The sequence below is a fragment of the Streptomyces sp. NBC_01012 genome (assembly GCF_045162755.1).
In the GTDB taxonomy this organism is placed as follows: domain Bacteria; phylum Actinomycetota; class Actinomycetes; order Streptomycetales; family Streptomycetaceae; genus Streptomyces.
On sequence record NZ_CP108688.1, the window covers coordinates 6,283,584 to 6,341,254 of the forward strand.

Sequence of the window (57,671 nt, forward strand, 5' to 3'; positions counted from 1 at the left end):
CCGTCGACCGCGGGCGTATCGTCCGGGAGGCGGTGGCCGTGGTGCTGGCCGACCTGGAGTCGCGCGGCGACGCGAGCATCCTCGTACGGAGGCTGCGCGGCCGCTGACCGGTGCCGCCGGTAGCCTGCCGGGCTAGGGTCTGTCTGACAATTCCCGTCGTCGCCCGGAGGGCCGCCGCTGTACGGGACGGCCCCGCCCCGGGGCCCACCGCCCGCCTCCCGCCGCACCCCTGGACCCCAGCACATGCCGACTGCCGACGACACGCCCCGCCCGACCCGCCGTGCCCTCGGCCGCGGGCCGGGCACACGGCCCGCGGAGGCTCCCGCGGCCCCTGAGCCTCCTGAGGCCCCCGCGGTGTCTCCGGAGGCCCACGAGGCTCCCGCGGTGTCTCCGGAGGCCCACGAAGCCCCTGCGGCGTCCCCGGTGGCCCACGCGGCCCCGGCGGCGGTCACGACGGCGTACGCGGCCCCGGCGGTAGCTGCCACGCAGGCCCCCACCGCCCTACTGGACACCGAGCGGCCCGACGAGAGCTCCGAGGAGAGCCCCGACGGCCCGACCCCGGAGGCCGACGCATCCGGCGAGCCGGCCGACGACCGGCGCTTCACGGTGCGGCTGGTCAACTTCGAGGGCCCCTTCGACCTGCTCCTCCAGCTGATCTCCAAGCACAAGCTCGATGTGACCGAGGTCGCCCTGTCGAAGGTCACCGACGAGTTCATGGCCCACATCCGGGCCATGGGCCCCGACTGGGACCTCGACCAGACCACCGAGTTCCTCGTCGTCGCCGCCACCCTGCTCGATCTGAAGGCCGCCAGGCTGCTCCCCACCGCCGTCGTGGAGGACGAGGCCGACCTGGCCCTTCTGGAGGCACGGGACCTGCTCTTCGCACGGCTGCTCCAGTACCGCGCGTACAAGAGGATCGCGGACATCTTCAGCGACCGGCTGGAGTCCGAGTCCCGCCGCTACCCCCGCACCGTGGGGCTCGAACCCCAGCACGCCGAGCTGCTGCCCGAGGTCGTGATCAGCATCGGCCCCGAGGGGTTCGCACGGCTCGCGGTGAAGGCGATGCAGCCCAGGCCCGAGCCCCAGGTGTACGTCGACCACATCCACGCCCCGCTGGTCAGCGTGCGCGAGCAGGCGGAGATCGTCGTCGCGCGGCTGCGCGCGGAGGGCGAGATCAGCTTCCGGGCGCTCACCGAGGACGCGGAGGACACCCTCACGGTCGTCGCCCGCTTCCTGGCGCTCCTCGAGCTGTACAGGGAGAAGGCGGTCACCCTCGACCAGGAGGAGGCGCTCGGTGACCTCCTGGTGCGCTGGACCGGCGCCGAGGGGGCCGAGCCCATGGTCACGGACGAGTTCGACCAAGAGGCGAGCGAGCCACAGGAGGACGTACAGGCATGAGGACAGACGACGAGGGGCGCGAAGCCCTGGTGGCCGGACTCGACCTCAAGCCCGCTCTGGAGGCGGTCCTCATGGTCGTCGACGAGCCCGCCACCGAGGAGCACCTGGCCAAGATCCTCCAGCGGCCCCGCAGGGCCGTCACGGACGCCTTGCGGGAGCTGGCCGACGAGTACACCGTCCAGCGCCGTGGTTTCGACCTGAGGCTCGTCGCCGGGGGCTGGCGCTTCTACACCCGCCCGGAGTACGCGGAGGCCGTCGAGGGCTTCGTCCTGGACGGCCAGCACGCACGGCTCACCCAGGCCGCGCTGGAGACGCTCGCGGTGGTCGCGTACCGTCAGCCGGTCAGCCGGTCGAGGGTCTCGGCGGTGCGCGGAGTGAACTGCGACGGCGTCATGCGGACCCTGCTCCAGAGAGGGCTCGTCGAGGAGGCGGGCGCGGAACCCGAAACAGGTGCGATCCTGTACAGGACGACGAACTACTTTCTGGAGCGAATGGGCCTGCGAGGCCTGGACGAGCTCCCGGAGCTCGCACCCTTCCTCCCTGAGGCGGACGCGATCGAGGCTGAGACGCCAGAGGGTGTGCCGTCGTTCGATCCGGACGCACCGGACACCCCGGAAACTCACGCAGACGACAAGACGGATTTTTGATGCGAAGCAGTGGCAGCAACAACGGCAGCGGCAGCAGGAGCGGCGGCGGCTCCAGGAGCGGCGGCGGCAGGAGCGGTGCCGGCAGGAACAACAGCGGCAGCGGCAGGAACAGCAACCCGAACCCCCGCGTCTCCCGCTCCGACCGCGACGACAAGCAGGAGCAGCGCCCCCGCAAGCCCCGCCCCGAGGAACGCCGCTACGACGTGGGCTCCGACAGGCCGGGCGGCGACGGCGGCCCCCGCAAGGGCCGGGGCACGGCGGCCCGCGGCGGTGCCAAGGGCGGCCCGAAGTCCGCGCAGAACGTGAGCAAGGGCGGCCGGCGCCAGGGTGCGCCCTCCCGCCCCCGGGAGCTCGACGCCAAGATCGAGCAGCGCAACCGTGACCGGTACGCGGACAAGCCCGAGATCAGGACGCCCAGGACCCACCCGGGCGCCGAGCAGGAGGGCGAGCGTCTCCAGAAGATCCTCGCCCGCGCCGGCATGGGCTCGCGCCGGGCGTGCGAGGAGCTGATCGAGCAGGCCAGGGTCGAGGTCAACGGCGAGATCGTCCTGGAACAGGGCATGCGCGTCGACCCGCAGAAGGACGAGATCAAGGTCGACGGGCTGACCGTCGCCACCCAGTCGTACCTCTTCTTCGCGCTGAACAAGCCCGCCGGCGTCGTCTCCACCATGGGCGACCCCGACGGCCGGCAGAACCTCGGTGACTACGTCACCAACCGTGAGACGCGGCTGTTCCACGTCGGGCGGCTCGACACCGAGACCGAGGGCATCATCCTGCTCACCAACCACGGCGAGCTGGCCCACCGTCTGACGCACCCCAGGTACGGCGTGAAGAAGACCTATCTGGCCGCCATCCAGGGGCCGCTCCCGCGCGACCTCGGCAAGCGGCTCAAGGACGGCATCCAGCTGGAGGACGGCTACGCACGCGCCGACCACTTCCGTGTCGTCGAGAACACCGGCAAGAACTACCTGGTCGAGGTCACGCTCCACGAGGGCCGCAAGCACATCGTCCGCCGGATGCTGTCCGAGGCAGGCTTCCCGGTCGAGCGCCTCGTGCGCACGTCCTTCGGGCCGATCCCGCTGGGTGACCAGAAGTCGGGCTGGCTGCGCCGTCTGACCAACACCGAGGTCGGCATGCTGATGCGCGAGGTCGGTCTGTAACACGACCTCTCCGTCCCGCCCTTCGGGATCCCGTACGGCCCGCGGCCGGTTCCTCGTTCAGTTTTTCGAACAGGAACCGGCCGCGGGCCTTTTGCGCCCGGCGTTTCTTCTTTATAGTCAGAGTGACTATAAAAAGGGAGGCGGCATGACGACGGGCAACACCCCCGAGGGGTACGACCCCCACGCCTACGTCCCCTTCGCCGTCACCGTGGACCTCGCCGTCTTCACGGTCCGCGAGGCACGGCTCCATGTGCTGCTCGTGGAGCGTGGCGAGGAGCCCCACCAGGGGCAGTGGGCGCTGCCGGGCGGCTTCGTCCTGCCGCGGGAGTCGGCCGAGGAGGCCGCACGCCGCGAGCTCGCCGAGGAGACCGGCCTCACGAAGAGGTCCGTGTGCGGCTTCCACCTCGAACAGCTGCGCACCTACAGCGATCCGGACCGCGACCCCAGGATGCGGGTCGTCTCCGTCGCGTACGCCGCACTCGTGCCCGACCTCCCCGAGCCCCGGGGCGGCGGGGACGCGGCCCATGCACAGTGGTGGGACGCGGGCACCACAGGGCCGCTCGCCTTCGACCACGACCGCATCCTGGCCGACGCCCGCGACCGCATCGGCGCCAGGCTCGAATACTCCTGCCTGGCCACCGCGTTCTGCCCCGCCGAGTTCACCCTCGGGGAGCTCCAGGGGGTCTACGAGACCGTCTGGGGCGTTGAGCTCGACCGGCCCAACTTCCGGCGCAAGGTCCTCACCACACCCGGCTTCGTCCAGGCCGTGGACGGACCACCGCGCCGCACCGGCGGACGGGGGAAACCGGCCGCTCTCTACCGGGCGGGTGCCGCTACCGCCCTGCACCCTCCATTGCTGCGCCCGGAAGGACGCCCGGAAGGACGGACATCATGATCTCGACAAGGATTCTCACCAAACAGGCGGCCACCGGCGCGCTGACGGGGCTCGCGCTCGGTGACGCGCTCGGCTACCCCACCGAGTTCGACAGCGTCCCCGCGATCCTCGCGAAGTGCGGGCCCTGGCGCGGTATGCGGCTCCCGGAGCCCGCGCTCGTCAGCGACGACACCCAGATGACGCTCGCCCTGGGCACCGGCATCCGCACCGCCATGGACCGGGGCCTGCTCACCCCGGAGCGCCTGGCGGGGCCGGTGCGGGAGGAGTTCGTCCGCTGGTACCGCTCCCCGGAGAACAACCGCGCCCCCGGCCGCACCTGCATGACGGCCTGCCGCATGCTGGAGGAGGCGGCGAGGCCCTGGCAGGCCGCCAGCCAGACCGGCTCCAAGGGCTGCGGCGCGAACATGCGGGTCGCGCCCCTCGGCCTCGTACCCGGCCTCAGCGAGGAGCAGCGCTCAGGCGCCGCCCAGTTCCAGGCCGCGCTGACCCACGGCCACCCGACCGCGCTCGCCGCGTCCGACCTGATGGCCCGCGCGGTGTTCCTGCTCGCGCAGGGGGCCGAACCGATGGGCCTGATCGGCCAGTTGCGCAGCTACGCCTACGAGAACGGCAGCCGCTACCAGACACGCTGGCTCGGCGACCTCTGGCGGTACGCGGGTGATGCCTCGCCCGAGGCGTACATCCGGCGCGGCTGGGACGAGTGCCTCACCGCGCTCGCCCGGGTCCAGGACGCGCTGCGGACCCCGTCGCCCGAGACCGACCCCTGCGAGGCTACCGGGGACGGCTGGGTCGCCGAGGAGGCGCTCGCCACCGCCCTGCACTGCTTCCTCCTCTTCCCCGCCGAACCGCTCACCGTCCTGCGCCGGGCCGCCTGCACCCGGGGCGACTCGGACTCCCTGGGCTGCCTCGCCGGCGCGCTGGCCGGTGCGCACCTGGGGGCGGAAGCCTGGCCCAAGGAGTGGTCGGAGCGCGTCGAGTACCGCAGCGACCTGCTGTCGCTGGCCGCGCTCTGGGACGCCTGACCCGTGCGCGGCGGCCGTCCCGGCCGGAGCCCGCAGCCTGTTCCTCCTGCGGTCGCCGCCTCATGCGCCTTCGCGCAGATGGGAGCGGCGGCCGTCCCGGTCGAAGATGCCGAGGACCTCCGCCGGGCCGCCCACGGCGCCCAGCGAGTGCGGGAGCATCGTGGTGAACTCCGCGGCCTGCCCCTCCTCCAGCCGTAGTCGCCGTTCCCCGAGCAGCAGCAACGCCGTGCCTGACAGCACCGTGAACCACTCACGGCCGGGGTGCGCCTTGAGCGCGGAGGGGCCGTCGGGCGGCGGTCCCGTCAGCCGCATCCGGGCCACGGTGACACCGGGCTGACCGCGCAGCGCCCACTGGGTCAGGCCTCGCGCCAGGTCATGGGTGGGGTTCGTGACGACATCGTCAGCGGCCGTCTCGACGAGCTGGTCGAGCGAGGTGCCGAGCGCCCGGGCGATCACGGTGAGCTGGTCGAGGGCGATCCTGCGGTGGCCCGTCTCGATCCTGCTGAGGGTGGAGGGGCTCAGGTGACAGCGGGTGGCCAGCTCGTCGAGCGACCAGCTGTGCGCGGCCCGCAGGGCCCGGATCCGTTTGCGTACGAGGCCGTCCAGATCACTGCCTTCTTGCTTCATGGGCAAGACAGTATGCGCTGAAAGCAAATCTTCGTAGGCTCGGCCGTATGACATCTTCCGCCTCCCACGTTCACCATGACGGCCACGGCCACGGCCACGTTCACGGTCACACCCACGACCACGGGGACACCGGCCAGGACGACTCCCTCGCCGAGGTGCTCGATCTCGACGCCGAGATCTTCGCCCCCTACCTCACCTCGGTGACCGCCCGGATCGCCGAGCTCGCCGGGGACGGGGTCCGACACGTCGTCGACCTCGGATCGGGCACCGGAACCGGCACGTCCGCCCTCCTGGAGCGCTTCCCCCACGCCACCGTGACCGCCGTCGACAGCTCGCCCGCGATGCTGGCCGGGCTCGTCGAGGCGTTCCGGGCGAAGGGACTGGGTGAACGGGTGCGCACCCTGGAGGCGGACGCGGGCACCGGACTCGCCGGCATCACGGACGCCGACCTCGTCTGGGCCTCGGCCTCCCTGCACCACCTGGACGACCCGGCCACCGCCATCGACGGCATCCGTGCCGCGCTGCGCCCCGGCGGGCTGCTGGCCGTCGCCGAGCTGGACGGGATGCCGCACTTCCTCCCGGACGACGCCGTGGCGGACCGCCCCGGCCTGGAGACACGCTGCCGCGAGGCGCTGGACGGCCTCCACGCCGAGCAGGTGCCGCACCTGGGTGCCGACTGGGGCGCCCTCCTGACGGCATCCGGTCTCGTCGTCGAGCAGGAGCGCACGGAGCGGCTGGAGCTGCGGGCCCCGCTGCCCGCGGCCGCCGGGCAGTACGCCCACGCCGTGCTCGGCCGCATCCGGGGTGCGGTCGACGGCTTGGTCGCCCCCGCCGACCTGGCGGCGCTCGACACCTTGCTCGACGGGGGCCCGGCCGACGTGCGCCACCGCGACGACCTCGTCGTCCGCTCGACCCGCGAGCTCTGGCTGGCCCGCCGCCCGGCGGCTGCCGCCTGAGCACTGTCCCGACTGCCGCCTAAGCGCTGTCCGCCGACGCCCGCCTGGTCCGTACGAGGAAGGCCTCCACGCGTTCCCGGTCGGGCTCGGGCGGCAGCGGGGAGCCGGCTGCCGCCTCGTCGTTCTCCTCCGCCAGGCGCGTCATCCGCCGCTCCACCACGGCCCACGGGACCTCGCCGCGCTTCACCGCCAGCAGATCGTCGCGCGCGTCACCGACCTCGATCCGCAGCTCGCCCGTCCGCAGCAGGTCACGACCGGACGCCAGCAGCCGCAGCAGATGCATGGCGTGCTTCCAGCGCGGAGCGCCGTGCGTACGGACATCGGCCTCCAGCTTCCGCCGCTGGCCCAGTGCGTAGCGTACGAACGTCCCGTGCGCCCGCCTGGACAAGAACGCGTCCCGCAGGGCGACGAGCTCGCGGCCCGTCGCGTCGATCCGCTCCACGAGCGGGGAGTGCAGGCACTCCAGCACATTCGGGTTCGCCCGCAGCGCCAGCTCGCAGAAACGCTCCAGCTCCCAGGAGAACTGCTCGTCGGCGGGACCCTCGACATGGGTCGGCGGTTTCGTGAAGCCCCAGAACAGCGGGGTGGGCGCGAGGAAGACCCCGCGCCGGTCCGTGTCGCTGTCGTCGGTGGCGAGACCGAAGGCGCGCGATCCCATCACACAGGAGTAGACGGTGTGCTCCCGTACGAGCCGTTCGTCCTCAGGGGTGATCATGCGCGCGAGGTTACGCGCCCCTGCCCGCACGGCGGAGCGGACCCCGAACTCGCCGCCACCGAGGCTTCCTGTACGGTTGTCCAGAAAATGTTCCTGGACGGTTGTCCAGGAAATTGATTCGCAGGAGGCCGCACGCCATGCAGACCGCAGCCCAGGCACTGGTCGCGTTCGTCGCGCTGATCCACGCCTACTTCCTCGTCCTGGAGATGTTCCTCTGGGACACCCCGCGCGGCCGCAAGGCCTTCGGCACCACCGAGGAGTTCTCCGGGGCCAGCGCCACCCTGGCCGCCAACCAGGGGCTCTACAACGGGTTCATGGCCGCCGGGCTGGTCTGGAGTCTGATCGCGGGCGACCCCGTCGCCCACCAGGCACAGATCTTCTTCCTGAGCTGCCTGATCGTCGCCGGGCTGTACGGGGCGGCCACCGTCAGCCGCAAGATCCTCTACGTTCAGGCGGCGCCGGCCGCCGTCGCCCTCGCACTCGTCCTGTCGGCGGGCCGAGCCGCATGACGCCCGCGGTGACGGACGGCAGCGGCGACCCGCGCACCGCGCGCACCCGCGGAAGACTTCGCGAGGCGCTGCTGGAGGAGTGCGCGGAGCGGCCGCTGGACCGGATCGGCGTGGCGGACGTGGCGCGCCGGGCCGGTGTCGGGCGCGCCACGCTGTACCTGCACTACGACGATCTGCGCGCCTTGGCCGTGGACGCCTGCGCCGACGTCGTACGGGAGGCCGTCGCGGCCCTGCACGCCTGGGGCCGCACACCGCCGGGGCCGGACGAGCCGCCGGAGGAGCTCGCCGCCCTGCTCCACGAGATCCGCAGCCGGGCCGCGGTCCACCGGAGCCTGCTCGGCCCCGGCGGCGGCCCCCTGGGAGAGCTGCTGCACCAAGAGCTCCGGCAGTACAGCCTCGACGAGTTGCGCCGGCGCAGGCCTGCCGGGAGCGGCCACGACATGACCGCGAGCGCCGTCGCGGGGCTCTTCACCGGGATGCTCGCCGACTGGGTCCACGACCGGACCGACGCCACCCCGGAGCAGCTCGCCGGGCGGATCTGGCGCACACTCCTCGCCGTGCACGCCGCCGCCGCGTCTCACGGACAGAGCACGGTGACCCCGGGGCCCTCGGCACCTCTAGGGTGAAAGGGCACGCAGCACAAGGCGACGAGGGGTACGACGTGGCGGTACGAGCAGTCCGTGGAGCCGTCCAGCTGGACCGGGACGAGGCCGGTCACATGGGCGAGCGGGTGAGTGAGCTCCTCACCGAGGTCCTGGAACGCAATCAGCTCGTCGCCGACGACCTGATCAGCGTCTGGTTCACCGCCACCCCCGATCTGCACAGCGATTTCCCGGCCGCGGCGGCCAGAGGCCTCGGTATCGTCGACGTACCGCTGATCTGCGCCCAGGAGCTCGACATCACCGGGGCCATGCCCCGGGTGGTCCGCGTCCTGGCCCATGTGGAGACGTACCTCTCCAAGGCCGAGATCAGCCACGTCTACCTCGGCGCCACCGGCGCCCTCCGCAAGGACATCGCCCAGTGAGAACCGCCCTCGTCATCGGAACCGGCCTGGTCGGTACCTCCGCCGCACTCGCCCTCGCGGGGCGCGGTGTCCAGGTGCACCTCGCCGACAGCGACGCGTCATCGGCGCACACCGCCGCGGCGCTCGGCGCCGGCACCGACGAGGCGCCCGAAGGCCCCGTCGACCTCGCGGTCATCGCCGTACCGCCCGCCCACACCGCGTCGGTGCTGGCCACCGCCATGCGGGACGGGATCGCGCGCGCCTACCTCGACGTCGCCAGCGTCAAGGGCGGGCCGCGCCGTGACCTGGAGGCGCTCGGGGTCGACCTCGCGCCCTACATCGGCACGCACCCCATGGCGGGCAAGGAGCGCTCAGGGCCGCTGGCGGCCACCGCGGACCTCTTCGAGGGCCGTCCCTGGGTCCTCACCCCGACCAGGGACACCGACACCGAGGTGCTCAACCTCGCCCTGGAGCTGGTCGCGCTCTGCCGTGCCGTCCCCGTCGTCATGGACGCCGACGCCCACGACCGCGCCGTCGCCCTGGTCTCCCACACCCCGCAGCTGATCTCCTCGATGGTCGCCGCCCGTCTCGAGGCGGCCGACGAGACCGCCGTACGCCTGTGCGGCCAGGGGATCAGGGACGTCACCCGCATCGCGGCGTCCGACCCCCGGATGTGGGTGGAGATCCTCTCCGCCAACCCCGGCCCCGTCGCCGATGTGCTGACGGGCGTCGCCGCCGACCTGGAGGAGACGGTCCGGGCGCTGCGCGGTCTGCAGTCCGCGGACGAGGACAAGCGCCGCACGGGCACCGAAGGCATCGAGGACGTCCTGCGCCGCGGCAACGCGGGCCGAGTCAGGGTCCCCGGCAAGCACGGGGCAGCCCCGGCCTCGTACGAGATCGTCGCCGTGCTCATCACCGACCGGCCGGGCGAGCTTGCCGCGATCTTCGCCGACGCGGGGAGGGCCGGGGTCAACATCGAGGACGTCCGTATCGAGCACGCCACCGGCCAGCAGGCCGGACTGGTCCAGCTGATGGTCGAGCCGAGCGCGGCGGCCGGCCTGAGCGCAGCCCTCGGCGAGCGCGGCTGGTCGATCCGGCCGTAGGCGTGTTCCGCCCCGGGACGGCCCGGTGGCCGGGGGAGCGGGCCCGGAGACAGGGGTGCAAAGGCGCTTCCCGCACTCGGTAACCTTGGGGGAGGCCGTCCCGTGGCCCGCTCCGCCCGCCCCCGTGTACCAGGAAGGTGTCCACCACCGTGGAAACCGTAAGCGCCGCCGCCCGGACCGCCCCGGCCGCAGTGATCGTCGCCATCGACGGCCCCTCCGGCACAGGCAAGTCGAGCACCTCCAAGGCCGTCGCCGCCCAGCTCGGGCTGAGCTACCTGGACACCGGCGCCCAGTACCGGGCGATCACCTGGTGGATGCTGAACAACGGCATCGATGTGTCGAACCCGGCCGAGATCGCCATGGCCGCGGCCAAGCCGGCCATCGTCTCGGGCACCGACCCGTCCGCCCCGACGATCACCGTCGACGGCGAGGACGCCTCGGGCCCCATCCGCACCCAGGAGGTCACCTCCAAGGTCAGCGCCGTCAGCGCCGTGCCCGAGGTGCGCACCCTGATCACTCAGCTCCAGCGCTCGATCGCCGAGGAGGCCGAGCGGGGCATCGTCGTCGAGGGCCGCGACATCGGCACGACCGTGCTGCCCGACGCCGACATCAAGATCTTCCTGACCGCGTCCCCCGAGGCGCGCGCCGCCCGCCGCAGCGGTGAGGTCAAGGGATCCGACCTGGCCGCCACCCAGGAGGCGCTGATCAAGCGGGACGCGGCCGACTCCGGCCGCAAGACCTCTCCGCTGGCCAAGGCCGGGGACGCCGTGGAGGTGGACACCACCGACCTGACCCTCACGCAGGTCATCGAGTGCGTCGTCACCCTCGTCGGGGAGAAGCAGGCCGCGAAGTGACCCGATCCACCGCCGCTCCGACGCTGCGCGGAGCGGCCGTCGGACGCGGGATAGGTATCGGGCTCATGTACGGGCTGTTCAGGCCCCGTGTGCTCGGCGCGTGGCGCGTGCCCGCCTCGGGACCCGTCATACTCGCGGTGAACCACGCGCACAATCTCGACGGACCGATGCTGATGGGCACCGCGCCCCGGCCCGTCCACTTCCTGATCAAGAAGGAGGCGTTCGTCGGCCCCCTCGACCCGTTCCTCCGTGGAATCGGGCAGCTGAAGGTGGACCGTACGACCGTCGACCGCAACGCCATCACGCAGGCACTCGGCGTGCTGGACGACGGCGGGGCGCTCGGGATCTTCCCCGAGGGCACCAGGGGCGAGGGCGACTTCGCCTCCCTGCGCGCGGGGCTCGCGTACTTCGCGGTGCGCGGCGGGGCGCCGATCGTCCCCGTCGCCGTCCTGGGAAGCACGGAGCGCCGAGGACGGTTGATATCGGCACTGCCTCCGCTGCGCAGCCGCGTCGACGTCGTCTTCGGTGACGCCTTCGAGGCCGGCGACGGCAGCGGGCGGCGGACCAGGAAGGCGCTGGACGAGGCGACGCTGCGGATCCAGGGGGAGCTGACCGCTCACCTGGAGCACGCCAGGCGTCTCACCGGACGCCTGTGACACTTGAGTAGTGGGCCGCGCGATCGTGGCCCATCGATGATGATGCAAAGAGGAACGGACTTCATGAACGACCAGATTCACTCCGAGGGCTCGGACCACGAGCACGGAGCACTTGGCGATGCCGAGTACGCGGAGTTCATGGAGCTCGCCGCGCAGGAGGGGTTCGACCCCGAGGAGGTCGAGGGCGCGATCGGTGAGGCCGGTCATGGACCGCTTCCCGTGCTCGCCGTCGTCGGCCGCCCGAACGTCGGCAAGTCGACCCTGGTGAACCGGATCATCGGCCGGCGCGAGGCCGTCGTCCAGGACAAGCCCGGCGTCACCCGCGACCGCGTCAGCTACGAGGCCGAGTGGGCGGGGCGCCGCTTCAAGGTCGTCGACACCGGCGGCTGGGAGCAGGACGTGCTGGGCCTCGACGCCTCCGTCGCCGCCCAGGCCGAGTACGCCATCGAGACGGCCGACGCGGTCGTCTTCGTGGTCGACGCCACCGTCGGCGCCACCGACACCGACGAGGCCGTCGTCAAGCTGCTGCGCCGGGCCGGCAAGCCCGTCGTCCTCTGCGCCAACAAGGTCGACGGGCAGAGCGGCGAGGCCGACGCCACCGCCCTCTGGTCGCTGGGCCTCGGGGAGCCGTACCCCGTCTCCTCCCTGCACGGCCGTGGCACGGGCGACATGCTCGACGCGGTCCTGGAGGCCCTGCCCGAGGCGCCGGCGCAGACCTTCGGCACCGCGCTCGGCGGCCCGCGGCGTATCGCGCTCATCGGCCGTCCGAACGTCGGCAAGTCCTCCCTGCTGAACAAGGTCGCCGGTGAGGACCGCGTCGTCGTCAACGCCCTGGCGGGCACCACCCGCGACCCGGTCGACGAGCTGATCCAGCTCGGCGGGACCACCTGGAAGTTCATCGACACGGCGGGCATCAGGCGCAAGGTCCACCTCCAGGAGGGCGCCGACTACTACGCCTCGCTGCGTACGGCCGCCGCCGTCGAGAAGGCCGAGGTCGCCGTCATCCTGATCGACTCCAGCGAGTCGATCAGCGTGCAGGACCAGCGCATCGTCACCATGGCGGTGGAGGCCGGCCGTGCCGTCGTGGTCGCCTTCAACAAGTGGGACACGCTCGACGAGGAGCGCCGCTACTACCTGGAGCGCGAGATCGACACGGAGCTCGCCCAGGTGGCCTGGGCCCCGCGCGTGAACGTCTCGGCCGCCACGGGCCGGCACATGGAGAAGCTGGTCCCCGCGATCGAGACCGCGATCGAGGGCTGGGAGACCCGGGTCCCCACCGGCCGGCTGAACGCGTTCCTCGGTGAAATCGTCGCCTCCCACCCGCACCCGGTGCGCGGCGGCAAGCAGCCCCGCATCCTCTTCGGCACCCAGGCGGGCACCAAGCCGCCGCGGTTCGTCCTCTTCTCGTCCGGCTTCCTCGAGCACGGCTACCGCCGCTTCGTCGAGCGCCGTCTGCGCGAGGAGTTCGGCTTCGAGGGCACGCCGATCCACATCTCGGTGCGCGTGCGCGAGAAGCGCGGCCGCAAGAAGTGACCTGAGGGCATACGACGAAGCCCCGGACCCACCGCGCGGAGCGGAGAGGCCGGGGCTTCGTCGTACGTGCTCAGGAGTCCGTGGAGCCGGGCGGCAGCGCCGCGGGGCGGGCACTGCCGGCATGCCGTCCGACCCGCTGCCAGGAGCCGGGGTTGCCGCCGCCCGAGCCATGGCCCTGGGCGTTCGCAGCCGTACGGCCGCTCAGCGGTGCACGGCTGCCGAACATCCCGATGCCGAACGTTCTGAAGCCGAGATTCTCCTCACCGGTGCGGTCCCCCGGAAGCGCCCGGAACGATCGCCTGTACTCGGAGTACAGCGCGTCGTAGATCGGGGTGGGGGACTTACCGCCCGAGGGGTCCTGCGACGGGCGCATGGCCGGGATCGGGGTCTGCTGCTGGCGAGGAGGGTCGTATGAGTGCACGTAGGTGCCAACGAACTCGACCGCCGTCGGATGCGGGCCGGGCGGAGAAAACGCTGTTCGGCGGGCGGGGGAGGACGACGCGGGCACGGTCAGGTCCCGGCGAGCGGCATCGTCGCGGCGACCAGGAGGCCGTTGACCGCTGCCTTGTCCAGCGCGTCACGGAGCAGGTCCTCGCGCGGCTGCTGGCCGATGGAACCGGCCGGTGCGGCGAAGACCAGCACGCTCTGCGCCTTGTTGGCGGCCGTCCGCCAGCCCTCGGTGACCTGGAGCGGCTGATGTGCCTGCCACCAGGCGACCGGGCTGCCACCGCCGGCGCCCGGCTGGAGCACCGCGTGCAGCTGGCCCATGGCGAGGAGGACCGACCAGCCGGGGAGGACACCGGGCAGCCGGTTCAGATGGGGCGTGGGCTGGAAGCCCTGCTCCAGCAGGAGCTGGAGGAACTGGTCCCCGCCGGTGCCGTCCGTGCCCGGGCGGGCGATCGGCCCGGTCGGTTCCACGACCAGGGCGGGGCGCAGGTCGTCGTCGATCAGTACGAGACCGCTGGTGATACCGAGGACGGCCTGTTCGGGCATGAGACCCTCCGGATTCTCCGGCTCGCTGCCGGTGATGGAGCGCACGGCGCCCTGGAGCTGGTCCTCCGCGACCTGGACGACCTGCGAGGGGATGCAGGACGCGTGGGCGAAGGCGAGCACGGCGGTCTCGTCCCCCACGAACAGCACCGTGCTGGTGCGTTCCTGGTCGGAGTCGCCGGGGGTGCGGCACGAGGTGCAGTCGTAACTGCCTGGGGCACTGTCGCCGACGAGCAGCCGGTCGGCTTCGGCATCGCCGATCTCGGCGCGTACGTCCTCGCTGACGTCGAGCATGCGCGGCACGGGTGGCTCCTCGAACTCGGTGCGTGGGCCGGGAGGTTCCCGGCTCATGAAGAGACAACGGAAGACCCGGGGCAGGGGTCACGCGCGAATCGGGAGATTGAGACCGAGGGGTGAATCGCGCAGGCGATCCGGAGTCGAACATTCCGCGTAGGAGCTCCAATATGGGGGCTTTTGTTCGAAAGGTCGCCGATGTGTGCGACGTTCCTGTGGCTTCCCTGTGCGGTGCCGACGCTGCCGGCCGGGGCGGCCGTGGTGCATGCGCTGCGTTACAAGGCCGATGAGGCGTCCGTGGGGGTGTGCCAGGGGTGCGGGGTGGAATGTAAGGCACGCATAAGGGCGAGTGAATTCGAGGTGGCGCGCCGGTATATTCTTCTTTTCCGGACTCCCGGAAAGAGGATCACGCGCAGTAATCGCCCTCCTTTGATTTACTCCCCGCGGCACTTCGGAAGTGCTTTCCTTCGGTGTTTCTCAATTCAGGCCCTGTGCCACAGTCCTGTGACACAAGCGTGACAGCCGAGGTACACGGGGATGCATCGGGACCCATGGTCACCAGCGCTTCCGCCGCGGCGGAAGGCGGCCTACGGTGAGGGGCATGGCACCTGTACCGACCCCTCCCGCCCAGCCGGACGACACCCCCGACTCGTACGTAGGCCTCGACGCAGAGACGGCCGAACGGCAGGCCAGAGCGCGTGGCTGGAGCACGGTCCGGGCCCTTCCCCCGGGCACCGTCATCACCATGGAGTTCCGCGGCGGACGCATCAACTTCGAGGTGGAGGCCTCGGAGGTGACCCGCTGCTGGATCGGCTGAACCCGCAGCGGGGAAGGCCCCGACGAGAGAAGGCCCCGACCGGAGTCGGGGCCTTCGTCGCGCGCGGGAGGCGGACTCACGCCCGTCCCCTCGCAGGTCAGGGGGCGACCGGGCCGCCCGCCACCGGCCGTGTCCCGCCGCCCGCGCTGCTCCTCGGGGTGCGGTCCGCGTGCGGCGGGCGACGGGAGACGGCCGGTGCGGGCGGCGTGCGCTCCGGGCGTACGGGGTGTGCCGGGTGCGCCCGGGCCCTGGCAGCCGTCCCCGGATGCCCCCCGGCTCCGGTGGCGCCGGGTGCGGGGCCGGCGGAGCCCGTGGCCTCCTGAGCGGCTTCCTGGGGGACTTCCCGCGCGGCCTCCTGGGCGCCCTGTGCGGTCGCCTCGCCGCCCAGCGGCAGCAGCACCGGCTCCGGTGTCACGGGAGCCGGCCGAGCCGGCGACCTGAGCCTGCGGCGGGTGCGCCACTGCTCGCGCACCGACAGGATCCAGACCTCGGTGCGCGTGATCAGCGGCTCGAACCAGGGCAGGGCGAGCAGGATCAGCAGGCCGGCCGCCCAGCCCAGCAGGACGTCGCTGAGCCAGTGGGTGCCGATGTAGACGGTGGTGAGGCCAACGCCGAGCGAGACGAAGGCCGAGGCGGCCGACAGATAGCGCCTGGCCCGCGGTGTGGTGGCCAGGTAAGCGAGGATTCCCCAGGTCACCACGGCATTGGCGGTGTGTCCCGAGGGAAATATATCGCCGCCGGCGAAGAGTTCGGCCGAGCCGATCTGGGTGGCGTAGTGCGGGCCGAGCCGTCCCAGGCCGAGCTTGACCGCGCCCACGGACAGATTGAGCAGCAGCAGGGAGGCGCCCAGGGTGAGCAGCGGGCGCAGTGTGTGCTGGCGCCAGGAGCGCCACCCCAGCCAGGAGGCGACCATCACGGCCGTGGGGCCACGCTGGCCGAGCACGACGTAGTAGTCGAGGAAGGCGTGGAGCTGCGGCCACTGCTGGTAGGGCCGGAACAGCATGACCTTCCAGTCGAGGGCCACCAGCCAGGACGAGGTCAGCACGGCGACGACGATGGCGAGATAGAACGCCAAAGTCCCGCCGAAGAGAGCGATGCGGTGACGACTCATCCGCGGGGCCTCTATCTTCGGCGGTTCCGGCTCCCGGTCCAGGCGGGCAAAGATGTCGGTACGCACGCAAAGGACGTTACAGCGAGTGAGTGAGCGATCCGGCCGATCCCGCGTCTTTGTGATGACGATGTGATGTGGACTTTGTCTCAGACCGGTATCCATTCCCGGTGCGCCGAGGAATGTTTTCGGCCTTGCTCCTATTAGTTCCGGGCGCTATTCGTAGAAATGTTTGAGTGTCGATGAAATGGCGCAGCGTGACCGCGCCGGGCGGACGCGGCGCCATTCGGGGGAGCCGCCGGCCGATGCGCCGACGTGCCTGCGCCGCCCCTGGGCGGGGCTCCATGCGTCACCCCGCCCAGGGGCGGCCGGGTGGCGTACGCCACACTCGATGGCTCCGTACGTATGAGGTGCGCCACGTGTGGCCATCGGGGACTCGCGTACGCTGACGGCTCACTCGCCCGTCGATGCCGGGCCCGTGGGGACGGCCGTGAGCCCGATCCCCCGGCGGGTCCGCCGAGCGCGAGGGACTCATTGTGGGAGGTACGTACATGACCGGGACGTCCACGGCCGTGAGCAGGCTGCGCACAACAGCCGGCGGTGCCAACCGCTGGGCCGTCCTGGTCGTCCTCTGCCTCAGTCTGCTGCTCGTCGCGCTCGACGCGACCGTGCTGCACGTCGCGGTCCCCGCCGTCACCGCCGACCTGCGGCCCACCGCCGTCGGTCTGCTGTGGATCGTGGACGTCTACCCGCTGGTCTGCGCCTCGCTGCTGATCCTCTTCGGCACGCTCGGCGACCGGATCGGCAGACGGCGCGTCCTCCTCCTCGGCTACGCGCTCTTCGGCCTCGCCTCCGCGCTCGCCGCGACGGCCGGTTCGCCCGGTGTCCTGATCGCGGCACGTGCGCTGCTCGGTGTGGGCGGCGCGATGATCATGCCGGCCACGCTGTCGATCCTGCGCCAGATCTTTCCCGACCGTCGTGAGCGAGCCCTGGCCATCGGCATATGGACCGCGGTCGCCGCCGTCGGGGCCGCGACCGGGCCGGTCATCGGCGGCTTCCTCGTCGAGCACTACTGGTGGGGTTCGGTCTTCCTGATCAACATCCCGCTCATGGTGCTGATACTGCCCGTGGCGCGCCTGCTGCTGCCCGAGTCCCGCGGCGGGAGCGACGGCCCCTGGGACGTGCTCGGCGCCCTGATGGCGGCGGCCGGTGTGCTCGGGGTCGTCCTCGGGATCAAGCGGATCGGCGGCGGCGAAGGGCCGGCGCACCCCGCCACCTTCCTCCCGCTGCTCGCCGGGGTCGCGCTGGTCGTCCTCTTCGTCCGCAGACAGAAGCGGCGTGCGCACCCGCTGATCGACATCGCGATGTTCTCCCGGCCCGCCTTCACCACGGCGGTCGGCTGCATCGTGCTCGCCATGCTGGCCCTGGTCGGCCTGGAGCTGATCGCCGTCCAGTACCTCCAGCTGGTGCTCGACCTGACTCCGCTGGAGACCGGACTGCGGCTGCTGCCGCTGACCTTCGCCGCGATGGCGGCCGGCGCCACCGGCTCGTACACCCTGAGCCGCGTCGGTCCCCGCCGGATGGTCGGCTGGGGCTTCGTGCTGACGGCCGCCTCGGTGCTCCTGCTGACCCTGATGGGCCAGCAGGACCGGCCCGCGCTGCTGACCGCCGGCTTCGTGCTGCTGGGCTTCGGCCTGCAGTCCACGCTGTTCGGGGCGTACGAATCGATGCTGAGCGAGGCCCCGGCCGAGCGGGCCGGCGGTGCGGCCGCGATCGGCGAGACCGCGTACCAGCTGGGCGCCGGCATGGGGATCGCCCTGCTCGGCAGTGTCATGAACGCGGCCTACGCGCCCGGATTCGCCCGGCTCGACACGAGCGCGGGCGTGCCCGCGTCCGCCGAGTCGGCCGCCTCGCATTCGCTGGGTGAGGCCTACCAGGTGGCCGGCCGGCTGGGCGGACACGCGGGCGACCTGCTGCGGAACACGGCCCGGCACGCCTTCGTCGACGGCCTGCACCTCACCCTGCTGGTCAGTGCGGGCCTCCTGCTGCTCGGGGCGCTGGCGGCGCTGCGGCTGCCGCGCGTCATGGACTGTTCCCCGGCGAAGGCGGAGGAGGCCTGCCCGGAGGAGGCCAGCCCGGAGGAGGCCAGCCCGGAGGGGGCGGCCGTGGTCCCTGAGCGGACGGCCGGCCCCGGGGCTGCCGGGCCGGCGTCGCGTGGTGAGCGCCGTCCGCTCCCGGCAGGCGTCCAGGCCCACCGGGTCCCCCGTCCGGGCCGGCGCGCACCGGCCGAGGCCACCGGCTCTGGACGATCGGCACGCTGAGCCGTAACGTCGGCACGGCGCCGTAACTACCACTGCTAGTTTTAGTACCGTGGCGCGTTCCTCTACCGTGCGAGCCGCCGGAGGCACCCATGTCCACCACCGAGTCCGCGAAGCCGACAGGATCCCGGAAGGGCGGGCCGTTCGATCCGGGTGACCCCCTCGGCATCGACGACCTCCTCGCCCCCGAGGACCTCGCGATCCGCGACACCGTGCGCGCCTGGGCCACCGACCGGGTCCTCCCGCACATCGCCGAGTGGTACGAGAACGGCGAGCTCCCCGGTATCCGCGAGCTGGCCCGTGAGCTCGGCTCACTCGGCGCGCTGGGCATGTCCTTGCGGGGCTACGGCTGCGCCGGGGCGAGCGCCGTCCAGTACGGCCTGGCCTGTCTGGAGCTGGAGGCCGCCGACTCCGGCATCCGCTCCCTGGTCTCCGTGCAGGGCTCGCTCGCGATGTACGCCATCCACCGCTTCGGCTCCGAGGAGCAGAAGCAGCGCTGGCTCCCCGCGATGGCGGCCGGCGAGACCATCGGCTGCTTCGGTCTCACCGAACCCGACCACGGCTCGGACCCCGCGGGGATGCGGACCTACGCCGAGCGGGACGGCGATGACTGGATCCTCACCGGCCGTAAGATGTGGATCACCAACGGTTCGGTCGCGGGGGTCGCCGTCGTCTGGGCCCAGACCGACCGGGCGGGCGGCGGCTCGGGGATCCGCGGTTTCGTCGTGCCGACGGACAGCCCCGGCTTCTCCGCGCCCGAGATCAGGCACAAGTGGTCGCTGCGCGCCTCGGTCACCAGCGAGCTGGTCCTGGACGGCGTGCGGCTGCCCGCCGACGCGGTCCTGCCCGGGGCCACCGGGCTGCGCGGCCCGTTGAGCTGTCTCAGCCACGCGCGCTACGGAATCGTCTGGGGCTCCATGGGCGCGGCGCGCGCCAGTTTCGAGGCGGCGCTCGACTACGCGAGGTCCCGTGAGCAGTTCGGCCGGCCCATCGCCGGATTCCAGCTCACCCAGGCCAAGCTCGCCGACATGGCCCTCGAACTGCACAAGGGCATCCTGCTCGCCCACCACCTGGGCCGCCGGATGGACGCCGGCCGGATCCGTCCCGAGCAGATCAGCTTCGGAAAGCTCAACAACGTGCGGGAGGCGATCGAGATCTGCCGTACCTCGCGCACGATTCTCGGGGCCAACGGGATCTCGCTGGAGTACCCCGTGATGCGGCACGCGACGAATCTCGAGTCGGTGCTCACCTACGAGGGCACCGTGGAGATGCACCAGCTGGTGCTGGGCAAGGCGCTCACCGGCCTGGACGCTTTCCGGTAGTCCGGCGAGCGCCTCGCTCAGCTCTGGTTGAAGAAGCCGTCGGCCGGCCGGCCGACGGCTTCGCCGTTGACCACGTGGGTGTGGGCGGGGGACAGCAGGAAGACCCGGGTCGCCACACGGTCGATCGAGCCGTGCAGGCCGAAGATCAGTCCCGCGGCGAAGTCGACGACGCGCTTGGCGTCGCCGGGGTCCATCGCCGTGAGGTTGACGATCACCGGCACACCGTCCCGGAAGAGCTCGCCGATGGCGCGCGCGTCCCGGAAGCTGTCCGGGGTGACGGTGGCGATCCGGCGGCCCTTGTCCTCGGCCTTCTCGGAGGCGACCCGCACGCGGGGGTCCGTCACCCATGGCTGATTCGTGCCGGTCTCCGCATCCTCGGAGTACTCGTCGTCGTAGTACCGCTCGTCGTTGTCCTCCACGAGGCCCAGCCAGGCGCTCGCCTTGCGCACCGATCCCATGGACGCCTCCTCTCACCGCGGTTCGTTGGTCTTCGCTATCTCTTTCCTATCCCTATGGTCGTCCATGATGCGGATACAGCGCCAAGGGGATTGGCGCCGCACAGGCGATTCGTGACGTTACTGGTGCAGAACATGTGGCGATTCGTCAGGGTTCGTACCACATAGGGGGGCTTGCGGAAGGAAAATATGATGCACCCGTCCGTCCGGGTGACATGGGGGGCGTACGGGTGAACGGACCGCTCGATACGATGCGAGCCACGCAGGAGTACGAGCGCGGCTCGTCGTATGAACGCCTACCGGGGGATCGTCGTGTTCGGAATCGTGAGGCCGTGTACCCATCGGCTGTCCGAAGGGCTCAAGGCGGAGTGGATGGCTCATCTCTGCGGGCTCTGTCTCGCCCTTCGCGCGGACCATGGACAGTTCGCCCGGGTCGTGACGAACTACGACGGCCTGATCATCTCGGTCCTGACGGAGGCTCAGTCCGAGCGCACCGCGGGGCAGCGGCGCACCGCGGGCCCCTGTCCGCTGCGCTCCATGCGGACGGCGCCGGTCGCCCGCGGTGAGGGTGCGCAGCTCGCCGCCGCCGTGTCGCTCGTGCTGGCGTCCGCGAAGGTGCGCGACCATGTGGCCGACCGGGACGGGTTGTTGAAGCGGCGCCCCGTGGCCGCCGCTGCCCGCCGGGTCGCCGCGGGCTGGGACAGGGCGGGGGCGCGCACCGGCGCGGAGCTCGGCTTCGACACGGCGGTGCTGGTCGACGCCGTCGACCGGCAGACCGGAATCGAGTCGCTCGCCGGACCCGGCACCCCGCTGCTCGCCGTCACCGAGCCCACCGAGACGGCGACGGCCGCGGCCTTCGCGCACACCGCCGTACTCGCGGGCGCTCCGCAGAACGCGGAGCCGCTCGCCGAGGCGGGCCGGCTCTTCGGACGGCTCGCCCATCTGCTGGATGCCGTGGAGGACCGCGAGGCTGACGCCGCGTCGGGTGCCTGGAACCCGCTCACCGCGACCGGCACCCCGCTCTCCGAGGCCCGCCGGCTGTGCGACGACGCGCTGCACGGTGTGCGCCTGGCGATGCGGGACGCGGAATTCACCGACAGCGCGCTCGCCCATGTGCTCCTGGTGCACGAGCTGCGGCGTTCCGTGGACCGCGCCTTCGGGGCCGCGTCCTGCTCGCACCGGCAGGACGGGCAGCCATCGGGGTCCTTCGGCCCGCCGCCCGGGAATCCGTACGCACCGACGCCCGGCGGCCCGTACGGCCCTCCCGGTCCGCCGCTGCCGCCCGAGCCGCCCCGCAACCGGCGTGGCCTCATCGCGGGCTGTCTCGTCTGGGCCGGACTCGCCTGCACCTGTCAGATGTGCTGTGCGAGCAGCTTCAACGACCCGTGGAGCGGCCAGGCGCGCGAAGGGCTCTGCCACAAGTGCGACTGCTGCGACTGCTGCGACTGCTGTGAAGGATGCGGCGAGGGCTGCAACTGTTGCAGCAATTGCTGCGACTGCTGTGACGGCTGCGGATGCGACTGCTGACGGGACGTCAAGCAGCCGCACCCCGATGACGGCTCACTTGATCTCGGGCGGTGAGATCTGCGAGGTCTCGATCGCGGACCCGGTGGTGCCCCACTTCTTCAGGATGCGGTCGTAGGTCCCGTCGGCCTTGAGGCCGTTGACCGCGGCCTGGAAGGCCGGTGCCAGCGGGGTGCCCTTCTTGAAGACGAAGCCGACATCGAGGCGCTTGTACTCGTTGAGGAAGCGCAGCCCCTTCAGCTGGGCCACGCCGTAGCGCAGCCCGTTGATCGTGTTCATCACGATGTCGCTGCGGCCCTGCTGGAGCGAGATCCAGACGGCGGACGGATCGGCGTACGTCTTGACCTCGTACGGCTTCCTGCCCGCGTCCTCGCACAGCTGATCGTTGTCGTCCAGGGTCGCCTCGAAGGTCGTCCCCGCACCGGTGGCGACGGTCAGGCCGCAGAGCTGCGTGAGGTCGGTGACCTTCTTCAGGTCGCTGTCGTCACGGACGGCGAAGCCCTGACCGTCGTTGATGTAGGTGACGAAGTCGATGGTCTTCCTGCGCTCGTCCGTCACCCCGAAATTGCCCGTGCCCAGGTCGTACTTGCCGCTGCCGAGTGCGGGAAGGATCGCCTCGAAGGCGGCGACCTCCCGCTTCGGCTTCAGCCCGAGCGCCTTGGCCACCGCGTCCGCGAAGTCGACGTCCACCCCCGCGAGCGTCTTCCCGTCCTCCAGATAGGCGGCACCGCTGGGAGGCGAGCCGGCGGCGGCCGCGATCGTCAGGGTGCCGGCGGTGCGCACCTTCGCGGGCAGCAGCTTCGCCGCGTCCTCGTTCTTCTTCACCGACGAGACCACGTCGGTCGTCGGGATCTTCCCCTGCTCCGCGGATCCCGCACCGGCCGCGGAGGTCGCGGGGTCGCCCGACCCGCAGGCGCCGAGCGCGAGAGCGGTCACGGTGATCAGCGCGAAGGCAGCGGTCTGCCTGGTTCGGGGCATGACGGAGTTTCTCCGGATTCGTCGACCCCGCTCCGGTGCCTGGGCAGCACGGAGCGTCGGGGCGGGAGAGCAGCTGTTACGAGGGGAGGGCCGAGCGACGTCGAGTACGCGAAGGAACGCAGGGAAAGCCGCTCAAGCGCCGGCAAGGGCGCGAGCGGGAGAAAGGGAAACGCAGGGCGTCAGCTCAACAGGAGCAGGACCACACGCGACCGAAGTCGATGTGGGAGCGAGTGACCAGCCACAGCTGCGAATACATGGAGCAAGTGGAACAGTCATCCGGTGACACGTCAACCGAAGTGAGATCTACGGCTCACACTGTGGACAAGCTTGACAACCGCACCGTCCGGCGCTTTTCTCGGAGGCGGACCGGCGCTGAGGGGCCCGGTCCACGTCGTATGTCGCGTTGAAGGCACGCCCCGTGTTCGATCTCTGCATCCACGGAGCCTTCGTATGTCCGCGCAGACCGAATTCCACACCCCGTCACCTCCCGTCCCGCCGCGCGAACCTGCCGGGGACGACGCCCCTCGCATCGTCCCCGTACGCCGAACCGGCCAGTGGGCGGCGGCCGTTGTCGTCCTGCTCCTCCTCGCCGGAGCCCTGGTGTCCGTCGTCCGTAACGACGCCTTCCAGTGGGACGTCGTCGGCGCGTACCTCACGACCGACTCCGTGCTGCGCGGCCTCGGCCTCACCCTGTGGCTCACCGGCCTCGTCATGGTGCTCGGCTTCGCGCTCGGCACCCTGCTCGCGGTGTTCCGGCTCTCGGACAACCGGGTTCTCCAGGCCGTGAGCTGGGGTTACGTCTGGCTGTTCAGGTCGACCCCGATCCTGGTCCAGCTGCTCTTCTGGTTCAACATCGGCGCTCTCTATCCGCAGATCCTCGGCGTCGACACGGTCAACCTCCTCAGCCCGATCGCCGTCGCCGTCATCGGCCTCACGCTCCACGAGGCCGCGTACGCCGCCGAAGTGGTCCGCGGCGGCATCCTGTCCGTCGAGCGCGGACAGCTGGAAGCGGCCCAGTCGCTCGGCCTCGGACCCTGGCGCCGGCTCCGGCGGATCGTGCTGCCCCAGGCCATGCGCTCCATCGTGCCGCCCGCCGGGAACATGCTGATCGGCACGTTGAAGGGCACCTCGATCGTCAGCATCATCGCCGTGCAGGACCTGCTGTACTCCGCGCAGCTCGTCTACCACCGCACCTACGAGGTCATCCCGCTCCTGCTGGTCGCCACCCTCTGGTACGTCGTGATCACCTCGCTGCTGTCCATCGGCCAGCACTACGTGGAACGCCACTACGCACGCGGCACGGCAGGTGCCAGATGAGCGACACCCCGACGCTCGTCGTCATAGGCGGCGGGCCCCGTGGCACCGGCGTCATCGAACGCATAGCCGTCAACGCCGCCGAGCTGTACGGCGACCGGACCCTGGACATCCACATCGTCGACCCGTACCCGCCGGGTGGCGGCCGGATCTGGCGGCAGGAACAGTCCCCGCTGCTCTGGATGAACTCCATGGCCGAGGACGTCACCATGTTCACCGACGACACCGTTCAGCTGGACGGCCCCGTGAACCCGGGCCCCGCGCTGCACACCTGGGCGGCCGACGTCCGCGAGGGGCGGGCCACCGTCACCGCCGACCCCGAGGTCCTGGCGGAGATCCACGGCCTTCGGGGCCAGGGCTTCCCCAGCCGGCGGCTGCAGAGCGCCTATCTGCGCTGGGTCTACGAGAAGGCCGTCGCGGCCCTCCCGCCAGGCATCACCGTGCATGAACACACCGGCCACGCCCTGCGCGTCTCCGGGCCCCGCGGCGGCAGGCAGCGGATACACATCCAGGGACGCGCCGAACCGCTCGCCGCCGACCTCGTCGTCCTCACCGTCGGCCACCTCGACTCCGAACCCGAGCCCGAACAACAGGAGTTGGCTGCCTTCGCCGCCCGTCACGGGCTGGTCCACCTGCCGCCTGACTTCACCGCGGACACCGACCTGTCCGCCGTGCCCGCGGGGGAAGCCGTGCTCGTACGCGGCTTCGGTCTCGCCTTCATCGATCTGATGGTGCTGCTCACCGAGGGCCGCGGCGGACGGTACGAGGACGGGGTCTACATCCCCTCCGGCAGGGAGCCCGTCCTGTACGTCGGATCGCGGCGAGGCGTCCCGTACCACTCCAAGATCGGCTACTCCTGGCAGGGCGAACGGCCGCCCCTGCCACGCCACTTCGGTGCCGACCAGGTTCAGGAGATCCTGAAGAGGCCGGGCCCCGTGGACTACCGGCGCGATCTGTGGCCGCTGATCGCCAAGGAGTTGGGCCACGCCCACTACCACCGGCTCTTCACCGCCCACCCCGAGCGCACCACCGTGGACCTGGGCGACTTCGAGGAGAAGTACGCCGTAGCCGAGCCCGGCAGCCCGGAACTCGCCGCGCTCGTCGCATCGGCCGTCCCCGACCCGGCCGACCGGCTCGACCTCGACGCCCTCGACCAGCCGCTCGACGGGGTACGCCACGACTCGTACGACTCGCTCCAGGACACGCTGCGCGCCCACATCACCGCCGACATCGAACGCCGGCACGACCCCGCGCACAGCTCCGACCTCGCCGTGTTCCTCGGACTGCTCTCCGTCTACGGACAGCTCATCAGCATCGGCGACATCGGCCCACGCTGGCACGGCTTCTTCAACCACCTGGCCTCCGGGCCTCCCGGGCCCCGGCTGCGCCAGCTCCTCGCACTCTCCGAAGCCGGTGTCGTCCGCTTCCTCGGCGCCGGCATGACCGTCGAGTCCGACGAGGAACAGGGCGTCTTCCGCGCCCGCAGCACCACCGTGCCCGGCGCGTCCACCGAAGCCCGCGCCCTGGTCGAGGCCCGGCTGCCCGACCCCTCGCTGCGCAGGACCCGCAGCGCGCTGCTGAGCGCGCTGTACGAGGACGGGGCGGCCGGCACCGACACCGGACTGCTCTCGGTCGACCCGGGAGACAGCCGGATCCTGGACACCGAGGGCCGCCCGCACCCGCGCCGCTTCGCACTCGGCCCCTACACCACCGCGCGCAACAGCGGTGCCTTCACCCGGCCGCGCACCGGCGGCGCGGCCTTCCGGCAGAACGACGTCACCGCCCGCGCGGCCCTCGCGTTCCTGCGCGACCTCTCCTGTCGGGACCGCCTCACCGCGTGAGCACGGCCCCCTTGTTCGTATGTTCGTACCGCTGTCGCAGAAGGAACCCCCGTCATGTCGCTGACCAGCGATCCACCCGTCCGCCCACCGGCCGAGACCGGTCCGGCCGATGCGAGGGCCGCCGACGACCACGCGGCCCTGAAGGTCGTCCCCCTGCGCCACCCCTGGCGCTGGGTGGCCGTCGTGACCACAGCCGTGCTGCTCGCCCAGTTCCTGAACGGCCTGGTCACCAACCCCGGCTGGGAATGGGACATCTTCGCCCGCTTCATCACCACCGAGACGATCCTCCACGCCGTCTGGATCACCCTCCAGCTGACCTTCTACGGCACGGTGATCGGCTTCGCGCTCGGCATCGTCCTGGCCTTCATGCGGATGTCCCACAGCCCCTTCCTCAAGGCGGTCTCCTACGCCTACATCTGGGCGTTCCGCTCGATACCGCTCATCGTCCAGCTGCTGTTCTGGTTCAACCTCGCCTACCTCTACAAGGAGCTCCGCTTCGGCATCCCGTTCGGGCCGGGATTCTTCTCCTTCGACACGATGAACCTCGTCGGCGCGATGAGCGCCGCCGTACTCGGACTCGCCCTGCACCAGGCCGCGTACGCGGCGGAGATCGTCAGGGGCGGCATCCTCGCCGTGGACAGCGGCCAGTCGGAAGCGGCCGCCGCGCTCGGCATCCCACGGCTGCGGCAGCTGCGCCGCATCGTGCTGCCGCAGGCGATGCGCTCCATCCTGCCGAACGCCGCCAACGAGATCATCTCCCTCTTCAAGGGCACCTCGATCGTCTCCGTGATGGCGATCGGCGAGCTCTTCTACCAGGTCCAGGTCGTCTACGGCCGCAACGGCCGGGTGGTGCCGCTGCTCATGGTCGCCACGGCCTGGTACATCCTGCTGACCAGCGTGCTCTCCGTCCTCCAGTACTACGTCGAACGTCACTACGCCAAGGGGGCCGTGCGATGAGCGCACCCACGCTGGAATCCGCCGGACCCGAGGCCATGGTCGAGATCCGCTCCGTCCACAAGAGCTTCGGCCCGCTCGAAGTGCTCCGCGGCATCGACCTGTCGGTGCGGGCCGGCGAGGTCACCGTCGTCATCGGCCCCTCAGGATCGGGCAAGTCCACCCTGCTGCGCACCATCAACCACCTGGAGAAGGTCGACCGGGGCTGGATCAGCGTCGACGGCACCCTCGTCGGCTACCGGAGGTCCGGGAACAAGCTCTACGAGCTGCGCGAGCGCGAAGTCCTGCGCCAGCGCACCGCGATCGGCTTCGTCTTCCAGAACTTCAACCTCTTCCCGCACCTCACCGTCCTCGAAAACGTCATCGAGGCTCCCGTCTCGGCGCTCGGCCACCCGCGCAGGGCCGCGGTCGCCGCGGCCGAGAAGCTCCTTGCCCGGGTCGGCCTCGCCGACAAGGCCGGGACCTACCCCAAGCAGCTCTCCGGCGGGCAGCAGCAGCGCGTCGCCATCGCCCGCGCCCTCGCCCTGGAGCCGAAGCTGCTGCTCTTCGACGAGCCGACATCGGCGCTCGACCCCGAGCTCGTCGGCGAAGTCCTCGACGTCATCAAGGACCTGGCCGACGGGGGCACCACGATGATCGTCGTCACGCACGAGATCGGCTTCGCCCGCGAGGTCGCCGACACCGTCGTCTTCATGGACGAGGGCCGGATCGTCGAACAGGGCACGCCCGCCGACGTACTCGACCGCCCGGTCCAGGAGCGCACCCGCGCCTTCCTCTCCAAGGTCCTCTGACCATGTCCCCGCAGCCCATGTCCCGGCAGCCAAGGAGCAGTCACGTGTCCGTCAGCCGTACCCTCACCGTCGCCCTCGCCACCCTCACCGCCGCCGGGCTGCTCACCGCCTGCGGCACGAGCGACGGCTCCGAGGACGTGATCCGGGCCAAGGGACAGAAGGACTCCGACCCCGGCATCAACATCGGCCCCGACCAGCACCGGATCAGAGGCAAGAAGGTGGACGCCGTGGCGGCCCAGGTGCCGGCCGCCATCCGCAAGCGCGGCACGCTACGGCTCGGCCAGAGCGCCGACAGCTCACCGCCACTCGGCTTCTACGCGACGGACGACAAGACGCGGATCGGCGCCGACATCGACCTGGCGATCCTCATCGCCGACACGCTCGGCCTGAAGCCGGTGTCCGAGCAGGTCTCCTGGGAGAACCTCTTCGTCGGCCTCGACAGCTCCAAGTTCGACGCGGTCCTGTCCAACGTCACCGTGACCGAGGAGCGCAAGGAGAAGTACGACTTCGCCACCTACCGTCTGGACAACATCGCCTTCGAGGCGAAGAAGGGCTCCGGCTGGAAGGTGAAGGGACCGGCCGACGTGGCGGGGAAGACCATCGCCGTCTCCTCCGGCACCAACCAGGAGAAGATCCTCGTCGACTGGAGCGAGGAGAACGTCAAGGCCGGTCGGAAGCCTGTGGAGATCAAGTACTTCCAGAACATCACCGACTACTACATCGCCCTCCAGTCCGGCCGCATCGACGCCTACCTCGGCCCGAGCCCCTCCGCCAACTACCACGTGGCCACGGCCGGCCAGTCCGAGGTGGTCGGCACGCTCTCCGGCGGAGGCGAGGGCATCCAGGGGAAGATCGCCGCCACCACCAGGAAGGACAGCGGCCTGGTCGAGGCGTACGGCGCCGCGATCGACCACATCATCGAGGACTGCTCGTACGCCGAGGTGTTGAAGCGCTGGGGCCTGTCCGACGAGGCCGTGAAGAAGTCGGAGATCAACCCGCCCGGACTCCCCAAGACCGAGAACTGACCCCGAGAGGTCCCGCATGTCCGCCACCAGGCCACTCCATCTCGCCGCCGAGATCGGCGGCCCGCCGCGCTACGACGCCGGCTCCCACGTCGCGCTCGCCCGCCTCGCCGAGGAGGGCACGCTCGACTACGTCACCCTGAGCGATTCCTTCAACCGCCCAGGACCCGACGCGCTCGCCGTGCTGGCCAGGGTCGCCCCGGCCACCACACGCATCGGTCTCGTACCGACCGTCACCACCACCCACACCGAGCCCTTCCACGTCTCCTCCGCCGTCGCCACCCTCGACTGGGTCAGCAAGGGCAGGGCCGGCTGGCAGGCCGATGTGTCGACGACCGAGGCCGAGGCCCGGCTCTTCGGCCGGCGCCGGGCCGCACCCGGCGCCGCCCTCTGGCAGGAGGCGGGCGAAGTCGCCGACGCCGGGGCCAGGCTGTGGGACAGCTGGGAGGACGACGCGGAGATCCGGGACGTCGCCACCGGCCGCTTCATCGACCGGGACAAGCTCCACTACATCGACTTCGAGGGCAGCACCTTCTCCGTCCGCGGCCCGGCCATCGTGCCCCGGCCCCCGCAGGGCAGGCCCGTCACCGTCATCGACGGCACGAGCGGCCCCGCCCAGGAGACCGCCGCACGCCACGCCGACGTCGTCCACGTACGGGCCACCTCTCCCGAACAGGCGGCCTCCTTCCGCGAGGACCTGCGCCGCAGCGCCGCGGCCCACGGCCGGGACCCCGACGGCCTGCGCGTCCTGGTCACCCTCACCGTCGACCTCGGGGACGCCGAGAAGACACCCGAACCCGGCCTCGAGAGCGGTCCGCCGCTGGCCGGGCGGGGGACGTACTTCAGGGGCGGCCCGGTGGACCTCGCCGATCTCATCGCCCGGTGGCACCGGGGCGGGGCCGTGGACGGCTTCCACCTCACCCCCATCACACCCGAGCGTGACCTGGAGAGGATCGTCAACGGAACGGTGGCGCTGCTCCAGCACCGCAGCCTGTTCCGCACCTTCTACCCGGGCGGCACACTCCGCGAGCACCTCGGGCTCGGCAGGCCCGCCAACCGCTACGCGCTCGCGAGGACCTCAGGGGAGAGCTCATGACACAGACGCCGAAGCAGATGCACCTCGCCGCCCACTTCCCGGGCGTCAACAGCACCACCGTGTGGGCGGATCCACGCTCCCGCAGCCAGATCGACTTCACCTCCTTCGAGCACCTGGCCAGGACCGCCGAGCGCGGGAAGTTCGACTTCTTCTTCCTCGCGGAAGGGCTGCGGCTGCGCGAGCACAACGGCCTCATCCACGACCTGGACGTGGTCGGCCGTCCCGAATCGCTCACCGTACTGAACGCCCTGGCCGCCCTCACCGACCGGCTGGGACTGGCCGCCACGGTCAACGCCACCTTCAACGAACCGTACGAACTCGCCCGGCGTCTCGCGACGCTCGACCACCTCAGCGACGGGCGGGCCGCATGGAACGTGGTGACCTCGTCCGACGCCTTCACCGGCGAGAACTTCCGCAGGGGCGGCTATCTGGACCGGGCCGACCGGTACACCAGGGCAGCCGAATTCGTCGCCACCGCACGGGAGTTGTGGGACTCCTGGAACCCGGACGGCACATCGCGGCCGTTCACACACTCGGGGCGGCACTTCGACATCTCCGGTGAGTTCACCGTCCCGCGCTCGCCGCAGGGGCACCCCGTCGTCATCCAGGCAGGGGACTCCGACGAGGGCCGCGAGTTCGCCGCATCCGCGGCCGACGTCATCTTCACCCGGCACGGGACCCTGGAGGCCGGCCGGCAGTTCTACGCCGACATCAAGGGGCGCCTCGCGAAGTACGGCAGGCAGCCGGGCGACCTGAAGATCATGCCGGGGGTCACCGTCGTCATCGGCGACACCGACGCCGAGGCCCAGGAGAACGCCGCGGAGATCCGTCACCAGCAGGTGTCCCCGCAGAACGCGATCCTCGCGCTCGAACAGATCTGGGGCCGCGACCTCTCCTCGTACGACCCCGACGGGCCCCTCCCCGACATCGATCCCGATCCCGCATCGACCCTGGTCCAGGGGCGGGTCCGGGTCGCTGACCCGCTGGCCGCCGCCGCGCGGTGGCGGGCGCTCTCCGCGGCCAAGGGGCTGTCCATCCGTCAGACGGCCATCGAGTCCACGGCCAGGCAGTCCTTCATCGGTTCCCCGGCGACGGTCGCCGCCGAACTGGAGAAGTTCGTCGCCACCGATGCCGCCGACGGTTTCATTCTCGTACCCCATCTCACCCCCGGCGGTCTCGACGGCTTCGTCGACCGGGTCGTCCCGCTCCTCCAGGAACGCGGAGTCTTCCGCTCCGAATACACGGGCTCCACGCTGAGGTCGCACCTCGGTCTGCCCCGGCCGGTGTGGAAAAGTTGACCGCATGAGCACGGACGCACAGCAGAACAGCGAGGAGTTCCACGCCTGGCAGCGCTGGCACGAGCGGCGCATCGTCGCCGTGGCCGCGCCGCACGGCCCGCTCTCCCTCACGGGTACGCACTGGCTCGCCGAGCACCCGGAGGGCCGAATCCCGGCCGTACCCGGACTGTGGCGCGAGGAGGACGGCGAGGTGCTGCTCATCGCCGGCCCCGAGGACGGGCTGACCGTCGACGGGAAGCCACTGGCCGGCGAGGTCCGCCTCGGCGCCGACCGGGGGCCCATCGACAGCTCCCGGGTGGCGCAGGGCGAGCGCCGGCTGACCGTGCTGAGCAGGGAAGGCCTCTGGGCGGTGCGGGACTTCGACCCGCAGTCCCCGGCCAGGCAGGCGTTCCGGACGATCGACGCCACGCCGTACGACCCGAAGTGGTCGCTGGACGGCACCTTCCGGCCGTACGACTCCGACCGGAGCATCCGCGTCGAGAACGCCGACGGGCGCGAGCGGGGGCTGGGACTCTCGGGCGAGATCGCCTTCACCCTGGACGGCACCGGGCACACCCTCCAGGTGGCGGTCGAGCCCGACGGTTCGCTCTGGGCCGTCTTCGCCGACACCACCAGCGGGAAGGGCAGCTACCGCTTCCGCTTCCTGCGGCCGGGGGTACCCGACGGCGAGGGCGGGGTACGGATCGACTTCAACCGCACCCTGCTGCCGCCGTGCGCCTTCGCCGACCACTTCATCTGCCCCTTCCCGCCGCCGGGCAACACCCTGACGGTGGCGGTCCCGGCGGGGGAACGGAACCGTATCGACGGCTGAGGCCGCCAGTTCCGGACGCGGGGGCGCCGCCTGCGCAGCCTGATCCACCTGCGCCACCTGCGCCGCCGCGTCCGAAAAGGCACCCTTGCGCGGCCGTTCGGCGCACCCCGATACTCCCGAACAGCGCCCGTCAGGAATGCGACACATCCGGAATGCGCACACTTTCCGGAACGACGCCGTGCTCCATGACCGCGCCTCACGGGCCCTGCCACCCCACAGGCGGGCCCCCGATTCCCCTCGGGAGGAATGACAAGTGAGGATCAAGCGCACCGACACCACGGCCCCCCGCAGCCGCGGCCCGGCGAGACGCAGCCGGATCGCGGCCGTCACCGCGGGCCTCGCCGCCGTCGCCGCACTCACCGCCCCCGCCGCCGTCGCCGACCAGACAGGGACAGCCGGAACCTACGGCGCGGACCAGCTCAAGGCGGTGGGAGAAGCCGTGCTCGACGCCGATGTCGCGGGCACCGCCTGGAACGTCGACCCGGCGACCGGACGCCTCGTCGTCACCGCTGACAGCACTGTCCCGCAGACGGAGATCGACAGGATCAAGGAGTCCGCGGGCGCCGACGCGGGAGCCCTGCGCATCGAACGCACCCCCGGAAGGTTCAGCAAGCTCATCTCGGGCGGCGACGCCGTGTATGCATCCAGCTGGCGCTGCTCCCTCGGCTTCAACGTCCGCAGCGGCGACACCTACTACTTCCTGACGGCCGGTCACTGCACGGACGGCGCCGGCACCTGGTGGTCCGACTCGGCCGGGAACGCGGTGCTGGGCACGACCTCGGGGTCGAGCTTCCCTGGCGACGACTTCGGCATCGTCCGCTACACCGACCCCTCGGTCACCAAGTCCGGCACCGTCGGCGACCAGGACATCACCGGCGCGGCCCAGGCCACCATCGGTATGGCCGTCACCCGGCGGGGCTCCACCACCGGCATCCACAGCGGCACCGTCACCAGCCTCGACGCCACGGTCAACTACGGCAACGGCGAAGTGGTGTACGGGCTGATCCGCACCAATGTGTGCGCCGAACCCGGGGACTCGGGCGGCCCGCTCTACTCGGGCGACCAGGCGATCGGTCTCACCTCCGGCGGCAGCGGCGACTGCTCGTCCGGCGGGACGACCTACTTCCAGCCGGTCACCGAAGCACTGAGCGCGTACGGCGTCAGCGTGTTCTGACCCCGCCCCGCACGGCCGCACTCCCGTGAGCCCCCGCCCGAGCCCGGCGGGGGCTCCCGTTGGGCCCACGGTTGTTGAGAAGATGTCAGGACGGTCGGTCGCAGAGGTACCACGGGGGGCGGACGCTGAGCGGTCCGGAGGGATGCCTCCCGGAGGCCCCCGCAGACACCAGGGGGTTCCAGGTCCGTGAAACGCATCGGAGTGACCGGTCACCGCTCCATTCCCCAGGCGGCGCAGGAGCAGGTGCGGGAGGGGCTGAGGGCGGCGCTGTGCGGACACGAGGGCTCCCTCGACGTGCTCTCCAGCCTGGCGGTCGGCGCAGACCAGCTCTTCGCCGACCTCGCACTGGCGCACGGCGCGGAGCTGACCGTGGTCATCCCCAGCGGGGACTACGAACAGGGCTTCGCCGACGACGCGGAACTCGCGCGCTACGAGGCCCTCAGGGCCAGGGCCGCCCGCGAGATCCGGCTCGACTACCCGTACTCCACCGACGAGGCCTACTACGCGGCGGGCGCCTACATCGCCGACCACTGCGACCGGCTGCTCGCGGTCTGGGACGGCCTGCCCGCCCGGGGCCTCGGAGGCACCGGCGACATCGTGACGTACGCCCGCAGCCTCGGACGGCCGGTCACGGTCATCTGGTGCGAGGGCGTGGAGCGCGGCTGAGCCCGCGCCCCCGGCGCCCACGCATTGCTCACATCCGGTGTCTGACCAGCCAGTCCGTGTGCTCCGGGGAGACGATCCGCTCGGTCTCGAAGACAGCGGCGGCCCACTGCCGCTCGGTGAGACCGGTCTCCATCGCGGCCTGCATGCTCTCCAGGTCGTCCTCGACCAGGGAGTGCGCGGTCACCAGCGGATGATGACGGCGCATCTCGTTCCAGGCGAGGCAGGCGGCCGCCGCGGCGGAGAACGTCCCGGTGAGCGCGAACGACCCGGCGTCGCCGAAGGTCCGCAGCACGGCGAGGACCAGCGCCGGGAGCGTGAGCGCGGCGATGGTGCTGGACCAGACGAGCGCCCCACGCCGGGACACCAGCCTGCGCCTGCGGTACCAGCGCCGCTGCTCGATCAGCCGGTCCCTGATGTAGGTCTCCTTGCGCACGGTGAACGCCTTGTCCCGTAACTCCCGCATGGAAGCGGTGATGAGGCCGCCGCCCGAGTCCTCCAGCTCCTCCCGCGGATCGTCCCACCCGACTTTCCGCAACTCCTGGAGCCCCTCCTCCAGCCGGCTGGCGAACACCGCCTCGGGGTGCTGGACGGCCGAGTCGAAGGGGGAGCCGTGGACCGCGTAGCGCCAGCAGTTGGACTTGATGAACTCCGCTGCGGAGCGGTTGAGTTGCCAATGCGACTTTGCTTTGCGGCGGGAGGCGAGATAGGTCGTGATCAGGACACCCAGGTAGGCCAACACCGCGATACCATCGAGGAGTTGGAAGCCGGACCCGACCTCGACCCGCCAGGGCAGCGCGGCGGGCACGGTGCCGAGCACGAGCAGGGCGAGCTGGCCGCGGGTGGTGTTGACCGCCTCACGCCGGCGTGCGACGGCGACCGCGTCGGTGTGGTGGAAGAGTGCGGGCAGATCAGCGCTCCTGAAGACCATGCTCCGCAGTGGTCCGGGAATCGCCGCCATGTTCACCCCTGTATTCGATGTAGTGGTCACCCCGGCTCTTGCGTGAATGGGTTCCGGTCCATTTGGAGTAGTTCCGCAAATCGCTCGGGTTACGGCTGTACGAGTCGAGTTGCACACCAGGGTCATGAGAGTAAAGTCGTGCCGCCGGACACTGCAATGGTGCAGGTGCCGGTGCTGATTCCGTGTCCGGAACGAGCCCATCAAGGACGGCCGTGAAGACCTACGATTCCACCCCGAACTTCGCTGTCGCGAAGCGTCGTCTGCCTCTTGCGAAGATCGACGCATCCGGCAGTGCAGCAGCCAGGAAGATCGGCCGCGTGCTCGCGACGACAGGCGGTCGCCCGACCCAGATCTCGACATTCAACTCCTCGCTGTAGCAAGGGCGGGGCTGTCGGTGCCGTAAAGCTGTAGGAATTCCACCCGTTCGGCCGGTCAGCTGCTGGGACCATCGGCCGTATTCACGGCCCGGCTGGACTAGAGTGGTGGAATGACAGGCCCCGCGGTCCCGTTCCGCGAAATCGTTCTGAAGGTTCACAGCAGGTGTGACCTCTCCTGCGATCATTGCTATGTCTACGAACATGCTGATCAGAGCTGGAGAACCCGGCCGAAGACCGTTTCTGATCAGGTCATCTCCAGGACGGCTCAGCGTCTCGCTGAGCACGCCAAGACACACGCACTGCCCTCCGTGTCAGTGATCCTGCACGGAGGGGAACCTCTACTGGCAGGCCCCGCCCGACTGCGGCGCGTCTGTGAGGAGTTCGGCAGGGCCCTGTCGGGCATCGCCGATCTCGACCTCCGGATCCATACCAACGGCCTCCAGCTCAGCCCCCGTTACCTGGACCTCTTCGACGAGTTCGACGTCAAGGTGGGTATCTCCCTCGACGGCGACCGTGCGGCCAACGACCGGCACCGGCGTTTCGCCGACGGACGCAGCAGCCACCCCCTCGTGCTGAAGGCGGTCGAGCTGCTCAGGCAGGAGCGCTACCGCCATCTCAATCTCGGGCTGTTGTGCACCGTCGACATCGAGAACGACCCGCACGCGGTGCTCGACGCGCTGGTCGCGCTCGACCCCCCGCTCATCGACTTCCTCCTCCCGCACGCCACTTGGGACGAGCCGCCGCCCCGCCCCGACGGATCACCCACGGCCTACGCCGAGTGGCTCCTCGCGGTCTTCGACCGCTGGCAGGAGCAGGGCGGCCAGGTACCGGTGCGCCTGTTCTCCTCGGTGCTCTCCACGCTGAGCGGCGGCCCCAGTCTCACCGAGTCCCTCGGGCTGGCCCCCACGGACCTTGTCGTCGTCGAGACGGACGGTCAGCTGGAACAGGTCGACTCCCTCAAGAGCGCCTACGAGGGCGCGGCAGCCACCGGGTTCGACGTGTTCTCGCACTCCTTCGACGACGTGGCCGCCCATCCCGGGGTCCGGGCACGGCAGCTCGGGCTGGCAGGTGTCAGCGAGACCTGCCGCCGCTGCCCCGTCGTACGGTCCTGCGGCGGAGGGCTCTACACCCACCGGTACCGCTCGGCGAACGACTTCGACAACCCGTCCGTCTACTGCGCCGACCTGGAGGCGCTGGTGCGGGGGATCCAGGCGCGCACCAGCGCGACCACCGTGTCCCCCGCCGTGACCGGGCGGAGCGAACTCGCCGCCGAGCAGCACGACCTGACCCGTACGCTCCTCGCCGGCCTCCACGAGGCGCTGGGCGGCCGGGGCGGTGCGCGGTGGGACGAGGCGTGGGAGCTCGCGGGCGTTCTCGAGTCCTCCCCTGAGGGTGCCGCCGGCCTCGACCGGGTCGTGACCCATCCCTACACGCGCACCTGGCTGCTCGACGCCCTCGAAGGGCTGCACGCAGGGCGGCCCGAGGCCGTCGCCCGTGCGCTGCGGCTCCCGTCGTACGTGGCGGCCGCAGCGGTGCGTTCGGGCCTCGACATCGAGGTGTCCGCCGACCACCGGGACGGCAGGCTGTTCCTCCCGACGCTCGGCGAGCTGCGGGTCGCCGGGCCGGGAGAGTCGGGCCGGGTCCGGGTGCGTGCTGTCGGTGACGGGTTCTCGGTCCGGCGGGACGGGGGCGGTGAACAGTTCGTCCCCGAAGGGGCGGAGGGCCCCGACTGGCTGCCGGTGCGGCATGTCACCGCGGGAGGCACCGCTCTGTTCGCCCTCGACGACCTCGACCCCTACCGGGACTGCTTCGAGGCTCCGGCCGCGCCACGGCTCGACCGGGCGGAGGCGGAGGCCTGGTCCGACGCGGTCGGCCGGGCGTGGAAACTGCTGGAACAGGCCGCGCCCCAGCAGGCGGTGGATGCCGCGGAGAGTCTGACCACGCTGACCCCGCTCGTCGCCGGCCGGAACACGAGGCGGCCGCACGGCCACGGGGCCGTCGGGCTCATGATGACGCAGGACACCGAGGAGCTCGCCCTGGCCTTGCTGCGCTCTCTGCGGCGGACCAGGCTGCGGGCCCTCCTGGACGTCACGGATCTTTACGCGCTGGACGGATCTTGGGAGTATCGGCTGCCCTGGGAGCGGAATAGGGCGGTCTCGTTTTCGGGGCTGCTGGCCGATACGTTCGAACGAGTGGGGCTTTCCTTCCTCGTTCCCGGATTCACGGACGGGGTGCCGGAAGCACTCGACATGATGGAGAGGGCGGCGGAGCCCACGGTCGGAGGAACACGGCTGCTGAGGTCGCTTCGGGAGGAAATGGGAGGTGTGCATGGGACAAGTGGGATGAACGCCCTCATGAATCCCCTGGATCATGAACCTGCTCGATGATTCCTGGGTAGGGATGACTGAAAAGCGGCGTTGAATGACCGAACGTCATGGGGGTGGAGCACAGTCCGCTCCGGAATGATGAATTCGCTCGCATCCTCTCCACAGTCATGGGAAGCGGGTGCTCACACAGGACGGGGGTCGTGTGCACGCATGACGCAACAGCGAGCGGACCATCGGCCGTACTTTTTTCTGAGCTACGCGCATACACCGGGGTACGGCGGTGGATCGGACCCGGACATGTGGGTCGAACGGTTATTCCAGGATCTCTGCGGTCATGTGATGGCCCTGACCAATCTTCCCGCGGGATCGCCGGCCGGCTTCATGGACCGGGAGATACGCTCGGGTGAGGGCTGGTCCGAGCGGCTCGGCAGTGTGCTCGCCAACTGCCGCGTCTTCGTACCCCTGTTCTCGCCGCGGTACTTCGCCAGCGAGATGTGCGGCAAGGAGTGGTACGCCTTCGAGCAGCGCGCCATTCATCACCGTGCCCGTCTGGACCAGCCGGCCGAGGCGATCGTGCCCGCGCTCTGGGTGCCGGTGCCGCCGAGCCAGCTCCCGGGTCCTGCCGAGCGGTTGCAGTTCAACCACCGGGATTTCGGTGACCGTTACGTCAGCGACGGGCTCTACGGGCTGATCAAGCTCACCCTGTTCGCCCAGGACTACGAGCAGGCCGTCTACCAGCTCGCCAAACGCATCGTCCATGTCGCCGACACCGTGCAGATCGGTTCGGGCAGGCCCCTCGACTTCCGCCTCGCCCCCAGTGCCTTCGGCGCGCCGGGCAGCGGCGCGGGTGCGCCGAGGCCCATGCGGATCACCATCGCCGCACCCACCCGCCACGATCTGCCGGACGGCCGGAACCCGGACTACTACGGCGACAGCCCGCAGGAGTGGAACCCCTACCACCCGGCCGCCGCACGGCCGTTGGCCTACATGGCCGAGGAGCTGGTGCGCTCCCTCAACTACCAGGCCGTCATCACCTCCTTCGACGAGGAGCCCGGACAGCGGGAGGGCAAGCAGTCGCCCAGCACCCCCGAGATCCTCCTCGTCGACCGCTGGGCCCTGCGGGACGAGGACCTGAGACGTCGGCTGGCCGCCTTCGACGGGGAGAACAGACCCTGGGTGACCATGGTCGTCCCGTGGTGCAGGGAGGACCCCCAGAGCAGGGCGGCCGAGGCCGAACTGACCGAGACACTGGAGCGGACGATGCCGGTCAAGATGCGCCAGGGGCGGGCCTTCTGCCGTGTCGCGGCCAAGGGGGTCCCCAGCATGGAGGCGTTCGGCCAGATCCTGCCCCAGGTGGTCGAGGCGGCTGCCCAGCAGTATCTGAGGCATGCCACCGCCTACCCACCGGCCGGTGGGCGGCACAGCGAGCGGACGCGGCTGATGGGGCCGATGGGCAACACCCAGTTCATACCCGACATGCACGACCCTGCGACGGATGCGGAGGACGTATGACAGCCGGTCGTGACGGGCGCGTCGTCACTTTCTACTCGTACAAGGGCGGCACGGGGCGCACCATGGCCCTGGCCAACACCGCCTGGATCCTCGCCGCCAACGGCAAGCGGGTGCTGGCCGTGGACTGGGATCTGGAAGCCCCGGGACTCCACCGCTTCTTCCACCCCTTCCTCGACCCCGCGACGCTCGGGGCCACCACCGGCGTGATCGACCTGATCACCGAATACGCCTGGGCCGCGACCAACCCCGCCCAGCGGGCCGACGACTGGCACAAGGACTACGCCCGCATCCAGCCGCACGCGGTGTCGCTCACCCCCGAGACGCTCGGCTGGGAGTTCCCGAAGGGCGGCACCCTCGACTTCGTGTCCGCCGGACGGCAGAACCGCGAGTACTCGGCCACCGTCTCCACCTTCGACTGGGACAACTTCTACGACCGGCTCGGCGGCGGCCACTTCTTCGACGCCCTGCGGGACGACATGAAGGCCCACTACGACTACGTCCTCATCGACAGCCGTACCGGTCTCAGTGACATCGCCGACATCTGCACCGTCCACCTCCCGGACGTGCTGGTCGACTGCTTCACCCTCAGCGACCAGTCCATCGACGGAGCCGCGTCCGTCGCCCGGCAGATCGCCGAGCGCTACACCGGCCGGCCCATCTCGATCTTCCCCGTCCCCATGCGGATCGACGAGGGCGAGAAGGAGAAGGCCGACGCGGGGCGGGCGCTGGCCCGGCTGAAGTTCGACCGGCTGCCCCGTGATCTGTCGGGTGAGGAACTCACCGCCTACTGGGGCGCGGTGGAGATCCCCTACCGCCCCTACTACGCGTACGAGGAGACCCTCGCCACCTTCGGCGACGAGGCCGGTCTCAGCAACTCGCTGCTGTCCGCCTTCGAGCGCCTCACCGCGGTCGTCACCGAGCAGGAGGTCACCTCGATGCCCCCGGTGGGCGAGGAGGTCAGGCTGCGTATCCGCGACGCGTTCACGCGCCGCAGGCCCGCGCTGCCCGCCGATCTCTTCCTCAGCTATGTGGCGGAGAATCGCATGTGGGCCGACTGGATCGAGTCGGTCCTCACCCGGGCCGGTTTCCGGGTGGTCCCGCGCGATGTGTCCGCCGAGCCGGGGCCCGAGGACACGGCGCACGCGGCCGAGACCGCCACCCGCACCGTCGTCCTGCTCTCCAGCGCCTACCTCAAGTCGCAGCGGGCAGTGGACCTGTGGGACAGGGCGGTCTCGGAGGATCCCGGAGGCGGGCGGCGCCAGCTGCTGCCGCTCAGGGTCAGCGACGTCAGGCTCTCCGCGCCGTACATCGACCGCAACCCGGTCGACCTGTTCCGGCTGGACGAGGTACATGCCACCACGGCCCTCATGCGCGCCCTGGACCGGCCGGTGCAGCTGGGCGACGGGATGGCGCCCGGCCCCCGTTTCCCCGGCACCGTGCCGAGGATCTGGAACGCCCCGCCCCGCAACCCCGGTTTCACCGGCCGCTCCCTGGTCCTGGAGCGGATGCGCGACCAGCTCGGCGGCGGCATGGCCGTCGTGCTGCCGCAACCGCAGACCCTCTACGGGCTCGGCGGTGTGGGCAAGACCCAGGTGGCCCTGGAGTACGTGCACCGCTTCATGGCCGACTACGACCTGGTGTGGTGGATATCGTCGGAGCAGGTCGACGACGTGGTGGCCAGCCTCGCCGAACTCGCCGTACGGCTCGGCGCCCAGGGCGGCGACGACATGGCGGCGGCCTCCCAGGAAGCCGTGGACCTGCTGCGGCGGGGTGTGCCGTCGGAACGCTGGCTGCTGGTCTTCGACAACGCCGACGATCCCGAACGCCTCAGCCGCTATTTCCCGCAGGGTGGCTCGGGCCACATCCTCGTCACGTCCAGGAACCAGTCCTGGTCCCAGCACGGCGACGCGCTGCCCGTGGACGTGTTCCTGCGCGAGGAGTCGATCGAGCATCTGCAACGCCGGGCCCCCGGGCTCAGCACGGAGGACGCCGCGCAGGTGGCGACCGCGGTGGGCGACCTGCCGCTCGCGGTCGAACAGGCGGCGGCCTGGATCGCGGAGACCGCCACCCCCATCGGCGCGTACCTGGAACAACTGGCGCGTCAGGCGCCCCAGGTCCTCGCCCTGAACCAGCCGGCCGGCTACCCGGAACCCGTCGCGGCCACCTGGAACATCTCCATCGCACGCCTCAAGGAGCGCTCGCCCGCCGCGGTGCGGCTGCTCCAGCTCTGTGCGTTCTTCGCACCCGAGCCGATCTCAGCGAACCTCCTCTACAGCAAGGAGATGATCGAGGCACTGAAGCCCTACGACGCCTCGCTCCAGGAGAAGCTCGTCCTGGGCCGGGTCATCCGGGAGATCGGCCGCTTCGCCCTGGCCAAGGTCGACCAGGTGTCGAACTCCATCCAGGTGCACCGCCTGGTGCAGGCGGTCATCAGGGCCCAGCTGAGCGAGGAGGAGCAGCGCGAGGCCAGGCATGTCGTCCACCGCATCCTGGCGGGTGCCAGGCCCGACGACGACGAACCGATCGACAACCCCGAGACCTGGCCGCGCTTCGCCACGATCTGGCCGCACCTCGGGCCGTCGGACGCCCGCAACTGCAAGGAGCCCGAGACCCGCAGGCTGCTGATCGACCGGGTGCGCTACCTGTGGAAGCGCGGAGACGTCCGCACGGCCGGCCGGCTCGGGGACGAACTCCGCGAGACCTGGCGGGAGATGCTGGGGGAGCGCGACCTGCAGTACCTCTACCTCTGCTTCCACCAGTCCAACATTCTGCGTACCAGGGGGCGGTACGTGGAGGCCAAGGAGCTCGACGAGTTCACCCTCAGCCAGCAGCGTGAGGTGCTGGGGCCCGAGCACCCCCACACCTATATGACCACCAGCAGCCTGGCCATCGACCTGGGTCTGCTCGGTGACTACGGCAAGGCGATCGAGCTGGCGACCGCGGCACACGAGGGATTCAGCCAGATCTTCCACGACAGGCACCCCAGGACACTGGCCGCCGCGAACAACCTGGCCTTGAACCTGCGGAGCGTCGGGCAGTACGCCCGCGCCAGGGAGATCGACCAGGACGTCTACGACCTGCGGTCCGAGGTGCTGGGCCCGGAGCATCCGTACAGCCTGTCCTCCGCCATGTGTCTGGCCCGTGACCTGCGTGAGGTCGGACGGTACGAGGATTCGGTGGGGCTGCTCAGCCGGACGTACGACAGCTTCAAGGCCACCCTCGGCCGGACCTACCCCACCACGCTCAGCGCCGCCAAGAGCCTGGCGGTCTCGCTGCGCAGGGCGGGGCAGCTGGAGGACGCGCGGAGGCTGACGGTGGCCACCCGGGCCAGGTACCGGGCCAAGTACACCTCGGCCAACCCCGAGTCGCTGGCCTGTGACCTCAACATGGCGGCGGACCTGTTCGCGGCGGGGGAGGCCGTCGAGGCCAGGGACACCGCCCAGGAGGTGGCCGACCAGTACCGGAACGTGCCGGGGGAGCACCATCCCTACACCCTGGCCGCGCAGAACAACCTGGGCGCCTACCTCTCGGGGGCGGGCTCGCCGGTCGAGGCGGAGAAGCTGCTGACGCGGGTGGTCGCCTCGATGCGCGAGGTGTTCGGGCGCGAGCACCCGAACACCCTGTTCACCGTCATGAACCTGGCGAACGCGACGGCACGGCAGGGCGATCTGGAGCTCGCCCTGGAGACGGAGTGGCGGGTCGCCGGTCAGCTAAGGGAGGCACTCGGAGCGCATCACCCGGAGACCCTGGCCATGACGTCGAACCTCGCGGTCACACTCGGCGCGATGGGACGCGAGGACGAGGCGTTGAGGCTGCGGGCGGAGACGGGCGACGAGCTGGCACGGCAGCTCGGCGACGAACACCCGCTGACCCGGATAGCGCGGGACGAGCGCAGGTTCTGGCGCGAGCTGGAGCCGATGTCGGTGTGATGGCCGTGATGCGGGGGCCCGGGGCTCCCGCATCGTTCATCTGCCCGCCGCACGGTGTGCGTGCCGTGTGTGCCGGGCGGCTGCCGTGGGGATGCCGCGGGTGGCTAGCGTCGCGCTGTCTCTGAACGCTCCACCCCCTCGGAAGGTGCGCGATGTCCTTGCTCACGTCTCCGCCCGTGAAGCGCGCGATGCGCCCCGTCATCACGGCCCTGGACCGCAGGATCAAGAGACTTGCCAGGCTGGAGAACACGGAGCTGCGCCGGCAGCTGGAGCAGGCCCAGCGGCAGCTGGACGGCGGGGCGGTGAGGAGCTACGCGGTCGAGCTGTTGCTCGGGCGTGCCGGACGGGGCAGTCACCGCACCCCCACCAGGACCCAGGTGGAGAAGCTGGCCGCCGAGGTGCGTGAGGTCACCGGTGTCCAGACCGCCGAGCGCCATGTCCACCTGGCCTACCGCACGCTGGTCGTGCTGGAGGCGCTGGGCTCGGGTCGGGTGGCGGGCGGCACGATGAACGTCGTGGGCAAACTGTCCACCGTGCCGCTGCTGAAGCCGCCGAACGACGAGGTGCTGGAGATCGGCACGCTGCACGGTCTGTTCGCGGCGGGCCTGGTGCGGCAGCTGGTCAGCGCGGGCTACGCACCCCGTCTGACGATCGTCGACCCGCTCGCGGACGTCCAGCTGCAACCGGGCCATGTGCTCGGGGCCGATCCGTCCGGAACCCCGATCAGTGAGAACGTCGTACGCGCCAATCTGGGGCTCTCCGGCCTGCCCGACGAGCGGATCAGGCTGCGGCGCGGTTTCTCCAACGCCCCCGAGGTCAGGGCCGCCGTCTCCGACCGTGAGTACGGCGTCGTCGTCATCGACGGCGACCACTCGGAGGACGGGGTGCGGGAGGACCTCGAATGGGCCGAGACGCTGGTGGCGAGCGGCGGTGTGGTTGTCATCGACGACTACACCGACAGGAACTGGCCGGGCGTCGAGGCCGCGGTGGCCAAGCACCTGGAGGGCGACACCCGTTTCACCTTCATCGGCCGGACCTCGACCTCCGGTTTCCTCCGGGCCGAGTGATCCGGCAGGGCTCCAGGGCCGAGTGATCCGCCAGGGCTCCAAGGCCGGGCGATCCGGCGCAGCTCCCGGGACGGAGTCCTCCGGCTCGGGAGCCCCACCGCCGGTCAGCCGACGGCGGCCGCCCGCTCGTCCAGCAGCCAGTTCAGCACCTCGGGCAGCACCGACAGCGCGTCGAAGTGCGCCGCCGCCGGTTCCAGCACGGCGGTGGCGCCAGGGATCTGCTCGGCCAGCCAGCGGGAGTGGCCCACCGGCGAGAACACGTCCTTCACGCCGTGCCACAGCATCACGGGACAGGTGATGTCGGCGGGGTCGAACCCCCACGGCCTGCAGAACGCGATGGCGTCGTCGATCCAGCCGTACGCCGATGTACGCAGCCCTTCACGGTAGTTGGCCAGCAGCATCGTGCGGATCCCGGCGTCGTTGACCACGACACGGTCGGAGTCGGTCAGCTCCCGGCGCAGGTCGTCCAGGAGCCGGACCGGGTCCTGGCGGATCTCCTCCGAGCGGCTGATGAAGGACTCCGCGAGACCGTCCGGATCCGCCGCCGCCGTCGAGTACGCGAGCACGTTCGACGCGGCCATCCCGTCGAACCAGTCGAGCCCCTCGGCGTCCCAGGGCGCCAGGCTGACCAGCGCGGCTGTGCGGGTGACCCGTTCGGGCATCAGCGCCGCGCAGGCCAGGGCGTGCGGCGCGCCGCCCGAGCGGCCGACCACGGCGAAGCGCTCCAGGCCGAGCGAGTCGGCGATCGTGCGTACGTCCTCGGCGACATCCATGACCCGGCGGCCCGGCAGCCGGTCGGATCCGCCGTACCCCGGGCGGTCGTAGGCGATCAGCTGCATCTTCCGCTGGTAGAGGACCATCCCGCGGGGTGCGGGGCCCAGCCTGCTGCCCGGCATCCCGTGCAGCAGGAACACCGGTCTGCCCTGGGGATCCCCCTGACGCTCGACCATCAGATGCCGTCCGTCCGCCACGCGCACCCGACTTCGCACGCCGCCCCTCCGCTCGGTCACCTCGCTCGGTCCGGGCACCACGTACCCGGCGTGTACTGCCTGTTCGATGATGACCTATCGGAGGCGATACCGGCACTCCCCGTCGGGACGAGCCGGTGGTGTTCGGGATGTGCGGGCGCATTCGGGGGTGTTCGGCTTCAGGAGCGTTCGCCACAGCATCCGGACTCCGGGCGTCCATTACAGGACAGGACTAGTCCTCACCCGCTGTTCAAGGACCGTCGCGCCGGGTGTTCATGAGCGGAACCGACGTGGTGCGGTGCCCGGGTTGTGAACACCTGAAGGGCGAACCGTTGTTGTCGTGTGCGCGTCCGGAAGTCGACCTTGTGTGCTATCGGTCCCATGGGAATAGTGGGCGCCCCATCCTCCGTGTTCCGGACACCCCACTTGTCCGTGCACGGCCCCCACAGGAGGTCGAAGTTGAAGCACCGACGCATATCGAGGAAGGGTGTGGCCACGGCCGGCACCGCCGTGCTCGCTCTGGTCGCCGCAGGAGTGACGTTCCAGACCGCGAACGCCAGTGACGCCGTGCCCGAGTTCACCGCGCGCTCCCTCAGCGCCCAGTCGGCCGGAACCCTCGCCGCGGACCTGGGCAAGACCCTGGGCGCCGACACGGCGGGCTCGTACTACGACGCCAAGGCCAAGAACCTCGTCGTCAACGTCGTCGACGAGGCGGACGCCGAGCAGGTCCGCCAGGCGGGCGCCAAGGCCCGAGTCGTCCAGCACACGCTCGCCGAGCTGAAGAGCGCCCGGCAGACCCTCACCGACAAGGCGAGCATCCCGGGCACCTCCTGGGCCGTCGACCCGGTCAGCAACAAGGTGGTCGTCACCGCCGACCGTACGGTCGACGGCGCGGCCTGGGACAAGCTCAGCAAGGTGGTCGACGGGCTCGGCGCCAAGGCCGAACTCAAGAAGTCCGCAGGGGAGTTCAAGCCCCTCATCGCGGGCGGCGACGCCATCTGGGGCAGCGGCGCACGCTGCTCGCTGGGCTTCAACGTGGTCAAGGGCGGCGAGCCGTACTTCCTGACCGCCGGCCACTGCACCGAGGCGGTCACCAGCTGGTCCGACTCGCAGACCGGCGCGGAGATCGGCGCCAACGAGGAGTCCAGCTTCCCGGGCAACGACTACGGCCTGGTCAAGTACACCTCCGACATCGACCACCCGAGCGAGGTGGACCTCTACGACGGTTCCGCCCAGGAGATCACCCAGGCCGGCGACGCCACCGTCGGCCAGACGGTGACCCGCAGCGGTTCCACCACCCAGGTCCACGACGGTGAGGTCACCGCACTGGACGCCACGGTCAACTACGGCAACGGCGACGTCGTCGAGGGCCTCATCCAGACCACGGTCTGCGCCGAGCCCGGCGACAGCGGCGGCGCGCTCTTCGCGGGCGACACCGCGCTCGGTCTGACCTCGGGCGGCAGCGGCGACTGCTCCGCCGGAGGCGAGACGTTCTTCCAGCCGGTGCCCGAGGCACTGGACGCGTTCGGCGCCGAGATCGGCTGACGCCGGCTCCGTACGCCTGCCACGGCCCGCTCGCTCCCTCACGGGGGCGGGCGGGCCGTGGCGCTTCCGAGGTCCGGCCGTGCGTCCGGCGTGTCAGGGGGCCAGCTCCGCCAGTGCCCTCGCGACGGGGGCCCGGTCCAGCGGGCCGAGGTGCGATGCGTCGGGGAAGTCGTGGACCGTGAAGTGGTTGCGGGGCGTGCGCGCGTCGGCCTCCGCGATCATCCGGTCCTGGAGCTTCGTGGCGATCGTGCGGTCCCTGCCGAAGCGCAGATAGGTGCGGGGCAGCCGGCCCCAGGATTCCGGTGTGCCGACGGCCCGGCCCGCGTAGACCGTGGTCGACTCGTCCGTCTGTATGCCGCCCAGCCGCTGCCGGAACACGGAGTCCGGGTAGTCCGCGCACATCATCTCGTGGAGCGCCTGAAGGTCCTTCGTGTCACCCGTACGGGGATTGAGCCGCATCACACCGAGCTGCTCGGGGTCCCCGACGATCTGGCCGAGCGGGATGAGAGCGTCCGCGTTCTCGGGCGCCGCTGTGCAGGCGTCGGGGGTCGGCAGGACGGGGCTGGGGCAGAAGGCCGCCATGTAGCAGATGTGGTGGAGCAGTTCGGGTACGGCCTCGCCCACCCGGGTCACCGTGGCCCCGCCCAGGCTGTGGCCGACCAGGACGACGGGGCCGTGCGCCGCGACGCGGCGTACCACGCCGGTGACATGCCGCTCGTAGTCGTCCAGGCTCAGCGCGGCGACCGGCGACGGCTCGGTGGCCAGGGCCTCGAGGTCCTGCCGCTGGTACGACTCCGGCACGAACGCCTGCGAGCCGTGCAGCGGCAGGTCCACCGCGACGACGCGGTGGCCGCGCAGGACCAGCTCCTGAGCCACGGGCTGCCAGTACGCCCCCGCGCTGTGCGTGCCGTGCACCAGTACGTACGTACACGGCCCCGTCCCGGGGCGACCGCTGCCACGCCCGGCCGCGGCGGCCGGCGCCGCCCCCGCACCGGCGCCGAGTGCGACCCCGCCCAACGTGAGCCCGAGTCCTCGCAGCACGCCCCGTCGGGGAGTGGTCGCCCGCCCGTCGTCCTGGTGGTCCGTCGTTCTGTGATTCTTCGTCATGTCTCGACGCTATGGGGGTCCCGGGGGCGCCGGAATAGGGTCACACACCCGGTCCGGACCGGGGCTGGCTGTACCCGGTGGTGCGGGGCCGGCTGTACCCGGGCGGTCCGTGGCCGCCGAGTCAGGCGAGGCTCGATCCGCTCCCGGGGGAGTCCGTCGCTTCTCCGGGGGCCGCAGCCCGCCGCGCCCCGTCCGTGTCCCGGCCGCGCAGCGACAGGAGCAGGGTCAGGGCCGTGCCGACGACAGCCCAGGCGGAGAGCACCAGCAGGGGGCCGGTGACCGCGTTGCCCTTGAAGTACGCGATCGAGCGGGCCGTCCAGGTCCCCGCCCCGGGCGGCAGGGCGGGGCCGATCGCCCGCCAGAAGTCCGGCAGCATCGGCAGCGGGAAGGCACCGCCCGCGCTCGGATTGCCCGCGATCACGACCAGCAGGACGGCCAGGCCGATGCCGACGATGCCGGTGAGCGCCTCCAGGGCGAGCGTGATCATGCCGACCGCGAAGACGACCAGGGCGCCCAGGCCCGACAGGCCCCAGAAGCTGCCCGGGAGCGCGCCGAGGATCGGGCCGATGATGATCGCGCCGCCGATCCCGCCGGCGATCGAGTACAGCGCCATGACTCCGGTGCGGATCACCGCGCGCTGACGGTTGGCGGGCTTGGTGCCCGCGCTGATCGCCAGGATCGATGCGCAGAGGTATCCGCCGACGCACCAGCCCACGACCAGGTAGAACGACGAGAGGCCGTTGAAGTCGCCCGAGGACGCGGGGGCCACGTCCACGGTCCGCACCGTGCGGTGCCGGGGCCCCTCCGCCTCCTCGATGATCTTGGTCAGCGTGTTGGCCAGCACGGTGCCGCCGCCGGACGCGACGAGCACGGTGTCGGTCGACCCGGTGGGGCTGACGATCAGGGCGCCGTCGATGTCGCGGTTCTCGATCTGCCGGCGGGCCTCCGCCTCGCTCGGCACGGCGCGCGGATCGAGCGGGCCGCCCGGCAGGCCGTCCAGCCGGCCGACGATCTGCCCCGACGACTGCTTCGGGGCGACGACCCCGAGGGGTACGTCCGTCGGGGCGGGCCTGTGGAGTGCGCCGACGTAGGAGGCGATGAACAGCAGCTGCAGTGCCAGCACGCCGATGACCAGCAGCGCGGCCCGTGCGGTGACGGCGCTCTTCACCTCGTCAGCGAAAGTCATGCCCCCACGGTCGGGTCGGGGCGCCGCTCGCGCAGGCGGGGCGGGCCGAATGGCGGAGCGGTGGCCGCGCCCAGGTATGCACGAACACGGTTATCGTACGAACGTTCGAAACTTGGTCTATGGTGGAGAGCGAGGGGGTGGCGAGTACGGAACGGTCCAGGAGGTGCGGATGCCAGGGTTCACGCATCTGCATACCGTTTCCGGGTTTTCCCTGCGGTACGGGGCGTCGCACCCGGAGCGGCTGGCCGAGCGTGCCGCCGAGCGGGGGATGGACGCCCTCGCGCTGACCGATCGGGACAGCCTCGCGGGCGCGGTCCGCTTCGCCAGGGCCTGCAAGGAGGCCCGGATACGGCCGCTGTTCGGCGTGGAGCTCGCGGTCGCACGGCAGACCGGCGGGGCGGTGCGTACGCACAAGTCGCGCACGCCGGTCCGCGGAGGTGCCTTTGTCGATGAATCCGCACCCCGTGTCACCTTCCTCGCCCGCGACGGCGCCCGAGGCTGGGCCGAGCTGTGCCGGCTGGTCACCGCGGCCCACGGCGCCGGGACCCCCGCCGGGACCCCGGACGCCGGGCAGCCTCTGCTCGGCCGTGACGCGCTGCCCGCCGAAGGGCTCACCGTGCTGCTCGGCCCCGCATCCGAGGTGGGTGCCGCGCTGGCCGCGGGCCGCCCCGACCGGGCCGCCGTGCTGCTCGCCCCCTGGCGGGAGATCTACGGCGACGCCCTGCGCCTCGAAGCCGTCCATCACGGCCGCGAGGGCACCGGACCCGGATCGCTGCGGCTCGCCGCCCGTACCGTCGGCTTCGCCGCCGAGCAGGGGGTGCGGGCCGTGCTGACCAACGCCGTCAGGTACGCCGACCCCGGACAGGGCCCCGTCGCCGACGTGCTCGACTCGGCCCGCCGGCTCGTCCCCCTCGACCCCCGCCGCTCCCCGCTCGACAGCGGGCAGCGCTGGCTCAAGGACGCCCACGCGATGCGGGAGACCGCCGAGCGGATCACCTCGGCCGCGGGGCTCGGGCGGGACGCGGGGCAGCGGCTGCTGGCCGAGACCCGGCGCACCGCCGACGCCTGCCGCGTCGACCCCGAGGGCGACCTGGGACTCGGCGGCGTCCACTTCCCCGAACCGCACCTCGTCGGCGCGGGCCGGCGCACCGCCCAGCGGGTGCTGGCCTCCCGCGCCGCAGCGGGCATGGTGCTCCACGGCTACGACCGCAGGCACGACTACTGGGACCGGATGCACCGCGAGCTGGACATCATCGCCCACCACGGTTTCGCCTCCTACTTCCTGACCGTCTCCCAGGTCGTCGACGACGTGAAAGGGATGGGCATACGGGTCGCCGCACGCGGCTCGGGGGCCGGCTCCCTGGTCAACCATCTGCTCGGCATCGCCCACGCCGACCCGGTCGAGCACGGGCTGCTCATGGAGCGCTTCCTGTCCGAGCGGCGCTTCGTGCTGCCCGACATCGACATCGACGTGGAGTCGGCCCGCCGCCTGGACGTCTACCGCGCGATCATCGGACGCTTCGGCGCCGAACGGGTCGCGACCGTCTCCATGCCCGAGACCTACCGGGTGCGCCACGCCATCCGTGACGTCGGCGCCGCGCTCTCCATGGACCCGGCCGAGACCGACCGGCTCGCCAAGTCCTTCCCGCACATCCGGGCCAGGGACGCCCGCGCCGCGATGGAGGAACTGCCCGAACTGCGCGCCGTGGCCGGGCGGAAGGAGAAGTACGGCCGGCTCTGGGAGCTGGTGGAGTCGCTCGACGCCCTGCCGCGCGGCATCGCCATGCACCCGTGCGGGGTGCTCCTCTCGGACGGCGCGCTGCTGCGGCGTACACCGGTCGTGCCCACCAGCGGCGAAGGCTTCCCGATGTCCCAGTTCGACAAGGACGACGTGGAGCACCTCGGGCTGCTCAAGCTCGACGTGCTCGGCGTGCGGATGCAGTCGGCGATGGCGCACGCGGTCACCGAGGTGAAGCGGGCCTCGGGACGTGAGATCGACCTGGACGCCGTACCGCAGGGCGACCCGGAGACGTACCGGCTGATCAGGAGCGCCGAGACGCTGGGCTGCTTCCAGATCGAGTCGCCGGGCCAGCGCGACCTGGTCGGCCGGCTCCAGCCCGCCACCTTCCACGACCTGGTGGTCGACATCTCGCTGTTCCGGCCCGGACCGGTCGCCGCCGACATGGTGCGGCCGTTCATCGAGGCCAGGCACGGCCGCGCGCCGGTGCGATATCCGCACCCCGACCTGGAGGGTCCGCTGCGCGACACCTACGGGGTGGTCGTCTTCCACGAGCAGATCATCGAGATGGTGGACATCATGACCGGCTGCGGACGCGGCGAGGCCGACCGGGTGCGGCGCGGGCTCTCCGACCCCGAGTCGCAGGCCCGGATCAGGGTCTGGTTCGCACAGCGGGCGGCCCGGCGGAAGTACGACATCGAGGTGATCGCCCGAGCCTGGGAGATCATCGAGGCGTTCGGGAGCTACGGCTTCTGCAAGGCGCACGCGGTCGCCTTCGCCGTGCCGACGTACCAGTCGGCCTGGCTCAAGGCACACCACCCGGCGGCCTTCTACGCCGGGCTGCTCACGCACGACCCCGGGATGTACCCGAAGCGGCTGCTGCTCGCGGACGCGCGGCGGCGCGGGGTGCCGGTGCTGCCGCTGGATGTGAACCGGTCGGCGGCAGCCCATAGGATCGAACTGGTGTCTGGTGACCATGGCGATAAATGGGGATTGCGTCTTGCTCTTTCGGACGTCCACGGCATCAGTGAGGCCGAAGTCGCCCGGATCGAGGCCGGACAGCCCTACACCTCGCTGCTGGACTTCTGGCAGCGGGCCAGGCCGGGGAAGCCGGCCGCGGAACGGCTGGCCCAGGTCGGCGCGTTGGACGCCTTCGGCGCCAACCGCCGCGATCTGCTGCTGCATCTGACCGAGCTCCACCGCGCCCAGCGGAGCTCGGGTTCCGGCACGGCGGGGGCCCAGCTCCCGCTCGGCGGCGGACACAGGACCGGCACCGTCGGACTGCCCGACCTCAACGAGGCCGAACGCCTCAGCGCCGAGCTCGGCGTCCTCGGCATGGACGTCTCACGCCATCTGATGGGCGATCACCACGCCTTCCTGGAGGAGCTCGGCGCGCTCTCGGCCAAGCGGCTGCGGGAGGCGGGGCACGGGGAGACCGTGCTGGTCGCGGGCGCCAAGGTGGCCACCCAGACCCCGCCGGTACGCTCCGGGCGCCGGGTCATCTTCACCACCCTGGACGACGGGACGGGCCTGGTCGACCTCGCCTTCTTCGACGACAGCCACGCCGCCTGCGCGCACACCGTCTTCCACTCCTGGCTGCTGCTGGTGCGCGGGGTGGTCCAGCGCCGCGGCGCACGCAGCCTGAGCGTGGTCGGCTCGGCGGCCTGGAATCTTGCGGAGCTGGCCGAACTCCGGCACACCGGCGGCCTCGACGCGGTCGCGGCACGGCTGGCGGAGGAGCCCGAGGCCGACGAGGAGGAGACCCCCGACGACGGCCGCCGCATCCGGCTGCCGACCGGCTACGAGATGAACCCCTGGTCCGACCTCAGGCCGGCCGGCGAAGGGACACCCACCGGACGGAAGCTGTGGCACCAGAGCCAGGGGAGCGCGGGATGAACGACCAGCCGGCCGTCCTGTGTCTGCGGTTCCGCCGGATCGGCGGCGGACTGCCGGACAGCGCGGGCTACGAGGGGCTGCTCGCCCTCCTCGGGGCGTTCACCCCGGTCGTCGAGGCGACCCCGCCCGGCGCCGCGCTCGCCGATATCAGCGGCGCGCTGCGCTACTTCGGGCAGGACACGACGGGCCTGGCCTCCGTGATCCGGGTGCGCGCGCTGGCCCTGCACGGCGTGGACTGCGCGATCGGCGCGGCCTCCAACCCCATGCTGGCCAGGATGGCCGCACGGCAGGCGACGCCCGGGACGACCTTCGTCGTGCCACCCGGCGAGCACGCCGGCTTCCTCGGACCCAGGCCGGCCGCCGCGCTGGACGGCGTCGGGGCGGCGACCGCGCGCACCCTGTGCGGCTACGGGCTCGACTCCATCGGCCGGATAGCCGCCGCACCGCCGGCCACCCTGCAGCGGATCACCGGCGTACGGACCGGGCGCGAGCTGTGGGAGCGGGCCAACGGCATCGACCGTACGCGGGTCGTGCCGAACGCCGCCGCCCGGTCGATCGCCGCCGAACGCTCCTTCCCCCGCGATGAACTGGACCCGGAGCAGCACCGCCGCGCGCTCCTCTCGCTCACCGAGGAGCTGGGGGCGAGGCTGCGCGGCGACGGGCAGGTGTGCCGCGCGCTCGCGGTCTCCGTGCGCTACGCCGACCGGACCGGTTACGCGACGCTGACCCGCAGCCGCACGCTCCAGGAGCCCACCGCCCACTCGGCGGCACTCACCTCGCTCGCGTACCGGATCCAGGACTCGTTCGCCCTGCAGCGGGCGCGGGTGCGGGGGATCGGGCTGCGGGCGGAAGGGCTCCATGACGCGGAACGGGCCGCCCACCAGCTCACCTTCGACCCGGTGGACGAACGGGCGCGGCGGATCGAGGCGGTGTCCGACCGTCTGCGGGCGAAGTTCGGGCCGCAGGCCGTGAAGCCGGGACGGCTCGCGGCCTGATCCCCGAGCGGCTCGCCGTCTGATCCCGGAGCGGTTCCCTGAGGGCTCCGAGGTGCCGAAATCTTTTTACTGACGCGTAACTTCCCCTGCGTCCCTACTCATGCGTAACTTGGCATGAGCACGCACAGAAGAGACGTATCTCACTTGTGGTCCGGACCACAGGGCGCACGTCATCGCAACTCCCTTGAGCCGCAAGGAGATCACCCGATGCTGCCCTGGACCCGTGCCCGGCGCACCCCACGCGCACGCCGCACCCTCGCCGCCCTGATTCTCGCCGTCGCCGCGCTCCTCACCCCCACGGCGACCGCGACCGCGGCGGAAACCGCCGCTCCGTCCAGCGGATGGAACGACTACTCCTGCCGACCCTCGACGGACCACCCACGCCCCGTCGTCCTCGTCCACGGGACCTTCGGGAACTCCGTCGACAACTGGCTGGTCCTCGCGCCGTACCTCGTCAACCGGGGCTACTGCGTCTTCTCCCTCGACTACGGGCAGCTCCCGGGCGTGCCGCTCTTCAACGGCCTCGGCCCGATCGACAAGTCGGCGGAACAGCTCGACGCGTACGTCGACCGGGTGCTCGACGCCACCGGCGCCCCGAAGGCCGACATCGTCGGCCACTCACAGGGCGGCATGATGCCCAACTACTACCTGAAGTTCCTCGGTGGGGCCGACAAGGTGAACGCGCTCGTCGGGATCGCCCCCGACAACCACGGCACCACGCTGCTCGGCCTCACCGGGCTGCTGCCGTACTTCCCCGGGATCGACGACCTGCTCACCACGAACACCCCGGCCCTCGCCGACCAGGTCGCAGGCTCCGCGTTCATCACGAAGCTCAACGCGGGCGACGACACCGTGCCAGGGGTCCACTACACCGTCATCTCGACCCGGTACGACGAAGTCGTGACCCCGTACCGCACCCAGTACCTGGACGGGCCCGATGTGAACAACGTCCTGCTCCAGGACCTGTGCCCGGTCGACCTGTCCGAGCATGTCGCGATCGGGACCATCGACAGGGTCGCCTTCCACGAGGTGGCGAACGCCCTCGACCCGGCGCACGCCACCCCGACCACCTGCGCCTCGGCCATCGGCTGAAACGGCACCGCCGGGCCCCCGGACGCTCTCCGGGGGCCGGCGGACGTCACCACCTCAGGCGCGGTGCGCACCGCCCGAGGACCGGCGGCGCACCGAGAGGAACAAGGCGCTCGCCCCGAGGGCCAGCGCGGCGGCCCCGCCCATCGCGAGGTACGAGGTGCTGTCGCTGCCACCCGTCTCGGCGAGTGCCTCGTCCGCGGGGGAGGCGCCTGCGCTGTCCGGCTCGGGAGCATTGGCCCCGGCCCCGTCCATGTCACCGGCTTCAGGGGCGGGGGCAGCCGCGGTCACCTCCGCGCCGGTCGATGCGTCGTCGTCCCCGTGCCCGCCGTGCTCGACGGACGACTTGGCGGCACCCTCGTCGATCTCCGTCTCGGACGGCGCGGTGGCGGTGGCGGTGTCCGAGGTGGCGGAGGCGTCCCCGCCGAAGACCACGTCGGAGCAGGCGTAGAAGGCCTCGGGGGAGTCCGACCGCTGCCAGACCGTGTAGATCAACTGCCGCCCCGACGCCTCGGGGACGGTGCCGTCGAAGACGTACGACCCGTCCTCCAGCGTCGGGTCGGTGGCCGATGCGAACGGCTTCTCCTCCAGATCCGACCACGTCAGCGGCTGCGTCGGGTCGTAGCTCGCCTTGGTCAGGTACAGCTCGAACGTGCCCTTGTGCGGAGCGGTCGCCCGGAACCGGAAGGTGTGACTGCCCGCCTTCATGGCCGTGGACGGCCAGTCGGCGCGCGGCAGGTCGAGCCCCTTGAACTTGTCGTTGCCCGCGCTGCACAGCCGGCCGTCCGGAATCAGCTCACGGTGCTTGCCCGCCGCGTTGGCGATGTTCACGCCGTTCCAGTCGTACAGCGCCTGGGTGCCGCCGGCCGCCACCGCCGCCTTGCACGCCGCCGACTGCGGGCTCTCCGGCCCCTCCGCGAAACAGGCCGAGACCCGGCTGACCGGATCGCTCAGCGATCCGTGGGCGGCGGCCGGCGCGGCGGTCAGGGCGGTCAGCGCGAGCGGCACGGCGCCGAGCGCGACGACGCTCCCGGCGACCCTACGGCGGCTGGCGGTGGTGACGGCCATGATGATGGTCCTCCTTCGACGCACGACAGAACGCCGTCAAACTAACTGCCGCGCCCCGGGGATCCGCAGCCGAAAACCCCCAGCTCACCACACTTATGCCGCCCTTAAGGACCCCTTAGCCCACCCCTCAGGGAGACGGGGCCGGGAGAGGCTACGGACAGGGAAATCGGGCATATCGGCCGGGTCCCTGTCCGTAACTCCCCGCCTCCGCCCGGGGGGTCAGATTTCGACGCCCGGGGTGCCGTCCTCCACCACCGCGGTGGCGCGGGTGGTGATGCCGGCGCCGGGGGTAGTGACGTAGGGGAGGACCCGGAAGTCGCTCGTCCAGCGGTCCTGGTCCACCGTGACGCGTACATAGCCGCGCTGGTTGTTGAAGAACTTCATGTGAGGGTTCGCCGCGAGGTACTTCTCACCGTCCGCCGTCATGTCGGCGCCGTCGCCGCCGCTGGTGATCGAGGTGCCCACGAACTCCGAGCCCACGGTCGCCGATTCCGGGTCGGCGTAGTCGCGCTTGAGGTCCCAGGCGTAGTTCTGGTGGCGGTCGCCCGTGATCACGACCAGGTTGCGCACCCCGCGGCTGTCCGCCTCGGCGAGCAGCCGGTTGCGCTCGGCGACGTAGCCGTCCCAGGGGTCCATCCAGACCGTGGTGCCCGGGCCCGGATCCTGGTCGGTCTGGCCCATCGGGGCCTGGTTGCCGAGGATCTGCCAGCGCGCCTGCGAGCGGCTGAAGCCCTTGTGGACCCAGTCACGCTGCCGGGCACCGAGCAGGGTGCGGTCCGGGTCGAAGCGCTCCGCGCAGTCGGACGAGGTGCCGTCGCCGCACGGCTGGTCGTCGCGGTACTGGCGGGTGTCGAGCATGGTGAAGTCGGCGAGCCTGCCGTAGGGGAGCCTGCGGTACATCTGTACGTCGGGGCCGTTCGGCAACTGGCTGTGACGCAGCGGCGCGTGCTCGTACAGCGCCTGGAAGGCGTCGGCCCTGCGCAGCAGGAACATCTCCGGGTCGTCGTCGTTCTCGGAGATGTCGCCCGCCCAGTTGTTCTCCACCTCGTGGTCGTCGAACGTCATGATCCACGGGAAGGCGGCGTGCGCCTCCTGGAGCGGTGCCTCGGACTTGTAGAGGCCGTACTGGAGGCGGTAGCGGGCGAGGTCCAGGGTCTCCGTGTGGAACTTCGGGTCCGTCTCCACGCCGCGCTTGTTCGTCTTCACACCGGACTCGTAGAGGTAGTCGCCCAGGTGCACCACCAGGTCCAGGTCCTCCTGCGCCATGTGGTGGTACGCGGTGAAGTAGCCGTCCTGCCAGGCCTGGCAGGAGGCGAAGGCGAACTTCAGGTCACGCGGGTCGTCCGAGGGGGCGGGGGTGGTGCGCGTACGGCCGACGGGGGAGATCGCGGAGCCGGCCTTGAAGCGGAACCAGTAGGTGCGGTCGGGGGCGAGCCCGTGCACCTCGGGGTGGACGGAGTGCGCCAGTTCGGGGGTCGCGACGACACTGTCCCGGCGCACGACCCGGCGGAACCGCTCGTCGAGCGCCACCTCGTAGTGGACACGTACGGGCTTCGCCGGCATTCCGCCGAGGCCGTCCTGCGCGAAGGGGTCGGGGGCCAGGCGCGTCCAGAGCACGACGCCGTCCGACGTCGGGTCGCCCGAGGCGACACCCAGGGTGAACGGGTCACCCTTCAGGGTGGGCGCGGCGAACGCGGACTGCGCCTCCCACGCTCCCGTCCCGAGCATCAGCGCGGCGGCTGCCGCCCCGCCGAATCCGAACATCTGCCTGCGGGACACGGAATACGCGACCACGGTTCGTCCTCCTCGGTTGATCTGCGCCAACCTCGGACACGTTGCCGTGAGTTGATGTCATGTACACACGCTGTGTATGGCCGTGGGTCGAGCGGTACGTGAACAGGGCGGCCGAAGCGGAGCCCGGCGGGCTGTCGGTGGTGGCTGAGAGTATGGCGGGTATGACGACGACCGACTGGGACGACGCCGCCGACACCTTCGACGAGGAACCCGACCACGGGCTCAACGACCCGGTGGTACGCGGTGCCTGGGCGCGGCGGATGG

Annotated in this window: 51 protein-coding genes (2 of these 51 cut by a window edge); 38 read left to right on the forward strand and 13 right to left on the reverse strand. The window is 71.2% G+C overall.

Features of this window, described 5'->3' with window-relative positions:
- The 6 genes from OG623_RS28265 to OG623_RS28290 all read left to right on the forward strand — a co-directional run.
- A protein-coding gene (locus OG623_RS28265) for a hypothetical protein (RefSeq protein ID WP_406152029.1) crosses the window boundary here: on the forward strand, positions 1-107 show its end. 490 nt of this gene lie to the left of the window's left edge; only the last 107 of its 597 coding nucleotides appear in the window; the start codon falls outside the window, past its left edge; it ends in the stop codon at positions 105-107.
- Between the two features lie 136 nt (positions 108-243).
- Positions 244-1,398: a segregation and condensation protein A gene (locus OG623_RS28270; protein WP_406150300.1), complete on the forward strand. Its 1,155-nt coding sequence runs from the start codon at positions 244-246 to the stop codon at positions 1,396-1,398.
- Positions 1,395-2,045 carry an SMC-Scp complex subunit ScpB gene (gene scpB / locus OG623_RS28275; RefSeq protein WP_406150301.1) on the forward strand — a complete coding sequence of 217 codons (651 nt, stop codon included), beginning with the start codon at positions 1,395-1,397 and terminating at the stop codon, positions 2,043-2,045. The genes OG623_RS28270 and scpB overlap by 4 nt, the downstream gene beginning before the upstream one ends.
- Positions 2,045-3,205: a pseudouridine synthase gene (locus tag OG623_RS28280; protein WP_406150302.1), complete on the forward strand. Its 1,161-nt coding sequence runs from the start codon at positions 2,045-2,047 to the stop codon at positions 3,203-3,205. Before scpB ends, OG623_RS28280 begins: the two co-directional genes overlap by 1 nt.
- A gap of 145 nt (positions 3,206-3,350) precedes the next feature.
- Positions 3,351-4,100, forward strand: coding sequence for an NUDIX hydrolase (locus tag OG623_RS28285; protein WP_406150304.1), 750 nt, complete (start codon positions 3,351-3,353; stop codon positions 4,098-4,100).
- On the forward strand, positions 4,097-5,122 hold the full coding sequence (locus OG623_RS28290; RefSeq protein ID WP_406150306.1) for an ADP-ribosylglycohydrolase family protein: 1,026 nt from the start codon (positions 4,097-4,099) through the stop codon (positions 5,120-5,122). Before OG623_RS28285 ends, OG623_RS28290 begins: the two co-directional genes overlap by 4 nt.
- 60 nt (positions 5,123-5,182) lie before the next feature.
- Here the strand turns inward: OG623_RS28290 and OG623_RS28295 are convergent, their stop codons facing one another.
- Positions 5,183-5,749, reverse strand: coding sequence for a helix-turn-helix domain-containing protein (locus OG623_RS28295; protein WP_406150307.1), 567 nt, complete (start codon positions 5,747-5,749; stop codon positions 5,183-5,185).
- Between the two features lie 47 nt (positions 5,750-5,796).
- Here OG623_RS28295 and OG623_RS28300 point away from each other — a divergent pair, with 47 nt between their 5' ends.
- Positions 5,797-6,705 carry a class I SAM-dependent methyltransferase gene (locus OG623_RS28300; protein WP_406150309.1) on the forward strand — a complete coding sequence of 303 codons (909 nt, stop codon included), beginning with the start codon at positions 5,797-5,799 and terminating at the stop codon, positions 6,703-6,705.
- Positions 6,706-6,724: 19 nt separating this feature from the next.
- Here OG623_RS28300 and OG623_RS28305 read toward each other — a convergent pair whose 3' ends face one another.
- Entirely contained in the window at positions 6,725-7,420 is a 696-nt protein-coding gene (locus tag OG623_RS28305; RefSeq protein WP_406150311.1) for a DNA polymerase beta superfamily protein, read from the reverse strand.
- Positions 7,421-7,557: 137 nt separating this feature from the next.
- Here OG623_RS28305 and OG623_RS28310 point away from each other — a divergent pair, with 137 nt between their 5' ends.
- The 7 genes from OG623_RS28310 (at position 7,558) to der (ending at position 13,078) form a co-directional block, all read left to right on the forward strand.
- Positions 7,558-7,929, forward strand: a complete 372-nt coding sequence (locus tag OG623_RS28310; RefSeq protein WP_406150312.1) for a DUF1304 domain-containing protein — start codon at positions 7,558-7,560, stop codon at positions 7,927-7,929.
- On the forward strand, positions 7,926-8,555 hold the full coding sequence (locus tag OG623_RS28315; protein ID WP_406150313.1) for a TetR/AcrR family transcriptional regulator: 630 nt from the start codon (positions 7,926-7,928) through the stop codon (positions 8,553-8,555). Before OG623_RS28310 ends, OG623_RS28315 begins: the two co-directional genes overlap by 4 nt.
- Positions 8,556-8,590: 35 nt before the next feature.
- Positions 8,591-8,953 carry a chorismate mutase gene (gene aroH / locus OG623_RS28320; RefSeq protein ID WP_406150315.1) on the forward strand — a complete coding sequence of 121 codons (363 nt, stop codon included), beginning with the start codon at positions 8,591-8,593 and terminating at the stop codon, positions 8,951-8,953.
- Positions 8,950-10,035, forward strand: coding sequence for a prephenate dehydrogenase (locus tag OG623_RS28325; RefSeq protein ID WP_406150316.1), 1,086 nt, complete (start codon positions 8,950-8,952; stop codon positions 10,033-10,035). Before aroH ends, OG623_RS28325 begins: the two co-directional genes overlap by 4 nt.
- A 137-nt stretch (positions 10,036-10,172) precedes the next feature.
- Positions 10,173-10,889 carry a (d)CMP kinase gene (gene cmk / locus OG623_RS28330; RefSeq protein WP_406150317.1) on the forward strand — a complete coding sequence of 239 codons (717 nt, stop codon included), beginning with the start codon at positions 10,173-10,175 and terminating at the stop codon, positions 10,887-10,889.
- On the forward strand, positions 10,886-11,545 hold the full coding sequence (locus tag OG623_RS28335; protein ID WP_406150318.1) for a lysophospholipid acyltransferase family protein: 660 nt from the start codon (positions 10,886-10,888) through the stop codon (positions 11,543-11,545). Before cmk ends, OG623_RS28335 begins: the two co-directional genes overlap by 4 nt.
- A 63-nt stretch (positions 11,546-11,608) precedes the next feature.
- A complete protein-coding gene (gene der / locus OG623_RS28340) occupies positions 11,609-13,078 on the forward strand; it encodes a ribosome biogenesis GTPase Der (RefSeq protein WP_406150320.1) in 1,470 nt (489 codons plus the stop codon).
- 70 nt (positions 13,079-13,148) lie between these two features.
- Here the strand turns inward: der and OG623_RS28345 are convergent, their stop codons facing one another.
- Positions 13,149-13,451 carry a hypothetical protein gene (locus OG623_RS28345; RefSeq protein WP_406150321.1) on the reverse strand — a complete coding sequence of 101 codons (303 nt, stop codon included), beginning with the start codon at positions 13,449-13,451 and terminating at the stop codon, positions 13,149-13,151.
- A 137-nt stretch (positions 13,452-13,588) separates the two neighbouring features.
- Entirely contained in the window at positions 13,589-14,371 is a 783-nt protein-coding gene (locus tag OG623_RS28350; RefSeq protein WP_406150322.1) for a hypothetical protein, read from the reverse strand.
- A gap of 592 nt (positions 14,372-14,963) precedes the next feature.
- On the opposite strand from OG623_RS28350, the gene OG623_RS28355 reads away from it, so the two are divergent.
- The gene (locus OG623_RS28355; RefSeq protein WP_406150323.1) at positions 14,964-15,179 is read left to right on the forward strand and encodes an I78 family peptidase inhibitor; all 216 of its coding nucleotides are present in this window, start codon (positions 14,964-14,966) and stop codon (positions 15,177-15,179) included.
- A gap of 97 nt (positions 15,180-15,276) precedes the next feature.
- Here the strand turns inward: OG623_RS28355 and OG623_RS28360 are convergent, their stop codons facing one another.
- A complete protein-coding gene (locus OG623_RS28360; RefSeq protein ID WP_406150324.1) occupies positions 15,277-16,356 on the reverse strand; it encodes a phosphatase PAP2 family protein in 1,080 nt (359 codons plus the stop codon).
- 482 nt (positions 16,357-16,838) lie between these two features.
- Between OG623_RS28360 and OG623_RS28365 the strand changes: the two genes are divergently transcribed.
- On the forward strand, positions 16,839-18,608 hold the full coding sequence (locus OG623_RS28365) for an MFS transporter (RefSeq protein ID WP_406150326.1): 1,770 nt from the start codon (positions 16,839-16,841) through the stop codon (positions 18,606-18,608).
- An 89-nt stretch (positions 18,609-18,697) separates the two neighbouring features.
- Positions 18,698-19,927, forward strand: a complete 1,230-nt coding sequence (locus OG623_RS28370) for an acyl-CoA dehydrogenase family protein (RefSeq protein WP_406150327.1) — start codon at positions 18,698-18,700, stop codon at positions 19,925-19,927.
- Positions 19,928-19,944: 17 nt separating this feature from the next.
- On the opposite strand, the gene OG623_RS28375 is transcribed toward OG623_RS28370, so the two are convergent.
- Positions 19,945-20,385: a cell division protein SepF gene (locus OG623_RS28375; protein WP_406150328.1), complete on the reverse strand. Its 441-nt coding sequence runs from the start codon at positions 20,383-20,385 to the stop codon at positions 19,945-19,947.
- A gap of 285 nt (positions 20,386-20,670) precedes the next feature.
- On the opposite strand from OG623_RS28375, the gene OG623_RS28380 reads away from it, so the two are divergent.
- Positions 20,671-21,909, forward strand: coding sequence for a DUF5685 family protein (locus OG623_RS28380; RefSeq protein ID WP_406150329.1), 1,239 nt, complete (start codon positions 20,671-20,673; stop codon positions 21,907-21,909).
- 33 nt (positions 21,910-21,942) lie between these two features.
- Here OG623_RS28380 and OG623_RS28385 read toward each other — a convergent pair whose 3' ends face one another.
- Positions 21,943-22,884, reverse strand: a complete 942-nt coding sequence (locus OG623_RS28385; protein WP_406150331.1) for an ABC transporter substrate-binding protein — start codon at positions 22,882-22,884, stop codon at positions 21,943-21,945.
- A 450-nt stretch (positions 22,885-23,334) separates the two neighbouring features.
- On the opposite strand from OG623_RS28385, the gene OG623_RS28390 reads away from it, so the two are divergent.
- The 10 genes from OG623_RS28390 to OG623_RS28435 all read left to right on the forward strand — a co-directional run bounded on the left by OG623_RS28390 (position 23,335) and on the right by OG623_RS28435 (position 33,851).
- Positions 23,335-24,201 carry an amino acid ABC transporter permease gene (locus OG623_RS28390; RefSeq protein ID WP_406150332.1) on the forward strand — a complete coding sequence of 289 codons (867 nt, stop codon included), beginning with the start codon at positions 23,335-23,337 and terminating at the stop codon, positions 24,199-24,201.
- Positions 24,198-26,039 carry an FAD/NAD(P)-binding protein gene (locus OG623_RS28395; protein ID WP_406150333.1) on the forward strand — a complete coding sequence of 614 codons (1,842 nt, stop codon included), beginning with the start codon at positions 24,198-24,200 and terminating at the stop codon, positions 26,037-26,039. Before OG623_RS28390 ends, OG623_RS28395 begins: the two co-directional genes overlap by 4 nt.
- Positions 26,040-26,093: 54 nt before the next feature.
- Positions 26,094-26,996, forward strand: a complete 903-nt coding sequence (locus OG623_RS28400) for an amino acid ABC transporter permease (protein ID WP_406150335.1) — start codon at positions 26,094-26,096, stop codon at positions 26,994-26,996.
- Positions 26,997-27,031: 35 nt separating this feature from the next.
- A complete protein-coding gene (locus OG623_RS28405) occupies positions 27,032-27,784 on the forward strand; it encodes an amino acid ABC transporter ATP-binding protein (protein WP_406152031.1) in 753 nt (250 codons plus the stop codon).
- A gap of 44 nt (positions 27,785-27,828) precedes the next feature.
- Positions 27,829-28,809: an ABC transporter substrate-binding protein gene (locus tag OG623_RS28410; RefSeq protein WP_406150337.1), complete on the forward strand. Its 981-nt coding sequence runs from the start codon at positions 27,829-27,831 to the stop codon at positions 28,807-28,809.
- Between the two features lie 16 nt (positions 28,810-28,825).
- A complete protein-coding gene (locus tag OG623_RS28415) occupies positions 28,826-29,902 on the forward strand; it encodes an LLM class flavin-dependent oxidoreductase (protein ID WP_406150338.1) in 1,077 nt (358 codons plus the stop codon).
- A gap of 17 nt (positions 29,903-29,919) precedes the next feature.
- Positions 29,920-31,200 (forward strand): NtaA/DmoA family FMN-dependent monooxygenase, encoded by a 1,281-nt coding sequence (locus OG623_RS28420; protein ID WP_406152033.1) that lies wholly within the window; start codon positions 29,920-29,922, stop codon positions 31,198-31,200.
- A gap of 4 nt (positions 31,201-31,204) precedes the next feature.
- Positions 31,205-32,011: a DUF1684 domain-containing protein gene (locus OG623_RS28425; RefSeq protein ID WP_406150339.1), complete on the forward strand. Its 807-nt coding sequence runs from the start codon at positions 31,205-31,207 to the stop codon at positions 32,009-32,011.
- A gap of 253 nt (positions 32,012-32,264) precedes the next feature.
- Entirely contained in the window at positions 32,265-33,185 is a 921-nt protein-coding gene (locus tag OG623_RS28430; RefSeq protein ID WP_406150341.1) for a S1 family peptidase, read from the forward strand.
- Positions 33,186-33,371: 186 nt separating this feature from the next.
- On the forward strand, positions 33,372-33,851 hold the full coding sequence (locus OG623_RS28435; RefSeq protein WP_406150342.1) for a hypothetical protein: 480 nt from the start codon (positions 33,372-33,374) through the stop codon (positions 33,849-33,851).
- 28 nt (positions 33,852-33,879) lie between these two features.
- Here the strand turns inward: OG623_RS28435 and OG623_RS28440 are convergent, their stop codons facing one another.
- Positions 33,880-34,779 carry a DUF4231 domain-containing protein gene (locus OG623_RS28440; RefSeq protein WP_406150344.1) on the reverse strand — a complete coding sequence of 300 codons (900 nt, stop codon included), beginning with the start codon at positions 34,777-34,779 and terminating at the stop codon, positions 33,880-33,882.
- A gap of 242 nt (positions 34,780-35,021) precedes the next feature.
- Between OG623_RS28440 and fxsA the strand changes: the two genes are divergently transcribed.
- The 5 genes from fxsA to OG623_RS28465 all read left to right on the forward strand — a co-directional run bounded on the left by fxsA (position 35,022) and on the right by OG623_RS28465 (position 44,021).
- Complete coding sequence (gene fxsA, locus OG623_RS28445; protein WP_406150345.1) at positions 35,022-35,186, forward strand: FxSxx-COOH cyclophane-containing RiPP peptide; 165 nt, start codon at positions 35,022-35,024, stop codon at positions 35,184-35,186.
- Positions 35,187-35,296: 110 nt separating this feature from the next.
- Positions 35,297-37,573, forward strand: coding sequence for a radical SAM/SPASM protein FxsBH, inactivated beta-hydroxylase extension form (gene fxsBH, locus OG623_RS28450; RefSeq protein WP_406150346.1), 2,277 nt, complete (start codon positions 35,297-35,299; stop codon positions 37,571-37,573).
- Positions 37,574-37,723: 150 nt separating this feature from the next.
- Positions 37,724-39,025: an FxsC protein gene (fsxC, locus tag OG623_RS28455; RefSeq protein WP_406150347.1), complete on the forward strand. Its 1,302-nt coding sequence runs from the start codon at positions 37,724-37,726 to the stop codon at positions 39,023-39,025.
- Positions 39,022-42,954, forward strand: a complete 3,933-nt coding sequence (gene fxsT, locus OG623_RS28460) for an FxSxx-COOH system tetratricopeptide repeat protein (RefSeq protein WP_406150349.1) — start codon at positions 39,022-39,024, stop codon at positions 42,952-42,954. Before fsxC ends, fxsT begins: the two co-directional genes overlap by 4 nt.
- 152 nt (positions 42,955-43,106) lie before the next feature.
- The gene (locus OG623_RS28465) at positions 43,107-44,021 is read left to right on the forward strand and encodes a class I SAM-dependent methyltransferase (protein ID WP_406150350.1); all 915 of its coding nucleotides are present in this window, start codon (positions 43,107-43,109) and stop codon (positions 44,019-44,021) included.
- A 104-nt stretch (positions 44,022-44,125) separates the two neighbouring features.
- On the opposite strand, the gene OG623_RS28470 is transcribed toward OG623_RS28465, so the two are convergent.
- Positions 44,126-45,010, reverse strand: a complete 885-nt coding sequence (locus OG623_RS28470; RefSeq protein WP_406150351.1) for an alpha/beta fold hydrolase — start codon at positions 45,008-45,010, stop codon at positions 44,126-44,128.
- A gap of 438 nt (positions 45,011-45,448) precedes the next feature.
- Between OG623_RS28470 and OG623_RS28475 the strand changes: the two genes are divergently transcribed.
- Positions 45,449-46,534 carry a S1 family peptidase gene (locus OG623_RS28475; RefSeq protein ID WP_406150353.1) on the forward strand — a complete coding sequence of 362 codons (1,086 nt, stop codon included), beginning with the start codon at positions 45,449-45,451 and terminating at the stop codon, positions 46,532-46,534.
- 93 nt (positions 46,535-46,627) lie between these two features.
- Here OG623_RS28475 and OG623_RS28480 read toward each other — a convergent pair whose 3' ends face one another.
- Positions 46,628-47,641: an alpha/beta hydrolase gene (locus tag OG623_RS28480; protein WP_406150354.1), complete on the reverse strand. Its 1,014-nt coding sequence runs from the start codon at positions 47,639-47,641 to the stop codon at positions 46,628-46,630.
- Positions 47,642-47,762: 121 nt separating this feature from the next.
- Complete coding sequence (locus OG623_RS28485; RefSeq protein WP_406150355.1) at positions 47,763-48,827, reverse strand: DUF3533 domain-containing protein; 1,065 nt, start codon at positions 48,825-48,827, stop codon at positions 47,763-47,765.
- A 169-nt stretch (positions 48,828-48,996) separates the two neighbouring features.
- Between OG623_RS28485 and OG623_RS28490 the strand changes: the two genes are divergently transcribed.
- The 3 genes from OG623_RS28490 to OG623_RS28500 all read left to right on the forward strand — a co-directional run bounded on the left by OG623_RS28490 (position 48,997) and on the right by OG623_RS28500 (position 54,548).
- Complete coding sequence (locus tag OG623_RS28490; RefSeq protein ID WP_406150357.1) at positions 48,997-52,461, forward strand: DNA polymerase III subunit alpha; 3,465 nt, start codon at positions 48,997-48,999, stop codon at positions 52,459-52,461.
- Positions 52,458-53,456, forward strand: a complete 999-nt coding sequence (locus tag OG623_RS28495; RefSeq protein WP_406150358.1) for a hypothetical protein — start codon at positions 52,458-52,460, stop codon at positions 53,454-53,456. The genes OG623_RS28490 and OG623_RS28495 overlap by 4 nt, the downstream gene beginning before the upstream one ends.
- A 207-nt stretch (positions 53,457-53,663) precedes the next feature.
- Entirely contained in the window at positions 53,664-54,548 is an 885-nt protein-coding gene (locus OG623_RS28500) for an esterase/lipase family protein (protein ID WP_406150360.1), read from the forward strand.
- Between the two features lie 54 nt (positions 54,549-54,602).
- Here OG623_RS28500 and OG623_RS28505 read toward each other — a convergent pair whose 3' ends face one another.
- Both OG623_RS28505 and OG623_RS28510 read right to left on the reverse strand, forming a co-directional pair.
- Entirely contained in the window at positions 54,603-55,613 is a 1,011-nt protein-coding gene (locus tag OG623_RS28505; protein ID WP_406150361.1) for a lytic polysaccharide monooxygenase, read from the reverse strand.
- 219 nt (positions 55,614-55,832) lie between these two features.
- The gene (locus tag OG623_RS28510) at positions 55,833-57,407 is read right to left on the reverse strand and encodes an alkaline phosphatase D family protein (RefSeq protein ID WP_406150362.1); all 1,575 of its coding nucleotides are present in this window, start codon (positions 57,405-57,407) and stop codon (positions 55,833-55,835) included.
- Positions 57,408-57,568: 161 nt separating this feature from the next.
- On the opposite strand from OG623_RS28510, the gene OG623_RS28515 reads away from it, so the two are divergent.
- Positions 57,569-57,671 carry the 5' portion of a trifunctional class I SAM-dependent methyltransferase/NUDIX hydrolase/VOC family protein gene (locus OG623_RS28515; protein WP_406150363.1) on the forward strand. Its footprint extends 1,376 nt past the window's final position, so the window shows 103 of its 1,479 coding nt (coding positions 1-103); the start codon lies at positions 57,569-57,571; its stop codon lies beyond the right edge, outside the window.

Coding starts and splice junctions, on each gene's coding strand:
- OG623_RS28270 (WP_406150300.1), top strand. CDS start 244: ATGCCGACTGCCGACGACACGCCCCGCCCGACCCGCCGTGCCCTCGGC.
- scpB (WP_406150301.1), top strand. CDS start 1,395: ATGAGGACAGACGACGAGGGGCGCGAAGCCCTGGTGGCCGGACTCGAC.
- OG623_RS28280 (WP_406150302.1), top strand. CDS start 2,045: ATGCGAAGCAGTGGCAGCAACAACGGCAGCGGCAGCAGGAGCGGCGGC.
- OG623_RS28285 (WP_406150304.1), top strand. CDS start 3,351: ATGACGACGGGCAACACCCCCGAGGGGTACGACCCCCACGCCTACGTC.
- OG623_RS28290 (WP_406150306.1), top strand. CDS start 4,097: ATGATCTCGACAAGGATTCTCACCAAACAGGCGGCCACCGGCGCGCTG.
- OG623_RS28295 (WP_406150307.1), bottom strand. CDS start 5,749: ATGAAGCAAGAAGGCAGTGATCTGGACGGCCTCGTACGCAAACGGATC.
- OG623_RS28300 (WP_406150309.1), top strand. CDS start 5,797: ATGACATCTTCCGCCTCCCACGTTCACCATGACGGCCACGGCCACGGC.
- OG623_RS28305 (WP_406150311.1), bottom strand. CDS start 7,420: ATGATCACCCCTGAGGACGAACGGCTCGTACGGGAGCACACCGTCTAC.
- OG623_RS28310 (WP_406150312.1), top strand. CDS start 7,558: ATGCAGACCGCAGCCCAGGCACTGGTCGCGTTCGTCGCGCTGATCCAC.
- OG623_RS28315 (WP_406150313.1), top strand. CDS start 7,926: ATGACGCCCGCGGTGACGGACGGCAGCGGCGACCCGCGCACCGCGCGC.
- der (WP_406150320.1), top strand. CDS start 11,609: ATGAACGACCAGATTCACTCCGAGGGCTCGGACCACGAGCACGGAGCA.
- OG623_RS28345 (WP_406150321.1), bottom strand. CDS start 13,451: ATGCGCCCGTCGCAGGACCCCTCGGGCGGTAAGTCCCCCACCCCGATC.
- OG623_RS28355 (WP_406150323.1), top strand. CDS start 14,964: ATGGCACCTGTACCGACCCCTCCCGCCCAGCCGGACGACACCCCCGAC.
- OG623_RS28365 (WP_406150326.1), top strand. CDS start 16,839: ATGACCGGGACGTCCACGGCCGTGAGCAGGCTGCGCACAACAGCCGGC.
- OG623_RS28370 (WP_406150327.1), top strand. CDS start 18,698: ATGTCCACCACCGAGTCCGCGAAGCCGACAGGATCCCGGAAGGGCGGG.
- OG623_RS28375 (WP_406150328.1), bottom strand. CDS start 20,385: ATGGGATCGGTGCGCAAGGCGAGCGCCTGGCTGGGCCTCGTGGAGGAC.
- OG623_RS28380 (WP_406150329.1), top strand. CDS start 20,671: ATGAACGCCTACCGGGGGATCGTCGTGTTCGGAATCGTGAGGCCGTGT.
- OG623_RS28385 (WP_406150331.1), bottom strand. CDS start 22,884: ATGCCCCGAACCAGGCAGACCGCTGCCTTCGCGCTGATCACCGTGACC.
- OG623_RS28390 (WP_406150332.1), top strand. CDS start 23,335: ATGTCCGCGCAGACCGAATTCCACACCCCGTCACCTCCCGTCCCGCCG.
- OG623_RS28395 (WP_406150333.1), top strand. CDS start 24,198: ATGAGCGACACCCCGACGCTCGTCGTCATAGGCGGCGGGCCCCGTGGC.
- OG623_RS28400 (WP_406150335.1), top strand. CDS start 26,094: ATGTCGCTGACCAGCGATCCACCCGTCCGCCCACCGGCCGAGACCGGT.
- OG623_RS28405 (WP_406152031.1), top strand. CDS start 27,032: ATGGTCGAGATCCGCTCCGTCCACAAGAGCTTCGGCCCGCTCGAAGTG.
- OG623_RS28415 (WP_406150338.1), top strand. CDS start 28,826: ATGTCCGCCACCAGGCCACTCCATCTCGCCGCCGAGATCGGCGGCCCG.
- OG623_RS28420 (WP_406152033.1), top strand. CDS start 29,920: ATGCACCTCGCCGCCCACTTCCCGGGCGTCAACAGCACCACCGTGTGG.
- OG623_RS28425 (WP_406150339.1), top strand. CDS start 31,205: ATGAGCACGGACGCACAGCAGAACAGCGAGGAGTTCCACGCCTGGCAG.
- OG623_RS28440 (WP_406150344.1), bottom strand. CDS start 34,779: ATGGTCTTCAGGAGCGCTGATCTGCCCGCACTCTTCCACCACACCGAC.
- fxsBH (WP_406150346.1), top strand. CDS start 35,297: ATGACAGGCCCCGCGGTCCCGTTCCGCGAAATCGTTCTGAAGGTTCAC.
- fsxC (WP_406150347.1), top strand. CDS start 37,724: ATGACGCAACAGCGAGCGGACCATCGGCCGTACTTTTTTCTGAGCTAC.
- fxsT (WP_406150349.1), top strand. CDS start 39,022: ATGACAGCCGGTCGTGACGGGCGCGTCGTCACTTTCTACTCGTACAAG.
- OG623_RS28465 (WP_406150350.1), top strand. CDS start 43,107: ATGTCCTTGCTCACGTCTCCGCCCGTGAAGCGCGCGATGCGCCCCGTC.
- OG623_RS28480 (WP_406150354.1), bottom strand. CDS start 47,641: ATGACGAAGAATCACAGAACGACGGACCACCAGGACGACGGGCGGGCG.
- OG623_RS28485 (WP_406150355.1), bottom strand. CDS start 48,827: ATGACTTTCGCTGACGAGGTGAAGAGCGCCGTCACCGCACGGGCCGCG.
- OG623_RS28490 (WP_406150357.1), top strand. CDS start 48,997: ATGCCAGGGTTCACGCATCTGCATACCGTTTCCGGGTTTTCCCTGCGG.
- OG623_RS28495 (WP_406150358.1), top strand. CDS start 52,458: ATGAACGACCAGCCGGCCGTCCTGTGTCTGCGGTTCCGCCGGATCGGC.
- OG623_RS28500 (WP_406150360.1), top strand. CDS start 53,664: ATGCTGCCCTGGACCCGTGCCCGGCGCACCCCACGCGCACGCCGCACC.
- OG623_RS28505 (WP_406150361.1), bottom strand. CDS start 55,613: ATGGCCGTCACCACCGCCAGCCGCCGTAGGGTCGCCGGGAGCGTCGTC.